The 57,671-nt window shown below is 67.5% G+C and carries 51 protein-coding genes, 1 tRNA gene and 1 pseudogene (1 of these 53 running past the window's edge); 32 read left to right on the top strand and 21 right to left on the bottom strand.

What is annotated here, in order from left to right:
- The 6 genes from glp to DDE18_RS18800 all read left to right on the top strand — a co-directional run.
- A protein-coding gene (glp, locus tag DDE18_RS18825; RefSeq protein ID WP_116573824.1) for a molybdotransferase-like divisome protein Glp crosses the window boundary here: on the top strand, positions 1-1,207 show its 3' portion. The gene continues 23 nt to the left of window position 1, outside the view; the window shows 1,207 of its 1,230 coding nt (coding positions 24-1,230); the start codon falls outside the window, past its left edge; its stop codon occupies positions 1,205-1,207.
- Positions 1,208-1,222: 15 nt separating this feature from the next.
- Positions 1,223-1,699 (top strand): cyclic pyranopterin monophosphate synthase MoaC, encoded by a 477-nt coding sequence (moaC, locus tag DDE18_RS18820; RefSeq protein WP_211754636.1) that lies wholly within the window; start codon positions 1,223-1,225, stop codon positions 1,697-1,699.
- Positions 1,696-2,178, top strand: coding sequence for a MogA/MoaB family molybdenum cofactor biosynthesis protein (locus DDE18_RS18815; protein ID WP_116573823.1), 483 nt, complete (start codon positions 1,696-1,698; stop codon positions 2,176-2,178). Before moaC ends, DDE18_RS18815 begins: the two co-directional genes overlap by 4 nt.
- Before the next feature lie 23 nt (positions 2,179-2,201).
- A complete protein-coding gene (locus tag DDE18_RS18810) occupies positions 2,202-2,771 on the top strand; it encodes a GNAT family N-acetyltransferase (RefSeq protein ID WP_245916872.1) in 570 nt (189 codons plus the stop codon).
- An 81-nt stretch (positions 2,772-2,852) separates the two neighbouring features.
- Positions 2,853-3,662: a divisome protein SepX/GlpR gene (gene sepX, locus DDE18_RS23110; protein ID WP_165821238.1), complete on the top strand. Its 810-nt coding sequence runs from the start codon at positions 2,853-2,855 to the stop codon at positions 3,660-3,662.
- A 96-nt stretch (positions 3,663-3,758) separates the two neighbouring features.
- Positions 3,759-3,834: transfer RNA gene (locus tag DDE18_RS18800), tRNA-Ala, on the top strand.
- 106 nt (positions 3,835-3,940) lie between these two features.
- Here the strand turns inward: DDE18_RS18800 and DDE18_RS18795 are convergent.
- Both DDE18_RS18795 and DDE18_RS18790 read right to left on the bottom strand, forming a co-directional pair.
- Entirely contained in the window at positions 3,941-5,038 is a 1,098-nt protein-coding gene (locus DDE18_RS18795) for a tyrosine-type recombinase/integrase (protein ID WP_116573821.1), read from the bottom strand.
- A 25-nt stretch (positions 5,039-5,063) separates the two neighbouring features.
- On the bottom strand, positions 5,064-5,243 hold the full coding sequence (locus DDE18_RS18790) for a helix-turn-helix transcriptional regulator (RefSeq protein WP_116573820.1): 180 nt from the start codon (positions 5,241-5,243) through the stop codon (positions 5,064-5,066).
- A 389-nt stretch (positions 5,244-5,632) separates the two neighbouring features.
- Here DDE18_RS18790 and DDE18_RS18785 point away from each other — a divergent pair, with 389 nt between their 5' ends.
- A complete protein-coding gene (locus tag DDE18_RS18785) occupies positions 5,633-9,727 on the top strand; it encodes a helix-turn-helix domain-containing protein (protein ID WP_165821237.1) in 4,095 nt (1,364 codons plus the stop codon).
- 211 nt (positions 9,728-9,938) lie between these two features.
- Here the strand turns inward: DDE18_RS18785 and DDE18_RS18780 are convergent, their stop codons facing one another.
- Positions 9,939-10,247 (bottom strand): helix-turn-helix domain-containing protein, encoded by a 309-nt coding sequence (locus DDE18_RS18780; protein WP_281258411.1) that lies wholly within the window; start codon positions 10,245-10,247, stop codon positions 9,939-9,941.
- Between the two features lie 232 nt (positions 10,248-10,479).
- On the opposite strand from DDE18_RS18780, the gene DDE18_RS18775 reads away from it, so the two are divergent.
- On the top strand, positions 10,480-11,301 hold the full coding sequence (locus DDE18_RS18775) for a class II glutamine amidotransferase (protein ID WP_165821236.1): 822 nt from the start codon (positions 10,480-10,482) through the stop codon (positions 11,299-11,301).
- A gap of 682 nt (positions 11,302-11,983) precedes the next feature.
- Here DDE18_RS18775 and DDE18_RS18765 read toward each other — a convergent pair.
- From DDE18_RS18765 to DDE18_RS18755, 3 genes are all read right to left on the bottom strand, one after another.
- Entirely contained in the window at positions 11,984-12,178 is a 195-nt protein-coding gene (locus tag DDE18_RS18765; protein WP_116573815.1) for a helix-turn-helix transcriptional regulator, read from the bottom strand.
- A 733-nt stretch (positions 12,179-12,911) separates the two neighbouring features.
- Positions 12,912-13,442: a PaaI family thioesterase gene (locus DDE18_RS18760; protein ID WP_116573814.1), complete on the bottom strand. Its 531-nt coding sequence runs from the start codon at positions 13,440-13,442 to the stop codon at positions 12,912-12,914.
- A gap of 2 nt (positions 13,443-13,444) precedes the next feature.
- Positions 13,445-13,849, bottom strand: coding sequence for a winged helix-turn-helix transcriptional regulator (locus DDE18_RS18755; protein WP_116573813.1), 405 nt, complete (start codon positions 13,847-13,849; stop codon positions 13,445-13,447).
- A 2-nt stretch (positions 13,850-13,851) separates the two neighbouring features.
- Between DDE18_RS18755 and DDE18_RS18750 the strand changes: the two genes are divergently transcribed.
- Complete coding sequence (locus tag DDE18_RS18750; protein ID WP_342748972.1) at positions 13,852-15,258, top strand: MFS transporter; 1,407 nt, start codon at positions 13,852-13,854, stop codon at positions 15,256-15,258.
- A gap of 144 nt (positions 15,259-15,402) precedes the next feature.
- Here DDE18_RS18750 and DDE18_RS18745 read toward each other — a convergent pair whose 3' ends face one another.
- The 5 genes from DDE18_RS18745 to DDE18_RS18725 form a co-directional block, all read right to left on the bottom strand.
- A complete protein-coding gene (locus DDE18_RS18745) occupies positions 15,403-16,200 on the bottom strand; it encodes an SDR family oxidoreductase (RefSeq protein ID WP_116573811.1) in 798 nt (265 codons plus the stop codon).
- Between the two features lie 206 nt (positions 16,201-16,406).
- Positions 16,407-17,060: a TetR/AcrR family transcriptional regulator gene (locus DDE18_RS18740; RefSeq protein ID WP_116573810.1), complete on the bottom strand. Its 654-nt coding sequence runs from the start codon at positions 17,058-17,060 to the stop codon at positions 16,407-16,409.
- A 58-nt stretch (positions 17,061-17,118) separates the two neighbouring features.
- Positions 17,119-18,141 carry a phosphotransferase family protein gene (locus tag DDE18_RS18735; protein ID WP_116573809.1) on the bottom strand — a complete coding sequence of 341 codons (1,023 nt, stop codon included), beginning with the start codon at positions 18,139-18,141 and terminating at the stop codon, positions 17,119-17,121.
- Positions 18,142-18,148: 7 nt separating this feature from the next.
- The gene (locus DDE18_RS18730) at positions 18,149-19,408 is read right to left on the bottom strand and encodes an acyl-CoA dehydrogenase family protein (RefSeq protein ID WP_116573808.1); all 1,260 of its coding nucleotides are present in this window, start codon (positions 19,406-19,408) and stop codon (positions 18,149-18,151) included.
- Positions 19,409-19,561: 153 nt separating this feature from the next.
- Entirely contained in the window at positions 19,562-20,374 is an 813-nt protein-coding gene (locus DDE18_RS18725; protein ID WP_211754635.1) for an enoyl-CoA hydratase/isomerase family protein, read from the bottom strand.
- Between the two features lie 328 nt (positions 20,375-20,702).
- On the opposite strand from DDE18_RS18725, the gene DDE18_RS18720 reads away from it, so the two are divergent.
- Positions 20,703-21,308 (top strand): TetR/AcrR family transcriptional regulator, encoded by a 606-nt coding sequence (locus tag DDE18_RS18720; RefSeq protein ID WP_245916870.1) that lies wholly within the window; start codon positions 20,703-20,705, stop codon positions 21,306-21,308.
- Between the two features lie 42 nt (positions 21,309-21,350).
- Here DDE18_RS18720 and DDE18_RS18715 read toward each other — a convergent pair whose 3' ends face one another.
- Entirely contained in the window at positions 21,351-22,367 is a 1,017-nt protein-coding gene (locus DDE18_RS18715) for an NAD(P)H-dependent flavin oxidoreductase (RefSeq protein WP_116573805.1), read from the bottom strand.
- A gap of 114 nt (positions 22,368-22,481) precedes the next feature.
- Positions 22,482-24,452 (bottom strand): MFS transporter, encoded by a 1,971-nt coding sequence (locus DDE18_RS18710; RefSeq protein WP_165821235.1) that lies wholly within the window; start codon positions 24,450-24,452, stop codon positions 22,482-22,484.
- 467 nt (positions 24,453-24,919) lie between these two features.
- Between DDE18_RS18710 and DDE18_RS18705 the strand changes: the two genes are divergently transcribed.
- The 17 genes from DDE18_RS18705 to DDE18_RS18625 all read left to right on the top strand — a co-directional run bounded on the left by DDE18_RS18705 (position 24,920) and on the right by DDE18_RS18625 (position 42,103).
- Entirely contained in the window at positions 24,920-25,828 is a 909-nt protein-coding gene (locus DDE18_RS18705) for an MBL fold metallo-hydrolase (RefSeq protein WP_211754634.1), read from the top strand.
- 143 nt (positions 25,829-25,971) lie between these two features.
- Entirely contained in the window at positions 25,972-26,664 is a 693-nt protein-coding gene (locus tag DDE18_RS18700) for a VOC family protein (protein ID WP_116573802.1), read from the top strand.
- An 81-nt stretch (positions 26,665-26,745) separates the two neighbouring features.
- Positions 26,746-27,630: a crotonase/enoyl-CoA hydratase family protein gene (locus tag DDE18_RS18695; RefSeq protein ID WP_116573801.1), complete on the top strand. Its 885-nt coding sequence runs from the start codon at positions 26,746-26,748 to the stop codon at positions 27,628-27,630.
- Between the two features lie 255 nt (positions 27,631-27,885).
- A complete protein-coding gene (locus DDE18_RS18690; protein WP_116573800.1) occupies positions 27,886-28,377 on the top strand; it encodes a tautomerase family protein in 492 nt (163 codons plus the stop codon).
- 100 nt (positions 28,378-28,477) lie between these two features.
- The gene (locus tag DDE18_RS18685; RefSeq protein WP_116573799.1) at positions 28,478-29,392 is read left to right on the top strand and encodes an alpha/beta hydrolase; all 915 of its coding nucleotides are present in this window, start codon (positions 28,478-28,480) and stop codon (positions 29,390-29,392) included.
- A gap of 33 nt (positions 29,393-29,425) precedes the next feature.
- Entirely contained in the window at positions 29,426-29,854 is a 429-nt protein-coding gene (locus tag DDE18_RS18680) for a nuclear transport factor 2 family protein (protein WP_116573798.1), read from the top strand.
- On the top strand, positions 29,851-30,861 hold the full coding sequence (locus tag DDE18_RS18675) for an NADP-dependent oxidoreductase (protein ID WP_116573797.1): 1,011 nt from the start codon (positions 29,851-29,853) through the stop codon (positions 30,859-30,861). The genes DDE18_RS18680 and DDE18_RS18675 overlap by 4 nt, the downstream gene beginning before the upstream one ends.
- Before the next feature lie 122 nt (positions 30,862-30,983).
- Positions 30,984-32,201, top strand: coding sequence for an acetyl-CoA C-acetyltransferase (locus tag DDE18_RS18670; RefSeq protein WP_116573796.1), 1,218 nt, complete (start codon positions 30,984-30,986; stop codon positions 32,199-32,201).
- Positions 32,202-32,212: 11 nt separating this feature from the next.
- Positions 32,213-32,971 (top strand): SDR family oxidoreductase, encoded by a 759-nt coding sequence (locus tag DDE18_RS18665; protein ID WP_116573795.1) that lies wholly within the window; start codon positions 32,213-32,215, stop codon positions 32,969-32,971.
- A 4-nt stretch (positions 32,972-32,975) separates the two neighbouring features.
- Positions 32,976-33,635: an HAD family hydrolase gene (locus DDE18_RS18660; RefSeq protein ID WP_116573794.1), complete on the top strand. Its 660-nt coding sequence runs from the start codon at positions 32,976-32,978 to the stop codon at positions 33,633-33,635.
- Complete coding sequence (gene fabG, locus DDE18_RS18655; RefSeq protein WP_116573793.1) at positions 33,632-34,393, top strand: 3-oxoacyl-ACP reductase FabG; 762 nt, start codon at positions 33,632-33,634, stop codon at positions 34,391-34,393. The genes DDE18_RS18660 and fabG overlap by 4 nt, the downstream gene beginning before the upstream one ends.
- Complete coding sequence (locus tag DDE18_RS18650; protein WP_116573792.1) at positions 34,390-34,842, top strand: MaoC family dehydratase; 453 nt, start codon at positions 34,390-34,392, stop codon at positions 34,840-34,842. The genes fabG and DDE18_RS18650 overlap by 4 nt, the downstream gene beginning before the upstream one ends.
- Positions 34,842-34,976 carry a hypothetical protein gene (locus DDE18_RS24100; protein WP_281258407.1) on the top strand — a complete coding sequence of 45 codons (135 nt, stop codon included), beginning with the start codon at positions 34,842-34,844 and terminating at the stop codon, positions 34,974-34,976. Before DDE18_RS18650 ends, DDE18_RS24100 begins: the two co-directional genes overlap by 1 nt.
- A gap of 88 nt (positions 34,977-35,064) precedes the next feature.
- The gene (locus tag DDE18_RS18640; RefSeq protein WP_245916869.1) at positions 35,065-36,831 is read left to right on the top strand and encodes an acyl-CoA dehydrogenase family protein; all 1,767 of its coding nucleotides are present in this window, start codon (positions 35,065-35,067) and stop codon (positions 36,829-36,831) included.
- Positions 36,832-37,031: 200 nt separating this feature from the next.
- The gene (locus tag DDE18_RS18635) at positions 37,032-38,558 is read left to right on the top strand and encodes a Re/Si-specific NAD(P)(+) transhydrogenase subunit alpha (RefSeq protein WP_116573790.1); all 1,527 of its coding nucleotides are present in this window, start codon (positions 37,032-37,034) and stop codon (positions 38,556-38,558) included.
- A gap of 3 nt (positions 38,559-38,561) precedes the next feature.
- A complete protein-coding gene (gene pntB, locus DDE18_RS18630) occupies positions 38,562-39,983 on the top strand; it encodes a Re/Si-specific NAD(P)(+) transhydrogenase subunit beta (RefSeq protein ID WP_116573789.1) in 1,422 nt (473 codons plus the stop codon).
- A 338-nt stretch (positions 39,984-40,321) separates the two neighbouring features.
- Positions 40,322-42,103, top strand: a complete 1,782-nt coding sequence (locus DDE18_RS18625) for an AMP-dependent synthetase/ligase (protein ID WP_116573788.1) — start codon at positions 40,322-40,324, stop codon at positions 42,101-42,103.
- A 331-nt stretch (positions 42,104-42,434) separates the two neighbouring features.
- On the opposite strand, the pseudogene DDE18_RS18620 reads toward DDE18_RS18625, so the two are convergent.
- Positions 42,435-42,686: pseudogene (locus DDE18_RS18620) on the bottom strand (aldehyde dehydrogenase family protein); the annotation flags it as partial.
- 470 nt (positions 42,687-43,156) lie between these two features.
- On the opposite strand from DDE18_RS18620, the gene DDE18_RS18615 reads away from it, so the two are divergent.
- Positions 43,157-44,197: a helix-turn-helix transcriptional regulator gene (locus tag DDE18_RS18615; protein WP_116573787.1), complete on the top strand. Its 1,041-nt coding sequence runs from the start codon at positions 43,157-43,159 to the stop codon at positions 44,195-44,197.
- Between the two features lie 20 nt (positions 44,198-44,217).
- On the opposite strand, the gene DDE18_RS18610 is transcribed toward DDE18_RS18615, so the two are convergent.
- The 4 genes from DDE18_RS18610 to DDE18_RS18595 all read right to left on the bottom strand — a co-directional run bounded on the left by DDE18_RS18610 (position 44,218) and on the right by DDE18_RS18595 (position 48,633).
- On the bottom strand, positions 44,218-44,589 hold the full coding sequence (locus DDE18_RS18610) for an acyl-CoA thioesterase (RefSeq protein WP_245916867.1): 372 nt from the start codon (positions 44,587-44,589) through the stop codon (positions 44,218-44,220).
- A gap of 47 nt (positions 44,590-44,636) precedes the next feature.
- Positions 44,637-46,106: an aldehyde dehydrogenase family protein gene (locus tag DDE18_RS18605; protein ID WP_116573785.1), complete on the bottom strand. Its 1,470-nt coding sequence runs from the start codon at positions 46,104-46,106 to the stop codon at positions 44,637-44,639.
- The gene (locus DDE18_RS18600; RefSeq protein WP_165821234.1) at positions 46,103-47,275 is read right to left on the bottom strand and encodes an iron-containing alcohol dehydrogenase family protein; all 1,173 of its coding nucleotides are present in this window, start codon (positions 47,273-47,275) and stop codon (positions 46,103-46,105) included. The genes DDE18_RS18605 and DDE18_RS18600 overlap by 4 nt, the downstream gene beginning before the upstream one ends.
- 350 nt (positions 47,276-47,625) lie before the next feature.
- Complete coding sequence (locus tag DDE18_RS18595) at positions 47,626-48,633, bottom strand: LacI family DNA-binding transcriptional regulator (RefSeq protein ID WP_165821233.1); 1,008 nt, start codon at positions 48,631-48,633, stop codon at positions 47,626-47,628.
- A gap of 84 nt (positions 48,634-48,717) precedes the next feature.
- On the opposite strand from DDE18_RS18595, the gene lhgO reads away from it, so the two are divergent.
- On the top strand, positions 48,718-49,950 hold the full coding sequence (gene lhgO / locus DDE18_RS18590; protein ID WP_116573782.1) for an L-2-hydroxyglutarate oxidase: 1,233 nt from the start codon (positions 48,718-48,720) through the stop codon (positions 49,948-49,950).
- Between the two features lie 97 nt (positions 49,951-50,047).
- On the opposite strand, the gene DDE18_RS18585 is transcribed toward lhgO, so the two are convergent.
- A complete protein-coding gene (locus DDE18_RS18585) occupies positions 50,048-50,656 on the bottom strand; it encodes a DUF302 domain-containing protein (protein WP_133241270.1) in 609 nt (202 codons plus the stop codon).
- A 200-nt stretch (positions 50,657-50,856) separates the two neighbouring features.
- Positions 50,857-51,990 carry an N-ethylmaleimide reductase gene (nemA, locus tag DDE18_RS18580; RefSeq protein WP_116573780.1) on the bottom strand — a complete coding sequence of 378 codons (1,134 nt, stop codon included), beginning with the start codon at positions 51,988-51,990 and terminating at the stop codon, positions 50,857-50,859.
- A gap of 541 nt (positions 51,991-52,531) precedes the next feature.
- Between nemA and DDE18_RS18575 the strand changes: the two genes are divergently transcribed.
- The 3 genes from DDE18_RS18575 to DDE18_RS23450 all read left to right on the top strand — a co-directional run bounded on the left by DDE18_RS18575 (position 52,532) and on the right by DDE18_RS23450 (position 55,936).
- Positions 52,532-52,849 carry a helix-turn-helix domain-containing protein gene (locus DDE18_RS18575; RefSeq protein ID WP_116573779.1) on the top strand — a complete coding sequence of 106 codons (318 nt, stop codon included), beginning with the start codon at positions 52,532-52,534 and terminating at the stop codon, positions 52,847-52,849.
- A 692-nt stretch (positions 52,850-53,541) separates the two neighbouring features.
- Entirely contained in the window at positions 53,542-54,687 is a 1,146-nt protein-coding gene (locus tag DDE18_RS18565) for an acyl-CoA dehydrogenase family protein (protein ID WP_116573777.1), read from the top strand.
- A 262-nt stretch (positions 54,688-54,949) separates the two neighbouring features.
- The gene (locus DDE18_RS23450; protein ID WP_116573776.1) at positions 54,950-55,936 is read left to right on the top strand and encodes a thioesterase family protein; all 987 of its coding nucleotides are present in this window, start codon (positions 54,950-54,952) and stop codon (positions 55,934-55,936) included.
- A 660-nt stretch (positions 55,937-56,596) separates the two neighbouring features.
- Here DDE18_RS23450 and DDE18_RS18555 read toward each other — a convergent pair.
- Positions 56,597-57,463 carry a crotonase/enoyl-CoA hydratase family protein gene (locus DDE18_RS18555; RefSeq protein WP_116573775.1) on the bottom strand — a complete coding sequence of 289 codons (867 nt, stop codon included), beginning with the start codon at positions 57,461-57,463 and terminating at the stop codon, positions 56,597-56,599.
- Positions 57,464-57,671 lie beyond the last annotated feature (208 nt).

Raw genomic sequence — 57,671 nt, 5'->3', positions numbered from 1 at the left:
CGAGCTGGTCGAGCGGATCCTGGCGACGGTCTCGCCGCTGCCCGACTTCCCCCAGCCGCTGATGGACGCCCTCGGGCTGGCCCTCGCCGAGGACGTCGTCGCGCCCATCTCGCTGCCGTCCTTCGACAACTCCTCGATGGACGGGTACGCCGTGTCCCACGCCGACGTCGTCACCGCGACCGAGGAGTCCCCGGTGCACCTCCCGGTCGTCGGCGAGATCGGCGCCGGCCGGTCCGGGCTGATGGCGATGTCGCCCGGCACGGCCGTCAAGATCATGACCGGCGCCCCCGTGCCGCGCGGCTGCACCGCCGTGGTGCCCTACGAGTGGACCGACCGTGGGGTCGCGCAGGTGCGCATCACCCGCGCGCCGTCGGACGGCCAGCACATCCGCCGGGCGGGCGACGACGTCGCCGAGGGCGACATGCTGCTCGAGCACGGCACCGTGCTCGGGCCGCGCCACCTCGGCCTGCTCGCCGCGGTCGGCCGCGCCACGGTGCGCTGCCGGCCACGCCCGCGCGTCGTCGTACTCTCCACCGGCTCGGAGCTGCGCGACCCCGGCACCCCGCTGGGCCGCGACTCCATCTACGACGGCAACTCCTACCTCCTGGCCGCGTCCGCGCGCGCTGCCGGCGCGATCGCCTACCGCGTCGGGATCGTGCCCGACGACCCCCGGACCTTCACCGACGCGCTCAGCGACCAGCTGGTCCGTGCCGACCTCGTCGTGACGAGCGGCGGGGTGAGCGAGGGGGACTACGACGTCGTCAAGGAGGCACTTCGTTCCCTCGGCACGGTGTGGTTCGGCGGGGTCGCGATGCAGCCCGGCAAGCCGCAGGGCTTCGGCACGATCGGCGACGACAACACCCCGATCTTCACGCTGCCCGGCAACCCCGTGTCCTCCTACGTCTCCTTCGAGACCTTCGTGCTGCCCGCGATCCGACGGATGATGGGCAAGCTGCCCTACTCGCGGCCGGTGCGCCGGGCGCGGCTGACGCACCCGGTCTCCTCGCCGGCGGGCAAGCGGCAGTTCGTGCGGGTGCTGTACGACGTCGACCGCGGCGGGGCGTTCGTCACCCCGGTCGGCGGCCACGGCTCGCACCTGCTCGGCGACCTGGCGGCGGCCAACGCCCTCGTGGTGGTGCCGGAGGACGCGACGTCGATCTCCGCGGGTGAGATGGTGCAGGTCCTGCTGCTGGACGAAGACTTCTGAGAGGGGCGAGTGCTGATGACGGAGCACCGGCTGACCCACGTGGACGAGGCGGGCGCCGCACGCATGGTCGACGTGTCGGCCAAGGCGGTCACCGCGCGCACGGCCTCGGCGTCGGGCCGGGTGCTCGTCTCTGCCGACGTCGTCGCGCTGCTGCGCGGGGCCGGGGTGCCGAAGGGCGACACCCTCGCCGTGGCCCGGCTCGCCGGGATCATGGGCGCCAAGCAGACGCCGTCGCTGATCCCGCTCTGCCACCCCCTGGCGCTCTCCGCGGTCAGCGTCGACCTGACCGTCGCCGACGACGCCGTCGAGATCGTCGCGACCGTCTCCACCACCGACCGCACGGGCGTGGAGATGGAGGCGCTCACCGCCGTCTCCGTCGCTGCCCTCACCGTGGTCGACATGGTCAAGGCGGTAGACAAGGCCGCGGTGATCACCGACATCCGCGTCGAGACCAAGACGGGCGGAAAGTCCGGCGACTGGGTCCGGCCGTGACCGAGCCGCTGAAGGGAGCCGTCGTCGTCGCGTCCAACCGCGCCGCCGCAGGGGTCTACGCCGACGAGACGGGCCCGCTGATCGTCGACTTCCTGCGCGAGCAGGGCTTCGCCTGCGAGCCACCGGCCGTCGTGCCCGACGGGGAGCCCGTGGGGCAGGCGATCCGCGCCGCCGCTGACGCCGGCGCGCGCGTCGTACTCACCACCGGCGGCACCGGACTCACCCCCACCGACCGCACCCCCGAGGTGACCCGGGGGGTGCTGGAGCGGGAGGTGCCCGGCATCGCCGAGGCGATCCGTGCGTACGGCGTCGCGGCAGGCGTGCCGACCGCCTCGCTCTCGCGCGGGCTGGCCGGGGTCGTCGGGGACTGCCTGGTCGTCAATCTCCCGGGCTCGCGCGGCGGCGTGAAGGACGGGCTCGAGGTGCTCCGGCCCCTGCTGCGGCACACCGTGGAGCAGATCCGCGGGAGCGACCATTGACCGGCACTCCGGGCTGGCCTGTCGTGCTGCAGCACGGAGCGGTCACCCTGCGCCCCATCGAGGGCACCGACGGGCGCGACTGGCAGGCGGTGCGCGAGCGCAACATCGAGTGGCTGCGCCGCTGGGAGGCCACGATGCCGCCCGGCTCGAGCCAGCGAGCGACGGGCTACCGCGACGTGATCCGCCACCTCCGCAAGCTGGCCCGCGAGGGCGCGTCGCTGCCGTTCGCGATCGAGGTGGACGACCAGTTCTCCGGGCAGGTGACCGTCAACAACGTGCAGCGCGGGTCGGCGCAGTCCGCCTCGGTCGGCTACTGGCTCGACCAGCGTGTGGCCGGACGCGGGATCATGCCGCTCGCGGTGGCGATGGTCGTCGACCACTGCCTGGGGCCGGTCGGGCTGCACCGGATCGAGGTGTGCGTCCGGCCGGAGAACTCCAACTCCCTGCGGGTGGTGGAGAAGCTCGGCCTCACCGAGGTCGGCTACGCCCCGCGATTCCTGCACATCGACGGCGACTGGCGCGACCACCGGATCTTCCAGGTGACCGCCGAGGACTGCCCCGGCGGACTGGTGGAGCGGGTGCGGAGGCACTAATCCCACCAGTCACACGGGTTGTCTTGCGACACACCTGTGGACATCCGCCCCATCCTGCGCTAGCGAACTAACCTTCGAGGCGTGGACCTGAGCGCACTGATCTTCGTCGCCCTCGCAGTCGCGTGGGCCGTCTACCTCGTCCCGAAGGCGCTCAAGCACCACGACGAGGTGGTGCGCAGCCGTTCGGTCGACCGCTTCTCGCACCGCATGCGCGTGCTGGCCCGCCGCGAGCCGGTGAGCCGCCGCGACGCCCGCCTCGTCGTCACTCCGGGGCGCGCGCCGTCCGGGACGACCGTCTCCACCAAGGCTCGCCCCGAGCGGCCGGTCTCCGTGACCCCGCTCGCCGTGCGCCGTGAGGCCGCCCGTCGGGCGGCCCGCCGTCGCCGCCGCGTCCTCTTCCTGGTCATCCTCGCCAACGCCGTCGTGATCGGCCTCGCGGTCGGCAAGCTGGTCGTCTGGCCCTGGGTCGCGGCCCCGGCGACCATGCTCGTCGCCTGGCTCGTCGCCTGCCGCCTGATGGTGAAGTCGGAGCGCGCGGCTGCTCGCTCGGCGGCCCGCGGTCTCAGGGCACAGGCGGTGCCCGATGTCGAGGCCCGCATCCCGGTCGAGGACCAGCCCGAAGTCGTCGATGAACCGGCCGCCGTCGAAGAGCCCGTGGTCGCTGCGGCTGCGGCCCCGGGCGCCTGGGACATGGTCCCCACGACGCTCCCGACCTACGTCACCAAGCCGGCCGCCACGCGGCGTACCGTCCAGACGATCGACCTCGAGTCCACCGGGGTGTGGACCTCGGGCCGCATCGAGGGCGACTCGGCGCTGGCCCGCGAGGCAGAGCAGTCGGAGCGCGCTGCCCGCGACGCCGCCGCCGCCCAACGGCGCGCCAGCGGCTCCTGAGACAGCGCGGTCGATCGGCCCCACCTGGTGTCCCGGATCGGCCACGATCTCGATTGGGAGCCGCCCAGCGGCTGGTGCTATGTTCTTCCCTCGCATGGGGCTGTGGCGCAGTTGGTAGCGCGTCTCGTTCGCAATGAGAAGGTCAGGGGTTCGAATCCCCTCAGCTCCACCACGTGACGAAGAACCCGCAGGTCGCCCTGACCTGCGGGTTCTCGCATGTCCTGCCCTTCACGCCGCGGGACTGACACCGGTGATGTTCGTCGGCAAAGTGCGTCCGCTTACCCCCCGCGTACCCCGGGCCTCGGTGCTGCCCGCGCGGGGCCGTGGCGGGGGCCCCGGCTGGGGTCGTTGAGACGCTCCAGCCCCGCCTGGTCGGCCGAGGTGCCCAGGAAGTGCAGGTACCGGTTGGTGGTGGCGATCGACTCGTGTCCCATCCACGCCTGGACCGTGCCCGGGTCCACGCCCCGTGCCAGCCACAAGCACGCCGCGGTGTGCCGCAGGTCGTGGATTCGCCGACCGCCGCCGGTGCGGTCCCACTTCACCGTCCGTAGCACGGCCGTGCGGTGCAGGCGGGCACCGCCCGTGGTGGTCAGCAGCAGGTCGGTCGGCTCCTTGGAGACGATGAGCCGCCGGATGATCGGGAGGATCCGGTCGGCCACGGGCACCCGGCGCCCGCGCCGGCCCTTGGTCGCCTTCACCGTCCCGCCCTCGGTGTGCGAGCGGCGGACGAGCAGACCGGCCGTCGGCACCTCGACCACGTCCTCGACCAGCACCGCCCGCGCCTCGCCCCACCGCATCCCGGTCCAGCCGAGCACCAGCAACACGTCGGCCAGGTGCGGGTCGTGCTCGTGCCACCGCTCGTAGGCGGCCTCGAGCTCCGCCTCCGTCCACGGCCGCATCTCGGTGGGCTCCTCCGAGGACCGGGGGACCTTCGTCCCGGTCACCGGGTTCCGCACGATGATCTTCTCCCGAACGCACCAGGCGAAGAAGCTGGACAGGCTCGCGCGATACCGGACCACCGATCGCTCGCTGAGACCGTGCTGGATCAACGCCTCGAACGAGCGGGCCACCTCGCGCTCGGAGACGGCCGACACCTGCATGGCCTGCAGGCTCGTGGGGACCAGCCGCTGCAGGGCCTGGTCCGTGCGATACGTCTTGGCCGCCACCGTGAACTCGCGGATGGCCAACCACTCCTCCAACAGCGCCCGCATGAGACGGCGTCCAGTGCGGGGATCAACCCCACCGGCGAGGGCAGCCCTCTCTCGCGCGAGCCAGTCGCTCGCCTCCCGCTTGGTGTCGAAGGTCCGGCTGGCGACGAACTGCCGGCCGCTCTTCAGCCGCGCCCGGAACCGGCCGCTGGGAGTCATCTCGATCATGTGCGTCGTCCTCCCCGCGGCGCGCCTACGACGCCCGCGCGAGCCACTGCTCGACGTCGAGGCGCCGATACCGCGGACACGTCGGGGTCATCCACGTCACCCGCGGACCCATCCCACGCTGCCGCCACCGGCACAACGTCGACTCCGACACCCGGATCCACTTGGCCACTTCACTGCTGGTGAGGATCTCCTCCACCGTTTCCATCTGGTCACCTCCGACCACCCGGGGCGGCACGCGCCGCCCGCGATTCTCTGATGGTCACCTAAGAACGCGACGCCTCACCGAGCGATCAATGTCGCCTGTGGAATTCCTGCGTTCCTTCCGCATCTGGGGATGCAGTCGCCGCAGGGACGCTCCGGACTCTCACCGTCGTGGTGGTTCTTGGGCGCTGCCCATCGCCCCCTATGACGCGATGGCGAGCACTTCCCTCTGCCCGCAGTTGTCGGTCAGATGGTCCAGAACAAGGTTGAAACCGGATCCACATTCTTCAGCGCGCAGTAGCAACGCTGGAGCGTGCACTCCAGGCGGCGAGCGGCTTCCTCCTCATTGTGAAGGAGTTGACCGGCACGCAGTAACTGCGTATGATCGAACACATGTACGGTAAACTCGGATCCATTCTGCGTAGCGCGCGCGAACGCAAAGGGCTTGAGCAGGCCGAAGTCGCGCGCGAACTCGGGGTCGGGCAGCAGGCGGTCAGCACCTGGGAGCGCGGACGCTCGCGACCGAGGCGCAAGACGCTTCGCGCCGTGGCAGAACTGCTGGGACTTGCCGAGCACGACCTTGTTGCTGCCGGTGCCTACGCCACGGCAAGTACCGAGGCGGCACCAGTGGCCCCGCGGACACGGGCCTTACCCCTCGCAGGACTGACCCCCGAGCGTTTCGAAGACTTCACGGTGGAGATCGTGAAAGCACTAGTACCTCGTGCACACGTGACGCGGTTCGGAGGGCCGGGGGACACTCAAGACGGCATCGACGTCCTAGCTACAGACTCGAAGACCGGCGAGGTCCTGGCGACCGCACAATGCAAACGTCACGCGACATTCGGAAAGGCAGCCGTCAAGAAGGCTGTGGACGCCGTCAAGATCGACGCCGCGCAACATCATCTCTTCCTGTCGCGTGAGACGGCGTCCCCGGGTGCTCGAACGGAGATGAGCAATCACCCTGGCTGGACCCTTTGGGACGGCGAGAGCATCTCCCAATACATCCAGCACCAGATGCCACTTGATGCGGCCGTCCGGCTGGTCGACAGCTTCTTCCCTGGTCACCGGGAAGCCTTCCTTGGGGTGCGCTCCCCCGGGCCGTGGCTACTACCGGAGGATCATTTCATCTCGCCCCAAGGACAACTCTTCAACCATGACTGGACCTTGGTTGGTCGCGAGGACGTGGTTGATCAGTTGGCGGCCGCCCTCTACGACAGCAGCGCGCAGCTGGTCACGCTGGACGGTCGCGGTGGCCTAGGCAAAACCCGGATCCTGAAGGCTGTAGCTGAGGCTTCCCCGGACGAGGCCACCGCAGTGTTTGTGCTACCAGACAAGACCCCGGTTGCTCCCGAGCACTTCGAGCTTCTGCCAAGCACGGGTGCCCTGGTGCTCCTCATCGACGATGCGCATGAGCGGGATGACGTGACTGATCTGATAGCCGCCCTGCGCCGGCGCAACAGTGAGGCCAATATCCTGCTCGCGACTCGGCCGTATCGCTGGGCCGCCATGCGCAACGACTTACAGCGATCGGGCCTCCTTCCGGACGAACATCAAACGATCGTGCTGGCCGATTTGCCGATCAGCGCGGTAGAGCAGCTTGCTCGTGAAGCGCTCGGGCCAGACGTCAACGAGAGCGTCGTGCAGCGTCTGGCCCGTCTCACTACTGACTGTCCTCTTGTGACAGTGGTTGGCGGGACTCTGATTCGACGTGGCCAGCTCGATCCCTCGCAGTTGGGCCAGGACGACCAGGTACGCGAAACCATCCTGGGGCGTTTCAGCGAAGCCCTCATCGCCGACCCTCTGGTTGCCGATCCGGAAACACGGCGTGGTGTGCTCGAGGGCATCGCCGCTCTGCAGCCGGTTCGCACGGACGACCAGTCATTCCGTAGCACGCTATCGACTGTGGTTGGAAAGCCATATGACCAACTGCATAAGCACGTTCGCGACCTCGAAGCAGCCGGCGTGCTACGTCGGCGCGGGAGCTCGCTCCGCATCGTTCCCGACTTGCTCGGCGACATCTTGTTGAGCCGCGCCTGTGTGGATGAGACCGACGGGCATCCGACCGGCTACCTGGACCGCGTTCGCGATGCTGCAAGTAGCCAAGCGTTGCAGCACTTGTTCGTGAACATCAGTCGTGTCGACTGGCAGGTCCGTCGACGACAGACAAACAATGCACCCCTGGTTGACGCCCTCTGGGAACCGTTCGAGGCCGAAGTGCGGGAAGCGAACATTCCTGGTCGCCAAGCAGCGGTCAAGCTCTTGACTGAGGTCTCCTACTTCCAGCCGCAGCGCACTGTCAGGATTGCGCGCTGGCTCGTCGACAATCCGACGGACGACCCCGGTGACACGTCTTCTGGATGGGCGTTTCTTGGCGTGCCGATCTACGCCGACGTATTGAGCGACCTGGTCACGATGCTGAAACCCGCGGCCTACACGCTCCAGACGCTCCCGGCCGTCCTTGAGCTGTTGTGGGAGCTGACGCAGGACGACCAACGCCGCACGAATCAACACCCAGAGCATCCACTGCGCGTGCTGGGCGAACTGGCCGGCTTTGAACTGGCCAAGCCGTTGGATTACAACGAAGCTGTTCTTGACGTCGCCAGCAAGTGGTTTGCCGACACCAACAAGGTCTCGCCATTCGAGGTCCTTAAGCCTCTGCTGGCGACCGAGTCGAGTAGTCAGAGCTACCAGAACTACAGCCTGACCTTCCAACCCTTCGCCTTGAACGCCGACGTCGTCATGCCCCTGCGCAGGCGTGTGATCGCAATCGCCCTCGATGAGATGCGGCAGCCGCATGTCGGGCGAGCAGTTGCTGCCGTCGAGTGCGTCGAGGCGTCACTGCGCTACCCCACTGGCATGTTCGGTCGAGAAGTGACCCAACAGGAACGGGATCGGTGGACGCCGTCGTTCGTCGATACGATCGAACAGCTCGGAAGCGTTGCTGTCGAAAACGAGCTCGACCCCGCCGTGCTGGTCGCGGTGCGAAAGGCCCTGAGTTGGCATGCCGGCTACGGACCGGAAGCCACCAAGGCGCCCGCCAGGAAGGTATTGCAGAAGCTCCGGGACGAGCTCGCCGACAAGGTCGCGCTCATCATTCATGACGGGTGGGGACACCTGGTCTTCGACCGCGAACGCGACTTTGAGAAGGCGCAAGCACGAGTGCAAGCTCGCCTGCAGCAGGCAGTCGACCAACTCACCGAAGAGCGCGACGACGAGAACGTCATCTCCCTTCTCGAAGAACGGCTGCAGGTCGAGCGCGTTGCATTTGGCGCCGACAAAGGGAATCTGGGGCCGCTGGTTCAAGCGATGGTCGAGGCGCGCTCATCGTTGGCAGGTCATCTCGTGGACGCCGTCCTTGCTGGCCGGGCCCCTGCGCTGATCTCCGCGCTGCCCGTGGCGCTGTCTGTCCTTGCTGCGCAAGACGACCAGGCGGCGTTTGAGCGGGCAACACAGCTGCTCCAGGTTGACGAGCCGTGGGCCACTCAGGCGGTCGCCCAAGCGTGGGGATGGAACCGCGGGCACCGCCCTGTGCTGCCCGAAGAACTTGAGCTGCTGCTCCAGTTCGGGTCACACGAGAATCTCACGGTGCGCCAGGCGCCGATCACGGTTGCCCAGCGTGCTGCGAAGGAGGATCCGCAGCTGGCGGCGCGACTTCTGGCATCGGTTAGATTCTCCGACAGTTCGCACGTGGCGGACGAAGTCTGCTCCTGCTTCGGCCGTTATGTGGGCCTGTCCTGGGACGCGCTCGACGAGGATCAGCAAGAGCACATTCGGGATGAGCTCGTCCTGCTGGACGACATTGGGCAGCACTCGATTACGGCGTTCCTGGCGGATCGATCCGCCATCGACCCTGAGTGGGTCATCGCGCTGCTGCAGACGCGTGTCGAGGTTGGCGAGGGGCTTGAGCTACGCGGCGACTACCGACCCATGCCGTTCTCCTTCGACAACCACCTGAAGGTTCGCGAGCACCCACACTTCGAACAGTGGCTGCGCAAGCTGCAGCTATGGATCGCCGCCAAGACCGACTCCTGGATGCGCGCAGAGAATGGTGCGGATCTCTTCAAGGAGGTCGCTCGCCAGTACGACTCCAGTGTCCTGTCCCTGCTCGAGGACGCGATCGGCACCGGTGATATGGAGCAGATTGATTCGGCGGCAGCAATCCTCCGTAGAGCACCACGGACGTTCGTCTGGCAGCAGCAGGAGTTCGTCGAACGGGTCTTCGCAGCCACCGAAAAGGTGGGCGACGAAGCGCAACAGGCGCTGAAGAACGCGCTATGGGGAGCGACGATCTCAGGCACGCGAAGCGGAACGCCGGGTCAGCCGTACCCCGAGGACGTCGAGCAGCGCGATAGGTGTCGCGAGGTCGCGAGTTTGATGCCGAAGGGCTCGGCCGCTGAGCGCTTCTACCTCGACATGGCAATCTCCGCGGAGCGGGCTATCGAAAGCAGCGTTGATGAGGATCGTGAAGACGACGGCAGACGCTGGTAGCGGACCGCCCGACGGTGACGTTGCGCCAGAGGTGGGCCAGCGTCTGCTGCAGCGAGGCTGCAATCGCCCACCCCGATGGCCTGCGGTTGTTCTCGGTCCCAGACCGCCGGGGACTGAGCGCCATGCGTCGCGAGCATGCCTTCGAGCTTCGCGTGGTTCGTTGCGTCTTCCCGCCGCGAGCGTGTCCGCGTTGACTCGGACACCACTCAGGTCATAGTGCGGTCGCGCGAGTGGCGGTTCGGTAGAGGGTCATCAGAGCTTGCTTGTCGTCGTTGCGGAGCAAGGGATCGTTCATGAGAGCGCGCTCAACATCGTTGTCCACTAAGTGCTCAGCCACCAATGTCTCGGCCTTCACCCCAAACAGCGAAGCCAGTGCTTCGAGTTGCTCGGGGTTGGGGAATCGGCTGCCCCTCTCCCAGTGCGAGACTCGCGTCTGATGTACTCCCACCTCGGCTGCGACCTGCTGCTGAGTCATGTTGGACTCGCGTCTCTTGGACTGAAGCCAAGCCGCTAAGCGCATATTGGTCATATGCGCATAGTGCACTTGCCGCCAATCGCTGTCAAGCAGCTCGTGGGGTGTGTGTCTGGTGCGTCTTCCGCCCCCTGTCGGCGCGGGATACGGGTGCGCTCGTGTCCGGCTGAGCGCCGGACCATCCGCTGATCAGCGGAGTTGATTGCGCACACCGTGCGCGGGACCCTGGAACTGGGCCGCGAGGCGGCTCGGAGGCCATCACGAAGGGGCCGGTCCAACCGTGTGTCGACTGCTCGGCTTTGTCGCCCGCCGACCGACATCGGTGTTCGAGTTGCTCGGGCAGGAGCATTTCGACGCGTTCACCGCACTCACCGCCGTGCACGGCGACGGCTGGGGCATGGCCTGGCTGGACCCGGATTCCCCCACCATCCGCTGCGTGACCTCGGGCGAATCGGCCATCGCCGAGACGGCGTACACGCAGCTTGCCCGTCAGCGGCTCGGCAGGGCCGGCATCGTGCATCTGCGGTGGGCGACACCGGGCTTACCAGTGACACCGCAGAACACCCACCCGTTCGTCGATGGCGGATACGCATTCGGGCACAACGGGCACATCGCGCCTATCGACCGGCTGGAAGGCCTGCTTACCCAGGAGGCTCGCGCCACGCTCCGCTGCGACACCGACAGCGAGCGGTACTTCCGATTCGTCAAGCAATGCATCGCCGAGCAAGGCGACGACACCAAAGGCCTCAGCCAGGCGCTCGGCGTACTCACCAGCGAGTTCCCCGAGGCGAGCCTGAACGCGCTGCTGATGACCCCCGCGCACATGTTCGGGGTCCACATCAACAGCAAGGCATCGGCGCCCGTCGATGGGCTACACAAGCTCTTCTCCTCCACAGAGGAGATCCCCTATCGACACACCGACGACTACTTCGCGATGGACTTCCGGCGCACCCCGGACGCCGTGCACGTCATCTCCAGTGGCATCGACCCCGACGGCTGGACGCCGGTGCCCGAAGACACCGCAGCAACGGTCGACCTCGCGTCGCTCGAGATCACCCGCCTAGATGGGTGGGCGACCCAGCGCATCGAGGAGTCTGACTGAGGCCTTCTGGTCGACATTGAAGATGAGTGGTTCCGACCAGACCTCGAGCTTTGTCAGCCTGAACTCACCCGCGTCTATCCGCCGTCAATGCACCTCGCAGTGAGAAACCCTTGAGGTACGCGACGCACCTGAGGTAGCCCGGACGGTCCTGTCCAAACTGCAACGCGGATGTCAGATACGCAGTGCACCGTCCGAGCATCGGACCCCCTCGAGACGTCAGCTCGACGCCGGACGGCTGCAGAGGCGTCTCCACCGGCGCGCTCACTCACCGCGCCCAAGCGTTGAAAACGAAGTGCCACACACCTGGTGCATTCTCGGTTGCGTTTCGTCCGGCGTAATCGTCAGCGACGCCAGCGGGTCGGGAGGCTGGGGCGACGGAGCCGAGCCAGTTCGTCGGCAACACTGCTCCACTTCGCGTCGCCCAATGCTCCTCGGGTGTCGCGATCGGACAGTTCGCGCAGTATGCGGCGGCAGGCGCTGGGGGAGTCCAGGACGGCGCGGACCTGATCGTCGAGACGTGCCGCTTCCTTGATGAACGTGACGGCGGTGTGGCCGGCTTCTGCAGCTCGTCGCTCCTCGGATGCCAGTCGGCGGCACGCGCTACTGCACCACCGTCGCGGCCGGCCCGCTTTGGGGTGGTCGGAGACCTGGAACGGCTTTCCGCACCGGGCGCAGGCCTTGATCATTGGTCGTGCTCCAGAGCCAGTGTCCACTCGACCACGGTGTGGGGATGCCAGCGCAGGTGCTTGCCGACACGGAAGCCCTTCGGACCGTTGCCGGTGTGTCGCCAGGCGTAGAGCGTCTGCTTGGGTACGCCGAGGTAGGCGGCGACGCGAGCGGCGTCCCAGAGGTCCTGAATGTCGAGCTCTGGGTGCATCGCTTGCGGTGTTGGCGGGGTCGTGGTCGACGGTTGCGCCTCACTTGCCGAACTTCGCTTGGCCGCCTTGCTGGCCACGGACTGGTGCGGCTGGTCAGGCTCCGGGTTGTCCGTGGATGGAGTTTCCTCGTCCCAGAGGCCTGGTTGCTCTCGCCGGTTTCTGTCGCCGTTCATCCTGTTCGGTCTCCCTTGCGTTGTCGTCCAACGTTCGTCGTCAGTCACCAAAGGCGCAGGGGAGGGGCGCAGCGATCAATCTGTCCGATTACAACGTCGAACCGGCGAGGAGCGCGCCGCTGTCTGCGCAGGGGACGCGATTTCGCCGGACGAATTCGGACCGAGAATGCAAGAGGTGTGTGGCACTTGGTCTGTCGCGTGAAATGGGGGGACGCTGAGGGGTGTCAGTGACGGCTGGCGCGTCGGATTCGGATCGGGTGGGCTGCGTGGGCCGTGAGAGTGCGGTCGAACGTATCCGCGGGTCTGTGTCGCTACGGCGAAAGATGTCGTAGGTGATTGTCCGAGGTGTCGACACGAGGGAGGACCCGATGACTCAGCAGACGATCAGGCAGAAGGCCCGGCGGACGGTGCGGGAGATGGCCGAGAAGCGGCGGCAGGAGCGTACGGAGCGCGAGGACGGGTGGTCGACCTGGCCGAGTAGGTCATGGTTGCGGGTTTCCGGCGCGGGAGTCGCTTGGGGTGAATGCGGTGGCGACGAGGCCGCGGACGTCGAGCTCCTTCAGATCGGCAGGTCGAAGACCAAGAGGGTGCTGGTTGCGGTCGCGACGAGGGCACCTGATGCATCGGTGACGACCCCTTCGGTGAACGCGACACGGGAGCCAGCCTTGACCAGCGTGCCGATCGCGGTGAGCTGCCCGCTGGTCGAGCGGACCGGCTTGAGGTAGTTGACCTTGATCTCGACGGAGGTGTACCCGCGGCCCGCCGGGAGCACACTGTGGAGCGCGCAGCCCGCCACCGAGTCGAGCAGCGTGCAGACCAGGCCTCCGTGCACCGAACCGATCGGGTTGTACGCCGACTCGTCCGGCTCACAGGTGAACTCGACGCGGCCGGGCGCGGCAGCGACGAGCGACATGTTGACCAGCCCCGAAATGGGAGGCGGCGGGAGCACGCGGTCGATCATGGCCTGCAGGTAGTCGAGGCCGGCCATGGCCAGGCCCTCGCCGGCACCGATGGCCGGGTCGTACCAGGCCACGGTGCGTGAGCGGGGCTCGCCCCAGCTCGCGGGTGCAGCGGCAGTGAGGTCTCGCATTGTCATCGGTTCTCTCGATCGGCGTGCTTGGCGTCGGACAGGTGGAGGTCGGGATCGTCGGGGACGGCGTACTCCCGTCCCCACGCGAGCAGCGACTCGAGCACTGGGATCAACGCCCGGCCGGACTCGGTGAGGTGGTAGTCGAACCGGGGCGGGGCCTCCTGGTACTGGACGCGGGAGACGACACCGGCTCTCTCCAACACCTTGAGCCGAGCTGCGATGCGGTCACGCGGTGCGCCGGTGCCGCGCACGATCTCACCGAACTGGCGCGAGCCCATCCAGAGCTCCCGCACTACGAGCAGGGCCCAACGCTCGCCTACGACCTCGAGGGAGGCCGCGATCGGGCAGGGGCGGCCCGGAAGTTCAGCCAGGGTCGGAAACGCTGAGGCGTTTGCGCTGCTCGTCATACGTGGTAGCGTCCCCTCGAGTGAGTTTGAATGTCAAACCGTCCTCGTCGATCGCGACAAGCCGTCCGCTGGCTCCCGTCACCCTCGGCACCGCACTGGTGCTCGTGACCTATGTGACGCCGATGGCAACGATCCCCGCGACCGCGGCCGACTTGGGCGCAGGCCCGGCCGCACGGGCCTGGATTCTCAGCTCGATGAGCCTGGGCCTGGCCGCAGCCCTGCTCGCGTCCGGTGTTATGGGTGACATCCTCGGGCGACGCCGCGTATACGTCGCCGGGTCGATCGCCATGGCGCTGGCCGCCGCGGTCTGCGCCGTGGCGCAGGAGCCGATCGTCTTCATCGCCGCCCGCGTCGTGGAAGGCGTCGGCGGCGCCGCCGTTCTCGCGTGCGGTCTGGCCGTGCTCGCACACCGCTATCCGCCCGGCCCCGAGCGGATCCACGCCACGTCCGTCTGGGCGGCCAGCGTCGGCCTCGGCATCGCGGCCGGAGCCGTGCTCGCTCCTGCTCTCGACGTCGGCTCCGGCTGGCGGGAGGCCTACGCGGTGACCGCAGTCCTGGGGCTGGCGCTCGTGCTGCCGAGCCTGCTTCGCATCGAGGAGTCGGCGGCGGCAGCACCGAGGAACCTCGACCTGGCCGGGTCGGGCCTGCTGATCGCGGCGATGACGCTCGGAGTCTCGGCGCTGACCCAGGGCCGTGGCGGCGTCGACGTGCCGACGGTCGCGCTGGCGGTCCTGTCGGCCGTGTCGTTCGTGGCATTCGTCCTCGTCGAGCGTCGGGTCGACCAGCCGCTGCTCGACCCTGCGCTGTTGCGGCACCCGCGGTTCCGTGCCGCGACGGGTGGGTCGTTCGTCCTCGGTGCCGGCATCATCGGCATGGCGGCGTTCATTCCGACCGTCGCCCAGGTGGGTCTCGGGCGGGGACTGTGGGCCGCGAGCCTGCCCGTGCTTGCGTGGGCGGGGGTCAGCGTCGTCACCTCGATGCTGGCCCGCCACGTCCCGCACCCGTTGGAGGGCTCCCGACCCATCGCCACCCTGCTGGTCCTCGTCGCCGGCGGTCAGCTGCTCAGCTACGGGCTGCAGGCCGACTCCTCGATGTGGCGGCTCGTGGTCGCGATGGTGGTGGCCGGCGTAGGCATGGGCGTGCTCAATGCCGTGCTCGGCCGCGAGGCGATCGCCAGCGTCCCCCCAGCTAGCGCCGGGACGGGAAGCGGCGCCAACCAGACCGCGCGCTACCTCGGGGCAGCCTGCGGGATCACCCTCTTCGTCACGGTCGCCACCCACGCCGGCGACACGATCATCGACGGCTGGAACACCGCAGTACTCGTCTCCGCCACACTCACCCTCGTGGGAGCCGCGGCAATCGCGCTAACCGGCCGCACGTCGCACGCTCACCGGACTGAATCCCACTAGCGTCGAACGCAGGGCTGCCACGGTTCAGGAGCACTGTGCAGCGGCACCAGTTCTTGACTGTCGAGATGCCTGACCACAGGTTGTGGGGGCGTTCCCGGACGGAGTTCTCCTTCAGGTTGTTGCAGCTGAACTGACCCATGCTGACTATCCCGCGGCCGACTCACGCTGCAGGCGACGCATCCCAGCGAGCCATCGGTCATAGTCGGAACCCTTGCGCCGGTAGTACTCGAGCACCTCTGGGTGCGGGAGGATCAAGAAGGATTCCTCCTCGATCGCTGCAAGCGTGATCGCCGCGACGTCCTCGGGCTCCAGCACCCTGCCTGCCTTCGCCACGACGTTGGCACCGAGCTGCGACGCCTCGTCGTCCGCCTGGAGCGCATCGGTGTGAATCGCGGTGTTGACGCCCATGGGGCAGATGCAGCTCACCCGGACGCCCTGATCCCCGTAGGTGACCGACAACCACTCGCTGAAGCCGACAGCGGCATGCTTCGAGACCGAGTACTGCGCGTCGGCGATCTGCGTGAGCAGTCCGGCGGCAGAGGCGGTCGACACGAAGTAGCCGGTACCTCGTTCAACCCAGCCCGGAATGAGAAGGCGAGCGGCCCGGATGTGAGCCAGAAGGTTGATGTCGAGGATGCGCTGCCACTGCTCGTCGTTCTGACCGATGCCGCCCTCGCCGCTGATCCCGGCGTTGGCGAAGAACAGGTCGACGGGGCCGTAGTTGCTCTCGGCGGCGGCGATCATCTCCTCCAGCACCTCGACGCGGGTGGCATCACCGGCGACGGCGATCCCCCCCACGGCGCGAGCGACCCGATCGGTGCGTACGCCATCAAGGTCCGCGATGACGACGTTCGCCCCCTGCTCGGCGAGACCGGCTGCAAGGGCGGCCCCGATGCCTCCTCCTGCGCCGGTCACCACGGCGACCTTCCCGGCAACCTTCATGCCTTGCTCCGTCGCGATGACGCCACCCAGGCCAGCTCAGCCTTTACGGATTCCATGGTCTCTCCTTCGGTGCCGGCCCCGCCCTCGAGGGCGGCGACACGTGCGCGGGTCGTGATGAGGCGGGCCACCCCACACATCAATATGGACTTGAGCCCAAGTTCAAGTCTAGGCCATGCGCGACCTCGGCGACAGGGGCCGAGCGTTCCTCAGTTGATGCGAAGTGCGTTTGCCCAGAGGCGGGTCAGCGCCGTTACCAAGTCGTCCAGCTTCCACGGGTCACCGAGGACGAAGGTCCCGTAGGCCATCCGGCTCACCATCGCTGACAGCGCTGTCGCGGCAAGGTAGGGGTCCACTTCGGCGTCCGCGATTCCCCGGGCCTGCAGGTCCCTGATGCTCTGGGCGTTGCGCTCGGCGAACGCCTGGCCCCGAGCGCGCCTCAGCGCTTGAACGTTCTCGTCCACGGCGCTGACCTGGTCCAGGAGCCGCATCAGCTTGGCATTACGCCGGTAGGCGAGGAGGTACGCTCGGTTGCTGGCCTCGATGACCGCCAGAGGATCGTCACTGTCGATCATCCGCCGCACCTGCGGATGGACCATCTCTTCCTGCACGCTCTCGAGGACTGCGGCGAACACCTCCTCCTTGCTGGCGAAGTACGTGTAGAACGACCCCGCCGCCACCTTGGCCTCGGCCGTGATGTCCGCCAGCCGGGCCTCGATGTAACCGTCACGCTCGAAGACGGCTCGTGCGGCTGACACCAGGGCGGCACGCGTGCGTGCACCACGCGCTGTCCGCGGTGGATGCTTGGCCGAATCCTTGGCTGGATCCGTGGTTCGGCGAGTGGCGGCGCCAGACGAGGGCATGCTGGAGCCTAACGTGAATTCGACGTCAATGTTGGCTTGGAGCCCTGAAGAGTGAAGGTCAGAGCCCGGCCTCTGCGGCGACGCGGAGCGCTCGGGCGATGAAGTCGTCGACGTGCGCTGCCGGTGCACTGACTTCGGCAGCATTGCGCGGGTCGTCCAGCGTCCGGCGGCGGACACCCTCGGCGATGATGGCGATCTTCCACAGAGCCAACGTGTGCCAGAACCCGACGGCGTCGAGGCTGCGACCCGTCTCGTCCCCGTAGCGTGCCGCCATCTCGCGACGGCTCGGGAAGCCGGGGAGTCGCGTGGCAAGCAACGGACCTGTCGCAGGTTCCCCATCGGCCGGCCAGTAGGCGAGGAGGCAGCCGAGGTCTGCCAGCGGATCACCGAGGGTGCAGAGCTCCCAGTCGAGGACCGCGCGCACGTGGCTTCCGTCCGGCGCCACGATGACGTTCGACAGGTGGAAGTCTCCGTGGACGAGCGTCACTTCCTCTTGAGGAGGGATGGCGGCCTCGAGCCGGTCCGCCAGGTCGTCCACCGCTTTCAGGTCGCGCGTGCGGGAGTCCTCCCACTGACGCCGCCAGCGCTTGAGCTGGCGCGCAGCGAAGGGCTTGTGGCTGGCGAGATCTTCAAGGCCGGTGGCGCCGAGGTCGACGGCGTGAATGGGCTCCAGCGCGGTGGCGAGCGCCAGTCCGAGGCTCCCGCGTCTCGACGGCGAGAGAGCTTCCGCAACCTGGACGTTGTCGACCACCAGGCCTTCCACGTGCGCGACTGCCAGCAGCGGGGCATCGGTGACCGCCGGATCCTCAGTGAAGGCAAGAACCGCGGGGGTCGGAACCGGCGTACTCTCCAGCGCCTTCAAGATCCGGTGCTCGCGTGCGACGTCGTGCGCTGACGCCAGGAGCCGACCCAGCGGGGGGCGGCGCAGGATGAGGCGCGCCCCGGTGGCGTCAGTGACCATGAAGGTGAGGTTCGACTGGCCGAGTCCGATCCGCGCGAAGGTAAGTGGCAGCCGTAGTCCGAGGTCGCAGCCGTCAAGCCACGCAGAGACTGCGGCCTCGTCGAGCCCCACCTGGGTCATCGAGCGCTCAGCTCACCAGCGCCGCGGCGCGGGTGCCGTCGACGGCCTCGCGGGTCACCGGTGTCTCCCAGCGGCGCAGCTCACGCTGGGCGATCGTGCGCTTGTGCACCTCGTCGGGGCCATCCGCCAGACGCAGGGTGCGCTGGTGGGCGTAGAAGTTGGCAAGCGGGAAGTCGTCGGAGACGCCGGCGCCGCCGTGGACCTGGATCGCCCGATCGATGATCTTCAGCGCGACCTGCGGGGCCGCGACCTTGATCGCCGCGATCTCGACGCGTGCGTGCCGGTTGCCGACGGTGTCCATCAGCCAGGCCGTCTTCATCGTCAGTAGGCGGATCATCTCCAGCTCGATGCGCGCCTCCGCGATCCAGTCGCGGATGTTGGCGTTGTCGGCCACGGGCTGGCCGAAGGTGACGCGCGAGAGGGAGCGCTGGCACAGGAGCTCGAGAGCACGCTCGGCCATTCCGATCGACCGCATGCAGTGGTGGATGCGGCCGGGGCCGAGGCGCGCCTGGGAGATGGCGAAGCCCTCGCCCTCGCCTGCCAAGAGGGCAGACGTCGGGACGCGGACGTCCTCGAAGACGATCTCGGCGTGGCCCTCCCGGTCCCAGTAGCCGAAGACTGGCAGCCCTCGGACGATGGTCACTCCGGCCGTGTCGATCGGGACCACGAGCATCGACTGTTGGGCGTGGCGCGGTCCGTCGGGGTCGGTCTTGCCCATGACGATCAGCACCTTGCAGTTGCGGTGCAGCGCGTTGGAGGTCCACCACTTCCGGCCGTTGATGACGTACTCATCGCCGTCGCGCTCGATGCGGGTCTCGATGTTGGTGGCATCCGAGGACGCGACTGCCGGCTCGGTCATCGCGAACGCCGAGCGGATCTTGCCGTCGAGCAGCGGCCGCAGCCACTTCTCCTTGTGCTCCTCGGTGCCGAAGAGCGTCAGGATCTCCATGTTGCCCGTGTCGGGCGCGTTCGAGTTCATCGCCTCCGGTGCAAGGTGCGGGCTTCGGCCCATGAGCTCGGCGAGTGGCGCGTACTCCGCGTTCGTCAGGCCGGGGCCCCACTCCTTGTGCGGGTGGAAGAGGTTCCACAGCCCGCGTGCGCGAGCTTCTGTCTTGAGCTCCTCGAGGATCGGCGGGTGGAAGTTCGGGTCGCCTGCCTCGCGCATCTGCTCCGCGTAGATCGCCTCGGCGGGATAGATCCGCTCGTCCATGAACGCACCCACGCGCTCCTGGAAGTCCTTGCAGCGGTCGGTCAGCTCGAAATCCATGCTCTTGCTCCAGCTTCTAAGAAGTGCCATGCGTTGATCGAAGTTGAGGTCGGATTCAACTTAGACCAATGTTCGCGAACGCGCCAGCCCGAGGGGAGCAAAAGGTCATCCGGCCCACGGCGAACAGTCGTACCGCGCATGTGTGGCCGACGTTCAACGGAGCTCCTCGTGCCACTGACGGCCAAAGGACGGCTTCACCTTGTCGACGAAGGCCTTGACCGCTGCGACATGCTCCTCGGTCAGACCGGTCGCCTTGTGCAGGGGCACCTCGGCATACATCGAGGCCGTCAGCGCCTCGTGAGGCGCCCGTAGGAGGTTCTGCTTCATCCCATCGAGCGCGTGCGAGGGTCCGTTGGCGAGCTGCGTAGCGATCTCGCGGGCCCGCTGTTCCAGGTCCTCTTCAGCGACCAACCAGTTGATCAGTCCGAGGGTGAGGCATTCCTCGCCACGGACGCGCGGGTTCAGGAACATGAGCTCGCGCGCCTTGGCCGGGCTGACCACCCGGTCGAGCAGCCACGCAACGCCGAAGTCGCCGGCCAGTCCGACGGCCCCGAAGGCAGTTGCGAACACGGTGCGGGGCGACCCGATCCGCAGGTCCGCGGCAAGCGCGAGGCCCATTCCTGCTCCGGCCACCGCGCCAGGAATGGAGGCGAGAACGGGCTTTCGGCACCGGTAGATGCGGCCGACAGTCTCTTCTTGGTCGCGGCGCTGCTCCTCCACTGCGGCTGTGTCGACCTGGGTGGACCCAGCCCCTTCACCCCCCTGATCGTGAAAGGACTGGACGTCGCCACCGGCGCAGAACGCCCCGCCCGCGCCAGTGAGGACGATCGCCCCGACCTCACGGGATGCTTCCATCTCCTTCAAGGCGACGATGAGTCCACGGATCATCGCGCCCGAGAGTGCGTTACGGCGGTCGGGTCGGTTGAGCGTGATGGTGCCGACGCCCTCAGTGACGTCGATGAGCACGTCGTCGCTTCCATGACCAGCATCTGCACCAACCATCAAGAGCCTCCGTGCTCCGTGGAAGCCTCTGAGGCAATGCCAGGCTGGGCAAGTGTGCGCAGATATGAAGTTGACCTCATGCTCATTCCCGAAAGCTACCATGCTCGCGCACAGGTGGCACGCGCTGCCCCGCACTCCTCGCCGAGTACCGTAGGCGGCTCCACAAGACACGTCGGGCATCGGCGTTCGCCGCACGACGTGGGCTGCACCTCGCGATCAGGCAACCTGCGTAAAGGGGAAAGACTCCGTGACTGAAGACACTGCTCGCAGGCCACCGGTCACGCGCCGAGGCGTGCGCACGCGCCAAGCCCTTGTCGACGCTGCGCGAGTCATCTTCGAGCGTGACGGCTATCTCGATGCCCGGCTGAGCGACATCACCGCGGAAGCCAATTGCTCTACCGGAACCTTCTACACGTACTTCAACGACAAGGAGGAGATCTTCGCCGCCGTCATGGAGGCAACGAAGAACGAGATGCTCCACCCCGGGATGGAGCACGTCGATGGAGTCGACGACCCGGCCGCGATCATCGAGGCGAGCAATCGTGCCTATCTCGAGAGCTACCGGCGCAATGCGAAGCTCATGCAGCTGCTGGAGCAGGTCTCGAACATCGATCCCCAAGTCCGGGAGCTGCGGCGCGCCCGCGGGTGGGTCTTCGTCGAACGCAATGCCCGTGCGATCAAGGACCTGCAGGAGCGAGGTCTCGCCGATCCCGACCTCGATCCCGTGATGGCCTCACGCGTGCTCTCCGGCATGATCAGCAGGTTCGCGTACGCCACGTTCGTGCTCAACGATGGAGGCGACTTCGAGGAGCTCGTCTACACCGCGACGCGGTTGTGGTGCAACGCCTTGCGCATCGACCACCACCTCCCCGGGCGGGACGCCATGCGCAAGAAGTGACACCCCTCTGCGCCTGACGAAGGGCACGCAGGTCGGGGCGGCTCAGCGCGACGGGGGAACCCTGAGACGTGGCCGCTGCTCGACGCCGCCGACAAGGCTCGACACACGGGCGATCGCCCGCTCGGCGTCACTGATGATCGTCCTGACGACGTTGTCCACCGAGTCCACTTCGTGGATGAGTCCCTGGGTCTGGCCTGCCCACCACATGCCGTCGTCCATCTCGCCCTGGTCCAGCACCTTCGCCCTCCCGCGGACCCCCGAGGCAAGCGGCGCGACATCGGCGAAGGTGGCTCCCGGGCGGCTGCCGATCGCGGCGACTTGCTCCGAGATGGAGTTCTTCGCCACGCGCGCACTGTTCTTGAACTCACGGAACACCACGACGGTGTCCCGTTCGGTGTTGGCCACGATCTGGGCCTTCACGTTCGGATGCACGGGTGCTTCATCGGTCGCCATGAAGCGGGTCCCCATGTTGACGGCGTCGGCACCGAGCGCCAGCGCGGCAGCGAGACCTTGACCCGTGGCGATGCCGCCGCTGGCGATGACAGGGATCGAGAGCACCCGCACGGCCGCCGGGATGAGCACGAGGCCCGGTACGTCGTCCTCGCCCGGATGGCCGGCGCACTCGAAGCCATCGATGCTGATGGCGTCGACGCCCTTGCGCTCAGCCGAGAGAGCATGGCGCACGGACGTAGCCTTGTGGATGACCTTGACGCCCGCTGCATGGAAGTCCGGTAGGTGCGGCTCCGGGCTGGAGCCGGCGGTCTCGACGATCCTGATGCCGGCCTCGACGATCGCGGCTCGGTACTCGTCGTACGGAACCGGGTCGATCGTCGGCAGGATGGTGAGGTTGACCCCGAACGGCTTGTCGGTCAGGTCGCGCGTCCTCCGGATCTCCTCGACCAAGGCTTCGGGGGTGGGCTGGGTCAATGCCGTGAGGAATCCCAGGGCGCCGGCGTTAGCGACAGCGGAGATGAGCGGCGCGGTGCCCAGGCCGGTCATGCCGCCGCAGACGATGGGGTGCTCGATGCCGAATTGCTCGGTGAAGCGGGTGTGGAACATCAGGTCCTCTTCGTTGCATGGGACGGCAGATTCGAGTCAGCGCGGTTACCCAGCGTGACCCGAACATGACACCATATTCAGGTGCGCGGCGTCCAGTGTACGAGCCCGTGCGACCTACTCGGGCGGCTCGGACAGCACGAAGTCGAAACAGCGTCGTTGGGCGCTGATCACGACGTCTCGAGACTGTGCTGTCCGCGTGGGCGGGTCCAGGGCTGTCAGGACGTATCGGCCCAGCGGGGGCAGCCGCAGCTCGTAGTGACCCGCGGCGTTCGTCCGGGTTGCTCCCATGGACTCACCGGCGGCGTCCGTGAGCACGACAAGGGCGTCCTCGATCGGCCGACCGCTGCGGGACACGTCGCCGGCGACCATGAGCTGCTCGTCGAGTTGCAGCAGGGTGGTGGTGTCGGACGAGAGCTCGAGCAGCTCGGCCTGAGGAGCCCAACCCTCCGCGGAGCAGACGACGAGGTGCTCCCCCTCTGCCGGGAGCACGACCGACCATCGGCCGACGTTGTCGGCACGCGCCCAGTCCACCTGCTGGCCGCCTGCGCTGTGCACCGACACGATCGCCAACCGCGCTGGCCTGCCGTCTGCACACTCGGCCCGACCGCGCACGACGACCTCCGTACCCACCTGAGCCCGACGCACGTCGTCACCACGCGTCACCGGCAGTCGCTCGTCACGTCCGGCGGTCCTGGCTGCGCCGGGCGGCGTCCGCGCGGGGATGAGCAACCCGACGGCCGCGCCCATGAAGGCAGCGGCCGCAGCAAGCCAGCTCATGGCATGCAAGGCAGTCTCAGTGGGATGAGTGCCGCCGGTGATCGCGCCGGCCGTCAACACCGCGGCGACGGTTGCCGAACACGACGACGTGCCGATCGAGCGGACCACCGTGTTGAGCCCGTTGGCCGCCGCCGTCTCACCGATGGGCACGGACTGCATGATGAGGACAGGCATCGACGCGAAGCTCATGGCGACTCCCACCGAGACGATCGAGATGCCGATGACGAGTTCGGCGACGGAACCGTCGAGGAGCACGCGCACCACGTACCCGACACCCGCGACGGACAGGCCCGCGGTCAGGGTGATGCGGGCGCCGAAGCGTCGCGTGACTGAGGCGGACACGGGCGCCATCAGGACCATCAGCACACCTCCAGGCAGCATCACCAGTCCCGCCTCGGTCACCCCCAGGCCGGAGCCGACCCCCGTCTCCACCGGAAGCTGGAGCTGCTGCGTGGCGACCAGGAGGTAGTTGAACATGATGAAGCCGGCCAGCAGCGACGCGATGTTGGTGAGGAGCACCGGGCGGCGTGCCGACGTGCGCAGGTCCACGAGCGGCTCACCGGCGCGCAGCTCCCAAGGAGCCCACAACGCGAAGGCGAGCGCGGCCACCGTGAAGGACAGCAAGGTCCACTGCGACGTCCAGCCCCAGGCTCCACCCTTGGAGATGCCGAGCAGCAGGGAGGTGAGGGCTGTGGAGATGAGGATCGCCCCCCACCAGTCGAAGCGCCCGGGTGTGGTCACGCCCGACTCGGGCACCACCGCGAGGACCAGGACGAGCATCCCGACGGACATGACGACGCTGGCCCAGAAGACGGCGTGCCAACCGAACGCTGCGTAGATCACACCCGAGAGCGGCAGCCCTACGGCGCCGCCGATGCCGAGCGTTGCGCTCATCAGCGCGACCGCACCGCCGATCTTGTCCGGAGGCAGCTCGTCGCGCATCGTCGAGATGCCGATGGGGATCAGTGCTGGAGCGAATCCTTGGAGGAGTCGGGCGAGGATGAGGAGCGCGAGTGAGTCACTGCTCGCGCCCAGCAGTGATCCGCAGAGAAGAGCGCCCAACGAGACCAGGATCATGCGCCGCTTGCCGTGCATGTCCGCAAGCCGGGACATGATCGGCGTCGTGACCGCGCTCGTGAGGAGGGTGACGGTCACCAGCCACGAGGCGTTGTCAGGACTGGTTCCCAGCAGCCGTGGGAAGTCCGGAAGGAGGGGTACGACCACCGTCTGCATCAGGGACACCGCTGTGCCACAGAGGGCCAATACCAAGACGATCGCACCGGAGCGGCTGGAACGCTCCTCGTGCACGGCCAGCTCCGCGGCGGGACGACGTCCACCACGGCCATCCAGTGGCGCCGAGCGTCGCCTGGATGATGAGCACGAGCGACGAGTTCGCGGCTTCGTCGGCGACGACCGTGCAGCCTGGATGCGCTCGCGCTTTCGCCCGGACATGGTGGGACCTCTCCAGTAGGTTCCTCGAGAGCTCGACCACGAGGCGGAGCTCGCGACGGCAAGGTTCCGAAATCTGTCGATGAACCCGGCGGGGCCTTCGGGATGCTGGCCACATGCAACCTGATGTTGAAGCCAGGCTCAGGTTTACAACGGGCGGTGTCGCGCAGTCAAGGTCTTCGGGGACGCCAGCCCGGTACGTGTCAGTTCTGTACCGGTGTCGGGCATGTTCCACCTACGTCGCGGGCCTCACGCTTTCGTACGTTGGGTGTGACCGGCAGCACATCCCACGTGTGCGGCTCACCACCGATCTTCAGGAGATACCCGTGGACCTTGACAACCGATCGCACGCGCCGGCTCCGGTGATCCGCGCCACGGCCTTTGTCGGTCGGTGGCCGAAGATCCCGTGGCCCGACATCCCCGACGCCACCTTCCCTCCGACCACCGCGACGCTGATCAGCGGGCCGACCGAGGCGGTGCTCATCGACGCGATGTACCTCAAGGCGGACGTCCAGGACCTCGGTGACCTGATCGAGCGCACCGGCAAGACGTTGACGACCATCTACATCACCCACGCGCACGCCGACCACTACGCGGGCCTGGGACCCCTCCTCGAGCGCTTCCCGAGCGCCAGGTGCGTGGCGATGCCGCACGTGGTCGAGGCCATGAGGGAGGGCATGGAGCTCCACAACCAGCAGTGGGAGGCGCTCTTCGGCGACACCTACGTGATTCCCGGACCGCTTCCCGAGCCGATGGAGGGCCGCACCCTGTTCGTCGACGGCTCGCCCGTCGAGATCATCGAGGTGAAGCAGGCCGACATCCACCCCACCTCCATCGTCCACGTGCCCGAAGCCGGCGTGGTGGTGGCCGGTGACTCCGTCTACAACGAGATCTACCCGATGCTCGGTCTCTCCACGCCCGAGGAATGGTCGAACTGGCTCGAGACGGTCGCACTCGTCGAGAGCCTCAACCCCCGGATGATCGTGGCTGGGCACCGACGACCCGACGGCGACGACCACGCCGTGCAGACCATGATCGCGCAGACCCGCGCCTACATCCAGGACTTCGCGGCTGCCTACGAGGTCGCAAAGAACGCAGAGGACCTGGTGGCCATCATGACGGCGAAGTACCCGCATCACGGCAACCTTTGGAGTCTGCAGTTCTCCGCCGGGAGCGTGTTCCAGTTCCGCGAGACCGGCGCGACGGCGTCGGACGACGTGCCGGTCACGAGCTGAACGAAGGTGTCTGACGACCGGCGACGTCATCCACGGAACTGGCATGACGATCGGTCGTCGGGCGCAGACGTTGGCGAGGTTGTACCTGTTCTCGGCATTTTTCGACGATCCGACGGCAGACGGCGATCACTATCGTCTCGGACATGACCCCCACGCAGATGCTCCGACTACGTCAAGTCACCATCGTCGCTCACCATCTCGACGAGGTGGTGGACGAGCTTCGGGCGAAGCTCCCGCTCGGAGAGCCGTTCCGCGACCCGGAGGTCGCCCAGTTCGGTCTCCACAACGCCGTCCTGGCGCTCGGGGACACCTTCGTGGAGGTCATCTCGCCGGTGGAGGACAGCACGGCGGCTGGCCGCCACCTCGACCGTCTCGGCGGTGACGGCGGCTACATGGCCATGTTCCAGGTCGACGACATCGCGGCCGCTCGCGGGCGCATCGAGCGTCTCGGTCTACGCAAGATCTTCGACAACGAGGTGGAGGGCGACACCGACATCCACCTCCACCCCAAGGACGTGCCGGGCGCGATCGTCGCCATCGACACGATGAAGCACCCCGAGTCATGGCGCTGGGCCGGACCGGGGTGGATCGCAGAAGCACCTCCGGTCACTGGTCCGGGTCGCGTCACCGGCGCCACCGTGACGGCACGGGACCCGGGGCAGCTGGCACGGACGTGGGCCGCGGCTCTCGGCACCGACGCCGACGGTGAGCGGATCGCTCTGGACGGCGGCGAGGTGCGCTTCGTCGCAGGCGAACGCGACAACATCGATGCCTTCCACGTCGCCGGCCTGGAGGCCGACGTCACGATCGGCGGCGTCGACTTCGTCCGGGTCTGAGCTCGAGCGACTCCCCGCCGGGCACTTCTCGACGTGAGCAGGACCGCGCGGATCCCACACCATCGCACCCGGAGGAATCCCATGGATTTCGAGACGATCCAGCACGACATCAGTGACGGGATCCTGACGATCACCCTGAACCGACCCGAGCAGCTCAACGCGTTCACCGTCACGATGGCCGACGAGCTCGAGCACTCGTTCCGCGCTGTCAACGACGACGACTCCGTCCGCGCGGTCATCGTGACCGGAGCGGGGCGCGCCTTCTGCGCCGGCATGGACCTCAGCAGTGAAGGCAACGTGTTCGGTCTGGACGAGGAGCTGACGCCGGGTCTGCAGGACATGACCGACCTCGACGATCCCGCCATCGCCGGCGTCCGTGACGCCGGCGGGCGGTGCACGCTTGCGATCCACGACTGTCGCAAGCCGGTCATCGCCGCCCTGAACGGCCCAGCGGTGGGCATCGGCGCCACCATGACCCTCGCGATGGACCGTCGGCTGATGTCGACGTCTGCGCGCATCGGGCTCGTCTTCGGACGGATCGGAATCGTGCCGGAGGCGTGCTCCACCTGGTTCCTGCCCCGGCTCGTGGGACCCTCTGCGGCCATCGACCTGGTCCTGAGTGCCGACATCCTCGATGCCGAGGCTGCTCGTGCGGTGGGCCTGGTCGACGAGGTCCACCCCGAAGAGGACCTGCTGACCCAAGCGGTGAGGGTCGCCGACTCGTGGACGCGAGATCGCTCTCCGGTCGCCGTGGCACTAACCCGCCAGATGGTGCGAAGGAACGGCAGCCTCGACCAGCCGAGCGACGCTCACCGGGTTGACTCGCTCGCCATGTTCTGGACCAGCATCGGTGATGGCAAGGAGGGCGTGGCGGCCTTCCTCGAGAAGCGGAAGCCTGAGTTCCGAGGACGGGCGTCAGCCATGCCTGACTTCTACGACGACTGGGTGACGGGCGAGCGTCCCTGACGGCGGAGCCGGACCCGGGACCACGTTCGTGTCGTTTCTGTACCGGTGTTAGGCAGGTTCGACCTAGGTCGCACCCGCGCAGTGCTCCTAAGTTGGTTGTGATCGACAACACAGCTACCCGTCCCACCTTCCGCGCTTGAAACATGAGGGTCCAACGCCACGCGTGGGACGAGTGACTCAAGGCGGGTTGTCAGAGGCGTGCCGCCGGCTCGCCGTTCAGCACTCACCCCTTATCCATGAAGAAGGAGCACTCCCATGCCGCTGTGGCAGCTGTACACCCCGGAGAACGCCTACACGCGTGAAGAGAAGGCCGACATGGCCAGGAAGATCACCGACATCTACTCGTCCGACTTCACGCAGGAGAACCTGGGCTTCGTCCTGCCCAGGTTCTACACCTCGGTGCTCTTCCACGAAGTCAAGGCGGACGACTACTACGTCGGCGGCGAGTCGCGCAGCCAGTTTGTGCAGATCGAGGTCGTCCACATCGCCCGCACGGTCGCCACGGCCGCAGCCAAGGCCGGCACCAGCGAGGAGGAGAGCCTCCGGCGGTACTTCGAGAAGATGGAGGAGGTCCTCAAGCCCTACCTCGCCGATCGGGGCTACGAGGTGGAGTTCCACGCCGAGCCCGCGCCGTTCGAGACCTGGCGGATCGACTTCATGGTCCCGCCGGAGCCGTGGTCCGCCGACGAGGAGCTGTGGGGCAAGGAGAACAAGGCCTCGGCGTACGGGCCCTACCTGACCGCCTGACGGTCGCACCCACGAGCCGGGGTGCGTGCCGCGGCGCGGCACGCACCCCGTTCAACCTGCCAAACATCCCACAAGACGTTCATTCGCAAGGGAGAAGTCCATGCGCGAAGACATAGAGTTCGACGCTGAAGGCGTGACGCTGCGGGGCTGGTTCTACCGGCCTGACGACGCGTCCGGGGAGCTGCCGTGCATCATCTTGACGCACGGGTTCTCATGCACCAAGGAGATGGGTCTCGAGCCCTTCGCCGACGCGTTCACCGCCGCCGGTTTCGCCTGCGTGGTCTACGACCACCGTGGTTTCGGCGCCTCGGACACGGCTCCGGGCAAGCCGCGCCAGGAGATCGACCCCTGGGACCAGGTCCACGACACGCAGCACGCCATCACCTACGCGCAGGGCCGGGCCGACGTGGACGCGTCGCGGATCGGGGTGTGGGGTTCCAGCTACGCAGGTGGCAACGCGTTCGTGGTCGCAGCCATCGACAGGCGCGTCAAGGCCGTGTGCGGCCAGGTCCCGGCCGTCGCCGGGCGGCGAACCTTCGAAACGAACGTCCCGAAGGAGTACTGGCAGATGGCGTGGGACGGGCAAGCGGCTGATCGCCTGGCGAGAGCGCGAGGGGATGCGCCCGCCATGATCTCGGTCGTCACCGCAGACCCGACGGTGCCCGCTGTCATGCCGACGCCTGATGCCTACGAGTTCTTCTCCGCCTACGAGGGGACCGCATGGCGCAACGAGGTGACGCTGCGGTCGACGGAGCTGGGCTACGAGGCAGGCGAGTTCCTCAAGTTCGTCGCTCCGACCCCGCTCCTCATGGTGCTCGCCGAGGACGACAACGTCGTGACCCCGAGCGAGTGGGCCAAGGAGGCCTTCGACACCGCGGCGGAGCCGAAGAGGCTCGTCTGGATGCCGGGCGGCCACTTCGACGCCTACACAGGTGAGGGCTTCAAGGTCTCGTCGGGCGCGGCACTCGAGTTCTTCCTCGAGCACCTGGCCGCCAAGGTCCCCGCGTCTGTCTGAGTTCCAACAACTTCCACGAGGAGAAGTCACTACATGACCACGCTTGCAGGAGACCTGGCGCGCGCGCTGGGCGATGTCGAGGCGATGCAACAGTTGTACGCCGATGACATCAGCTGGACGCTGCCGACGTCGCTGGGCCGTATCGGCGGGACCCATGAGGGCAAGGAGGCTGTGGTCGCGTTCAACAAGATCTCCCTGGCGGCCTACGACAAGTCGGCCGGCACTCACGTTGACATCCACGAAGAGTTCGACGCCGAGGGTGGCAGGAGCATTGCCCGCATCCGGGTGCGTTCGACCGTGGGAGCGACCGGCGAGGGCTACGACAACGAGTACGTGCTCATCGTGCGGGGCAGCGAAGGCAAGATCGTCGCGGTCAACGAGTACCTCGACACCCTCAATGTCATGCAGTACGACGGTCTGCGACGCTTCCTGCCGGCCATCCCGGGGGTGACCATCACGTGAGCGAGCACAACAGGCGGTGGCGCGTGTCGGCGATGCCCACCGAACACTTGGAGACGTCGCACTTCGAGCTGGAGACCGTGCCTCTGCCAGACCTGGCCGACGGCCAGGTCCGGTGCCGCGTCCTGTGGATCTCAATCGACGCCGCTCAGCGCGCCTGGTTCCAGGGCGCCACCTACCGCAGCGCGATCCAGGTGGGCGACACGATGCCCGCCTTCGCCATCGGTCAGGTGGTGGAGAGCCGCAGCGAGGACTTCGCGGTCGGTGACATCGTCACCGGCCACCTCGGCTGGCAGGAGTCGGCGGTCGTCGAGTCCGGCGAGCTGAACCCGCTCCGTCCCACCAGGAAGCTCTCCTATTACCTGAGCGTTCTGGGCATCACGGGCCTGACCGCCTACTTCGGTCTGCTCGAGGTCGGCCGGGCCAAGGCCGGGGAGACCGTCGTGGTCTCGGGGGCCGCCGGTGCCACGGGCGCGCTGGTCGGTCAGATCGCCAAGCTGCACGGATGTCGCGTCGTCGGGATCTGTGGCAGCGCGGAGAAACAGAAGTGGCTCACGTCCGAGCTCGGGTTCGATGCAGCGGTCAGCTACCGCGACGACGACTTTCGCAAGTCTCTCAAGGCGGCCTGCCCTGATGGCATCGACGTCTTCTTCGACAACGTGGGCGGTACGACGCTGGACACGGCACTTGGCGTCATGGCCCACCGCGGTCGCATCGTCTGCTGCGGCGTCGTGTCCCAGTACGACACGACCAACCCTTCACGCGGAGCACGCGGAGTCCCCGGAGTTCTGGTCGTCAAGAGCCTCACGATGCAGGGCTTCCTCTACACCGACTTCGCGGACCGCAATGACGAAGCACTCCAGGCGCTCGAGGGTTGGCTGGACGAAGGCTCCCTGGCGGTGACCGAGGACATCCTCGAAGGCCTCGAGAAGACGCCCGAGGGCCTCATCGGGGTGCTCAACGGGACCAATGTCGGCAAGCGCATGATCCACGTCGCCGACCCGTCCTGACGTCGCTCCGCTCGAGGTGGGCAGGGTCACATACTCCCGGCCGCGCAGCGATTGACGAGCGGCCAAAAGTGCTCGACACTACAAGTAAGCAAGCGCTTAGTCATCAAGGAAGGCCGTAGCTGATGCCCGAAGCCGTGATCGTCTCCACCGCCCGCTCGCCCATAGGGCGCGCCGTCAAGGGCTCGCTGAAGGACATGCGGCCCGACGACCTCGCCGTCCAAATGGTCCGGGCGGCCCTGGCCAAGGTGCCCGAGCTAGACCCGACCGAGGTGGTCGACCTGGTTCTGGGCGTCGGTCAGCCAGCGGGCGAGTCGGGCAACAACCTGGGCCGTGCGGTCGCCGTACTGAGTGGGATGGACCACCTGCCCGGCGTCACGGTCAACCGCTACTGCTCGAGCAGCTTGCAGACCACGCGGATGGCTTTCCACGCGATCAAGGCAGGCGAGGGTCACGCCTACATCTCGGCCGGCGTCGAGACGGTGAGTCGGTTCGGCAACGGCTGGGCGGACGACCCCGCGGCGCAGAACCCGGTCTTCGCCGACGCGCAGGCACTCACCGACAAACGCGCGGGCGGCGGTGCCGAGGCCTGGGTCGACCCGCGGACCACGGGGGACCTGCCCGACGTGTACATCGCGATGGGTCACACGGCGGAGAACGTCGCTCAGGTCCTCGGCATGTCGCGCCAGGAGCAGGACGAGTTCAGCGTCCGCAGTCAGAACCTGGCCTGCCAGCGGATCGAGGAGGGGTTCTGGGCCCGCGAGATCATCCCTGTCACGCTGCCCGACGGCACCGTGGTGAGCGCCGACGACGGCCCGCGCCCCGGCACGACGATCGAGGGCATCAGCCAGCTCAAGCCGGTCTTCCGCCCCGACGGCACGGTGACGGCCGGCAACGCCTGCCCGCTCAACGACGGCGCCGCCGCGCTGGTCGTCATGAGTGACGTGAAGGCCAAGGAGCTGGGCCTCACGCCGTTGGCGCGGATCGTCTCCACGGCGGTCACCGCCCTCTCCCCGGAGATCATGGGCCTCGGGCCGGTCGAGGCGATCCCGGCTGCGCTGCGCAACGTGGGTATGGGCGTGGCCGACATCGACCTCTTTGAGATCAACGAGGCGTTCGCTGTCCAGTCGCTGGGCTCTGCACAACAACTCGGCATCCCGCTGGACAAGCTCAACGTCAATGGCGGCGCGATCGCCGTCGGCCACCCGTTCGGCATGACTGGGGCCCGCATCACCGCCACGCTCATCAACTCACTGCAGTGGCACGACAAGCAGTTCGGCGTCGAGTCGATGTGCGTCGGCGGCGGCATGGGCATGGCCATGGTCATCGAGCGACTGAACTGAGAGGCACCAACATGAGCAAGCGTTTTGAGGGCAAGACCGCGATCGTCACGGGGGCGAGTCGGGGTATCGGGCTGGCCATCGCCGAGCGGCTGGTGGCCGATGGCGCCCGCGTGGTCATCACTGCGCGCAAGAAGGAGGCGCTCGACGAGGCGGTCTCCCACTTGGGCGGTCCGGACAGGGCACTCGCCGTCGCTGGCCGCGCCGACGACGTGGAGCACCAGGCCCACGCGATACGGCAGGCGATGGAGACCTTCGGCAGTATCGATCTCTTAGTCAACAACACGGGGATCAACCCCGTCTTCGGGCCGCTCGTCGACCTCGAGCTGACAGCTGCTCGGAAGATCGTCGAGGTCAACTGCATCGCGGCGGTCTCATGGGTCCAGCAAGTTCACCGGACATGGATGAAGGAGCACGGCGGCGCGATCGTCAACGTCTCATCTCTCTCCAGCGTTCGTATAGACCCAGGCATCGGGTTCTACGGCGCCAGCAAGGCGATGCTGAACTCGCTCACCGAGCTGATGGCAGTCGAGCTCGGCCCGGACATCCGGGTGAACGGCGTTGCTCCGGGGGTGGTCAAGACGCGGTTCGCCGCCAAGCTGTACGAGGGTCGTGAGGACGCGGTCACCGCGGCGTACCCCCTCAAGCGGCTCGGCGTGCCGGAGGACATCGGCGGTGTTGTCGCGTTCCTGCTCTCGGACGACGCGGCGTGGCTCACCGGGCAGACCGTCGTCGTTGACGGTGGCCTCAGCCTCCAAGCCGCGGCGGAGTGAACGGGTGCGGGGAATCGATGCGGTCCTCTTCGACTACGGCGGCGTGCTCACCGGACCGGTGAAGCACTCGATCTCCGACTGGCTGGCTGCAGACGCGATCGAGCCCGAGTCGTTCTCGCGCACGTTGCGGGCGTGGCTGTCCCGCAACGCCGAGGACGGCACACCGGTGCACCAGCTGGAGACCGGCGAGCTGTCGGTCGCTGACTTCGAGAGCTTGCTCGCCGCCGAGCTGCGGACCACCGACGGGCGTGCACTGGAGCCGGGCGGGATGCTGGGCCGGCTCTTCGCGGGAATGCAGCCGGACCCAGCGATGTTCGCCCTCGCCGAAGAGTTGAGGGCAACCGGACTGAAGGTGGGCCTCCTCTCCAACAGCTGGGGCAACACCTATCCGCGCGCGCGGATCGACGCGCTGCTCGATCCGGTCGTCATCTCGGGCGAGGTCGGGCTGCGGAAGCCGCAGCCCGCCATCTACGAGCTGGCGGTCGACAAGCTCGGCGTCCCAGCCGGCCGAGTGCTCTTCATCGACGACGCCGAGGTGAACGTGCTGGGTGCGCGGGCCGTCGGTCTGCAGGCCCTTCTCCACATCGATCCCCGCACGACCCGAGCAGTCCTGGCCGAGCTGGTGCCGGACCTCAACTCTCACCCCACAGGAGTTTCCGCATGACCACCACCGCGAACCGCACCGCCATCGTGACCGGAGCAGCCCGAGGCATCGGCGCCGGCGTCGCGCAGCGCCTCGCCGCTGACGGCTTCGCCGTCGCCGTCCTCGACCTGGACGAGACCGCCTGCAAGACCGTCGTGGCGGAGATCGAGGCCGCCGGCGGCCGGGCGCTCGCCGTCGGCGCCGATGTAGCCGATGAGGAGGCTGTCAAGGCCGCGGTCGAGAGGGTCGCCAACGAGCTGGGTGAGCCGACTGTCCTCGTCAACAACGCCGGCATCATCCGCGACAACCTGGTCTTCAGGATGAGCGCGGCCGAGTGGGACGCAGTGATGAACGTCCACCTGCGCGGTGCCTTCCTGATGACACGGGCCGTCCAGGCCTACATGACAAAGGCGACATGGGGTCGCATCGTCAACCTGTCGAGCACCTCCGCCCTCGGCAACCGCGGCCAGGCCAACTACTCCACGGCGAAGGCCGGAATCCAGGGCTTCACCAAGACTCTGGCGATCGAGCTGGGCAAGTACGGCGTGACCGCCAACGCCATCGCTCCGGGGTTCATCGAGACGGAGATGACCATGGCCACCGCCGAGCGGATGGGGGTGTCGTTCGACGACTTCCGGTCCGCCGTGGTCAACGACATCCCGGTGGGGCGCGGCGGCCTCCCGGAGGACATCGCACACGCGGTGTCGTTCTTCGCCAGCGAGGGCGCCGGCTTCGTGTCGGGTCAGGTGCTCTACGTCGCGGGCGGCCCGAAGGCATGAGGGTCTTCGCCGGCGTCGCCGAGCTAGAGAGGGCCGTCGGCACGCACCTTGGTCACTCCGAGTGGCACACGGTCGACCAGGACCAGATCGACGCCTTCGCGGCAGCGACCGGGGACAACCAGTGGATCCACGTCGACCCGGCGAAGGCGGCCGAGGGGCCGTTCGGATCGACCGTCGCGCACGGCTTCCTCACGCTCAGCCTCCTGCCGATTCTCACCTGGCAGGTCTACAAGATCGAGGGCGTCAAGATGATCGTCAACTACGGGGCCGACAAGCTGCGCTTCCCCTCACCCGTGCCGGTCGGCTCGCGCGTCCGGGCAGGCGTGGAGCTGAGCTCCGTCACGCCGATCGCGCTGGGTCACCAAGTCGCGCTGAGGGTGACGATCGAGCGGGACGGCGGCGAGAAGCCGGCCTGCGTGGTCGACATGCTCGCTGTCGTGATGGCGTGATGACCAACGCCGACGCGCCCCCGGGCCTCGACCTCGACGTCCTCGGCGCGTGGTTCGCAGCTGAGATTCCGGGTGCGGGCAGTCAGCTGCGGGCGAGCCTGCTCGCCCTCCAGGCACTGAAGGAGAACGACTGATGGAAACCAAGGCATGACCACCGGCAAGACGGTCCTCCAGCGCAAGTTGCTGCCGGTCCTGGACTTCATGCTGCACGACTGGCTGAAGGTGGAGGAGCTCACCAGCCGGAACCGGTTCGAGGAGCACAGTCGTGAGACTTTCGACGAGCTTCTCAACGCCGCTTCCGAGGTCGCCGCGAACAAGTTCGAGCCTGCGTACCGCCTCAGCGACGAGCAGGAGCCATACATGGCAGACGGAGAGGTGGTGACCCCGAAGGAGTCCCATCTGGCGTTCGAGGCCTACCGGGACCTGGGCATCCTCGCGGCCAGTCACGACGTCGAGTTCGGCGGCATGCACCTGCCGCGAGCGGTCGATCTGGCATCCAGGATCATATTCGCCGCTTCAGGGCACAACCTCGTACCTGCGATGCTGACCGACGCCAACGCCTCGTTGCTGGTGGAGCACGGCACAGAGACGCAGAAGCGAGTGTTCGCCGTGCCGGAGCTGGCGTTCCGCTGGACAGGCACGATGTGCCTCTCCGAGTCGCAGGCAGGGTCCTCCCTCGCCGACATCACGACGAGCGCTGTGCCAGACGGCGCGGGCCACGAGTCCGATCCTCTCGGCCCGCGCTACCGGATCACCGGCAACAAGATGTGGATCTCAGGGGGCGAGTACGACCTGACCGAGAACATCATCCATCTGGTGCTGGCGAAGATCCCCCATGAGGACGGAACGGTCGATCCCAGCACCAAGGGCATCTCGCTCTTCATCGTTCCCAAGGTGTTGGTGGACGAGGAGTCCCGCCTGCTCGAACGCAATGACGTCACGCTGGTCAGCCTCAACCACAAGCTCGGCCATCGAGGGACTCCCAACGCGGCACTCACCTTCGGGGACGGCACGCACACCCCTCGCGGAAGCAGGGGCGCCATCGGCTACCTGGTGGGCAGCCCCGGCGATGGTCTGCGCCAGATGTTCCACATGATGAACGCCGCGCGCATCGAGATCGGAGTAGCCGCGTCCTCGCTCGGTATGGCGGGTTTTGCGACGGCCCTCGATTACGCCAAGGACCGTCGCCAGGGCCGACCCCGCGCAGCGACAGGCAAGGACTCGTCGCAACCACAGGTCCCGATCATCGAGCACGCCGACGTCAAGCGCATGCTGCTCGCGCAGAAGGCGTACGCCGAGGGTGGCACCGCGTTGGCCCTCTACGCGGCGCGGCTGCTCGACGACCAGTCGACCGGGTCGCCCGCCGAGGCAGAGCGGGCCTCCGTGCTGCTCGAGATCCTGACCCCGATCGTGAAGAGCTGGCCGAGCGAATGGTGTCTGGAGGCGAACAGTCTCGCAATCCAGGTGCTCGGTGGTGCCGGCTACACGCGAGACTGGCCGGTGGAGATGTACTGGCGTGATCAGCGACTGAACATGATCCACGAAGGCACCCACGGCATCCAGGCGCTAGACCTCCTGGGTCGCAAGGTGCGTATGGATGCGGGTGCACATCTCGGCGCGCTGGGGGTCGAGGTCCGCGGCACGATCGACGCAGCGAAGCGGATCGGCCTGCGCGCAGAGGCGGATGCGCTTTCCGGCGCCTGGGACGAGTTGCTGGTCACCACCGTGCAAGCGTGGTCAACCGGCGACCCGGCAGAGGCGCTCGTCAACGCCACTCCGTACCTCCAGGGATTCGGACACGTCGTGGCTGCCTGGATCCACCTCGACCTCGCCGTGGCTGCGACGCACAGTGACCACAGTGAGGCGCCGGGACGTATCGCGGCGATGAAGTACTTCTTCGCCTACGAGCTGCCCCGCATCGGCGCCTGGCTCGGCGTAGTAGCGCGACGAGAAGCGCTGTGTCGCGATGTGAACCCGGACAGCTTGTGACGCGAGTCGACCACGACGCGTCGCTTCGACACCACCCGCCCGTCATGTGCAGCGAGAGGAACCGACATGCGCAACTTGACCTTTGACTGCTCCGGACGCACAGCCGTCGTGACGGGACCGGTACCCGGCATCGGCAACGCGTGCGGCGCCAGAGACGCGCATCAAGCGGCTCTGGCCGACCGTGGAGTGGGGGAGTCGCTGTGATCGTCGGGGTGCTGAAGGAGGCACACGCAGGAGAGACCCGGGTCGCGGCGACGCCAACGACCGTCGCCGCGCTGCAGAAGCTCGGCTATGAGGTGGTGGTCGAACCGGGTGCCGGCGAGGCGGCGAGCTTCACCGACGAGGCGTACGCCGCTGCGGGTGCCAGGTTGGGCGACCCGCTGGCAACGGACGTGGTCATCGGGGTCAACGCGCCGACGCTCGCCCAGAGGGACCGGCTCGAGCCTGGGGCCACGCTGATCGCGATGCTCAACCCCCGGTTCGACGAGGAGATCGTCGCGGACCTGGCGCTGCGGTCGATCACGGCGCTGTCGATGGACGCCGTGCCGCGGATCTCGCGCGCTCAGTCGATGGACGTGCTGTCCTCGATGGCCAACGTCGCCGGCTACCGGGCTGTGGTCGAGGCCGCACACGAGTTCGGCCGCATGTTCACTGGCCAGGTCACCGCCGCCGGCAAGATCCCACCGGCGCGGGTCTTCGTCGTCGGCGCCGGTGTCGCTGGGCTTGCCGCCATCGGCGCGGCGTCCGCGATGGGCGCGGTCGTTCGCGCCTTCGACGTGCGACCCGAGGTGGCTGAGCAGGTCGAGTCGATGGGCGCGGAGTTCGTCCAGGTCGAGTTCGAGGCTGAAGTCAGCACGGACGGCTACGCGAAGGAGATGACCGCCGAGCAGGAGGCCGTCACGGCGGCGATGTACGACGAGGAGGCGCGCGCCGCCGACATCGTCATCACCACAGCGCTGATCCCGGGCCGTCCCGCCCCCAGGTTGATCACCTCGGAGACCATCGCCGCCATGCGCAACGGCTCCGTGATCGTCGACATGGCTGCGGCCAACGGCGGCAACGCCGCTCTGACGGAGATCGACGAGCGCGTCGTCACCGACAACGGCGTGACGATCCTCGGCTACACCGACCTGGCGGGCCGCCTCGCTGAGCAGGCGTCGCAGCTGTACGGCACGAACATCGTCAACCTCTTCAAGCTGCTCACGCCCGCTCAGGACGGCGACCTGGTCCTCGACTTCGACGACGTCGTGCAGCGCGGCATCACCGTCGTGCGCGCCGGCGAGTCGACCTGGCCGCCGCCGCCGGTGCAGGTCTCGGCCGCTCCGGCTGCCGTGGCCGCCGAGGTCGCACCCGGGAAGCACGTCAAGCCCCGGATGGCGGTGGGCGCGAAGGTCGGCCTCGTGCTCGGCGCGATCGGCCTCCTCTGGCTGGTCAATGCGCTCGCTCCGACCGACGACCTGCGTCGGCATTTCACCGTGCTGATGCTGTCGATCGTGATCGGCTACTACGTGATCGGAAAGGTCGCGCACGCGCTGCACACACCGCTGATGTCGGTCACCAACGCGATCTCAGGAGTGGTCGTCGTCGGCGCACTCGTCCAGGTCGCCAGCGACGACAGGATCGTCGTCGGCCTGTCCGCGGCGGCGATCCTGCTCGCGTCGATCAACATCTTCGGTGGCTTCGCGGTCACCCGTCGCATGCTGAGCATGTTCAGCAAGGGAGCCTGATCCATGGCCATCGACTCCATCACCGGCGCGGCCTACATCGTCGCCTCGCTGCTGTTCATCCTCTCGCTCGCGGGCCTCTCGAGGCACGAGTCCGCCAAGAGCGGCCTGACCTACGGCATGGTCGGCATGGCCGTCGCTCTCGTCGCCACGGTCGCGCAGACCGTCGACGTCAGCCAGTACGTCGACGACCAGGCCCTCATCATCGGCGTCCTCGTCTCTGCCGTCGCGATCGGCGCCGCCGTCGGCCTGTGGCGCGCGAAGGTGGTCGAGATGACCGGGATGCCCGAGCTCATCGCTGCACTGCACAGCTTCGTCGGTCTGGCCGCTGTGCTGATCGGCTGGAACGGTCACCGGGAGGGCTCGCACTACGAGCTTGCCAGTCTCCAGAACATCCACGAGGCCGAGGTCGCGATAGGCGTCTTCATCGGCGCGGTCACCTTCACGGGCTCGATCGTGGCCAACCTCAAGCTATCGGGGAAGATCAAGTCCGCGCCGCTCGTGCTGCCGGCCAAGAACGTCATCAACGGCGGCTCGCTCGTCGTGTTCGTCGTCCTGATGATCGTCTACGTCACCACCGAGGCCCACGACAGCAGTGTCGCGGACCTCCTGCTCGTGGTCCTGACGGCGCTGGCGCTGCTGCTCGGCTGGCACCTGGTCGCGTCCATCGGTGGGGGCGACATGCCGGTCGTCGTCTCGATGCTCAACTCGTACTCGGGCTGGGCGGCGGCAGCCTCGGGCTTCCTGCTCGGCAACGACCTTCTGATCGTGACCGGCGCCCTCGTCGGGTCCTCGGGTGCCTACTTGTCCTACATCATGTGCAAGGCGATGAACCGCTCGTTCATCTCCGTCATCGCCGGTGGCTTCGGCATCGAGGGCGCAGCCGGTGACGACAAGGACTACGGTGAGCACCGGGAGATCCAGGCCGACGCCGCCGCAGAGCTGCTCGGCGCGGCGAGATCGGTCGTGATCACGCCGGGCTACGGCATGGCGGTCGCGCAGGCGCAGTACCCGGTTGCGGACCTCACGGCGAGGTTGCGGGCCAGGGGCGTCGACGTCCGCTTCGGCATCCACCCCGTCGCCGGTCGCCTGCCCGGTCACATGAATGTGCTGCTCGCCGAGGCGAAGGTGCCCTACGACATCGTCTTCGAGATGGACGAGATCAACGACGACTTCGCCGACACCGACGTCGTCCTCGTGATCGGCGCCAACGACACGGTCAACCCGTCCGCAGCCGAGGACCCATCCTCTCCGATTGCGGGTATGCCGGTTCTCGAGGTGTGGAATGCCCGGGACGTGATCGTGTTCAAGCGGTCCATGGCCGCCGGCTATGCAGGGGTGCAGAATCCGTTGTTCTTCCGCGACAACAGTCAGATGCTCTTCGGGGATGCGAAGCAGCGGGTCGATGACATCCTGAGTGTGCTGTGACGTCATGGAGCACACGTATTGGTCGCGCGACACCGTCGATGGCACTGTCTGCTGGCGAGCACTGGGGGACGTGATGGTCGCTGCGGTGAGCGGTCTGGTGGCCGCCGCCGCGCCGAGGCATGGACGTTGGTCTCGGTCAGTTCGTGACATCACCGAACGACGACTCGCGATGCCGAGACGAGACGACCGTACGGGGACGGATTTTTACATGGACTTGACGTCAAGTTCATGAAATAGTGGAAGACGCCCTCGCACGGTGCGATGTGGCGTCGCGATCAGGTTGTGCGTTTCCACCAGAAGCCCCTGGCGCTGGTGGACAATGAAAGGGATGGAACTTCATGGCGATCAGCACGGTCGAGGCTGCAGCCGGCGAGGCGTTCGAACGAGCGCTGCAGGCGCGGACGGTGTGTGAGGCTTTTCAGATCACCGCGGCCGCCCGAGCCAAGCAGGTTGCTGTACGCACTCCCGATGGTGGCGTCTCGCTGACGTACGGAGCTCTCGCCGATCGCGTGCGGCGCGTTGCTGCTGGTCTCGCCGCCCTGGGGCTCAAGCGCGGCGACACGTTGGGCATCATGCTCACGAACCGCCCCGAGTTCCATGTCGTGGATCTTGCTGCGATGCATCTGGGTGTCACCGCGTTCTCGGTCTACAACACGTCGGCTGAGGGCCAGATCGCGTACGTCTTCGCGGACGCAGGCAACAGGGTGGTCGTCACGGAGCGTGCGTTCGTCGAGCGCTTGATGGCCGTGCGCGATGGGGGTATTCCGATCGAGCGCCTTGTGGTGGTCGACGGCGCGCCGGACGGAACGCTCAGCCTCGAGCAGGTCGAAGCACTCGGGAACCCCGGATTCGATTTCGAGTCGACGTGGTCGGCGATCGGCCCCGACGACCTGTTGACGTTGATCTACACGTCCGGCACGACGGGATCCCCGAAGGGCGTGCAACTTTCGCACGGCAACATGATGAGCGAGATCCGGGCCGTGCAGCAGGCGTTGCCGGTCACGCCCGGTGGACGCACCGTGTCGTTCCTGCCCGCTGCCCACATCGGCGACCGGTGGAGCGGCCACTACTCGCCACTTGCCGTCTGGGGCTTCACGGTCACGTCGTGCTCCGACCCCCGAGGTGTGATGGAGGTCGTGAAGCAGGTGCGCCCCACGATCTTCCTGCCCGTGCCACGCATGTGGGAGAAGGCGAAGGCTGGCCTGGAGGTGCAGATCGCGGAGCGGTCTGGGATCGGCGGAAAGCTGATGCGATGGGCCATCGACACCGGGATCAGGAATGCCCGTGTCGTCCAAGCGGGCAAGACTGCGAGGCCCACGCTGCAGCTGCAGGCGAAGGTCGCATCAGCGATCGTGGGGTCGAAGATCCGTGAGGAGTTGGGCGTCGACGAGGCCGCGTGGTTCCTCACCGGGGCGGCGCCTACGCCCCCCGACGTGTTCGAGTTCTTCGCGGCTGCTGGCATCCCGATCTGCGAGATCTGGGCCATGAGCGAGTCGTCCTGCCTGATGACCGTCAACCCTCAGGACCGCATCCGCGTGGGCACGGTCGGCTTGCCGATCCCCGGCGTCGAGGTCAAGGTCGCTGACGACGGCGAGCTGCTCGTGCGTGGCGCGACCGTCATGAAGGGCTACCGCAACAAGCCGGAGCAGACCGCCGAGGCCCTCGATGCCGAGGGGTGGCTGCACACCGGTGACATCGGGTCGATCGACGACGAGGGTTACGTACGGCTTGTCGACCGCAAGAAGGAGATCATCATCAACTCGGCGGGCAAGAACATGTCGCCCGCCAACATCGAGTCCTGGCTGAAGTCCTCGAGTCCCTTCATCGGCCAGGCGGTGTGCATCGGCGACGGCCGACCCTACAACGTCGCACTGATCACGCTCGACCCCGATGGCGCCGCTGGGAGGTCGATGGACGATCCCGCCACGATCGCCGAGGTCGCAGCCGGCGTGGAGCGTGCGAACGCTCAGCTGTCACGCGTCGAGCAGATCAAGAAGTTCAAGATCGTCGCTGAGGAGTGGGTGCCGGGAAGCGATGAGCTGACGCCGACGATGAAAATCAAGCGCAGGACCATCGTGTCCAAGTACGCCGCGCAGATCGAGGAGCTCTACGCGAAGTAGCACCAGTCTCCAGCTCGTGGCTGCAGCGCGACGACCCCACCGTCCGTTCCTGGGCACGCATTCGTCGACCAAGGCATCAACCGCCACCTCGACGGACCAGCCGGCCGGCACGCATCCTGGCGGTTCGGACAGACCGCGGATGATCTCTTCGTCAAGGCTGGCAATCGCTCTGTGGGCATCAACCGCATCCTGGATCACGAAGTCGGCCAGTCGCGCCGCCTCAAGGATGCCGGGCGGCAGTCGCTCGCCGAGCTCGCGGCCGGGGTGACTGATCCGGTAGGACGCGCCGTCCAGTCGACCGTGCTGCTGGATGCGGCATCAGCGGCCGCGGTCATCTATCGCGATGCGTCGGGCGTACGCCCGAACGGCTGCCGAGACCCTGATCGACGCGGCGCTGGCGGCCGGGAAGACGGGTGGCGCTCCGGCACACTCGGGACCTGCTCGGCTTGCCGACCTCGGTAGAACCCGTGAACGACACCATGTCCACGTCGGGATGCGCAGCGAGCGCAGCGCCAACGAGTCGGCCGCTGCCGGTGACGAGGTTGAACACGCCGGCTGGCAGTCCCGCCTCGTGGATCGCCTCCGCAGGATGAAGGCAACCAGCGGAGTGAGCTCAGCGGGATTGAGGAAGACGGGACAACCCGCGAGCATCGCCGGGGGCCACCTTTAGCCGGCCCCTGATCCGGCGACAGCGCGCTCCAACCAGGCAGTGCATCCCGAGCCGCCTGCACGCGCGCATGGCCTCCGTCGCGCTGCTCTCGCTCGGCATCGACCTCGCGCGTTGGGTATCGCGAGGATCGTGGGTGGAAACCGGAAGACGTGCCGTGCGGTCCGCCGACATGGCCCTTGCGACCTGGCCTCCTGACGGTCGAGGCGATGTCGCGGAACCGTTGTGAAAGGCGTCCCGGAAAACATTGACATTGAGGTCGGTTTCAATAAAGGTGGAGTTCTTCGAGGTCAGATCGCCGGGCGCGGGGATGCCTCTCGGTGGCAGCACCCAGCACGCGGTCTCGTCCATCTCGCAGGTGGGCGACACAGGAGCAGGGAGTTGCTATGACCATGACGGCGACGTACTCCATCCCCCGAGCAGTCGGACGGCAGCAGGAAGTGGATGAGCGCGAAGAGCTGTGGGAACGAGCCATGCGCGAACGGCTGGGCCCGATGGGGATCCGGCTTCCCCGCGACGATTGCGGCGCCGGTCATGTGCAGTCGGCCGACTTGGCCGACCTGCTGTTGACGGACTGGGAGTGCCCGCCCATGGATGGGTATCTGTCGCGCAGCGCGATGCGCGGGACCCTGGACCGAGACATGGTCGTGGTGATGGCGGGTTACGGCGGCGAGGAACGTCTGTCGTTCGGAGATATCGACACGATCTTCGGCCGGGGAGCTCTCCTCATCATGAGCGGTGACGGTGCGGGACGCGGCGGCTTCACTGTCAGCCACGGCCTGCGCAAGCGCACGCTGGTGCTTCCGCGCGCCGCCCTGACGGCGGCGGGAAGCGGGCTCAAGATCCCCAGGTCACTCGCCATGGGACCGGATCGTCCCTTGGTCGGCATCTTCCACTCCTTCCTGGACCAGGTGTGGGCCGGACTCCCGGACATGTCCGCCGCTGAGAGAGATGCGGCACGGACGGCACTCGTCGCACTGATCGCGGGCATCGTTCGTTCAGAGGGCGTGGGTGTTGATGACCAGTCCGCGCTTCCGGCGCTGCGAGCGCAGCTGGATCGGACGATCGCAGACCGGTTGCAGGACGGCCCGATTCGTCTCGAAGACCTGGCCGCCGTTCACCGGGTCTCGACCCGCACCATCCATCGTGCCTTCGCGCTCACTGGTGACACCATGAAGTCGGTGGTGCGCGCGCAGCGGCTTGCCGCCGTACGCGAAGACTTGATCAACACCAACCTGACCATCGCGCGGATCGCCCACCGCTGGAACTACTACGACGCTAGCCACCTCGGCCGAGAGTTTCGTGATGCCTTCGGTCTCTCCGCCGGTGAGTACCGCCAGGACTTCGCCCGGGACAAGGGCGGGTCGATTCGCTCGACCATCGACCCCAGCGTGCTCGAGGCGTCCCGGGTGATGGAGGCGTCCTGATCGTCAGGTAGTCAGACGCTCTAGTTCGCGACCAGCGTGTCGAGTGCCGTGCGCAGGTGCGCGGGGATGTCGGCTGGCCTGCGGGAGGTGCGGTCGACGTAGACGTGCACGAAGTGACCGGAGGCCGCCGGTACGTCGGAGTCGGCGGCGTACAGAACGATCTCGTATCGGACGCTCGACCTGCCGACCCGGCCCACGCGCAGACCCGTCCGGACCACACCGGGGAAGCTCAGCGGCGCGGAGAACGTGCACTGCGAATCCACGCACAGGCCGATGATCGGGCCCTGCGCGAGGTCGAGACCGCCCTCGCCCACCAGCCAGTTGGTCACGGCCGTGTCGAAGAACGAGTAGTAGTGCACGTTGTTGACGTGTCCGTAGGTGTCGTTGTCCATCCACCGCAGGGTGATGGAGTCCCAGTGCGGGTATGCCGAGTCCGGGGTCATGCCACTGGCCGCGTACGCGCACGGAGCGCCACGGTCTTGGTTCGCCGGTAGAACTCCAGGCCCTCGGGGCCCTGCTCCTTGTGGCCCGAGCCCGAGCTCTTGAACCCGCCGAACGGCATGTGCACGTCCCACCCCGAGGTCGGCAGGTTCACGGCGACCTGGCCGACGTCCGCGCGGGCAGCGAAGGTGTGGGCCGCTTCGAGGTCGGACGTGTAGAGGGCGGCTGCGAGTCCGTACCGCGAGTCGTTGAGCAGCTCGATCGCCTCGTCGAGAGTGTCGAACGCGACCAGGGCGACGACCGGCCCGAAGACCTCCTCGGTCCAGATCTCCATGCTGACGGTCACGTCAGTGAGGACGGTGGGAGCGACGAAGCAGCCGTGCTCTATTGCCTCCGACGGCAGCGTCCCGGTGGTCGCCACAGCGCCGTCGGCGACGGCGCGCTCGACGAACGCCGTCACGGAGTCGCGTTGCGCCGGGGAGACCACCGGCCCCATGGACGTCTGGGGCTCGAGACCGGAGCCGAGGACGTGCGACCGAGCCGCCTCGACCAGTCCGCGATGGACATGCTCGAGGACCGAGCGCTGGACCAGGACGCGGCTCGTCGCGGTGCACCGCTGCCCGGCCTGGGCGAAGGCAGCAGCCGCGAGCGTCGCGACACAGTCGTCGAGGTCAGCATCCGCCAGGACGACCGCGGCGTTCTTGCCACCGAGCTCTGCCAGCAGCCGGACCTCACCACCCGCCAACGAGGCCTTCAGCGAGTCGCCGACCTCGTTGGACCCGGTGAAGCTGACCGCCCGCAGCGCGGGATGGTCGAGCAGCGCGTCGCCGATGACGCTTCCGGAACCGGTCACCGTGTTGAGGACGCCGGCCGGAAGTCCAGCCTCGTGGAGCACCCGAGCGAGCTCGATCGCGATCATCGGCGTGTACGACGCCGGCTTGAGCACCACGCTGTTGCCCGCGAGAAGAGCGGGGGCGACCTTGCGGGCAGGAGTCAGCAAGGGGTCGTTCCACGGCGTGATCGCCAGGACGACTCCCAGCGGCTCGTGCACTGCCCACGCCGTCACTTCGGGGTTCTCGTGGGCGAGCAGCGAGCCTTGCTCGCCGCGCCCGAGGCCGCCGTAGTACTCGAGGAAGTCGGCCGCCTTCCCCACCTCCCCGGTGGCCTCGGCGAGCGTCTTGCCCATCTCCTTGGTCAGGATGCGGGCGAGGTCATCGCGCTGATCGCGCATAATCGCTGCCGCCCGGAGCAGCACGCGACCCCGATCGACCGGGCTCGTGTCGCGCCACACGACGGCGCCGCGCTCTGCTGCGTCGAAGGCTGCGTGGACGGCTGCAGCGTCCATGCTGGGAACTGTCGCCACTAGCTCGCGTCCGTCTGCGGGGTTGCGGACCTCGAGGGTCGTGGCGGTCGACTGCCAGGTCCCCCCGACGAGGTTCTGTGCGTGAGTGACGGTGGTCTCGGTCATGCGCGGGCCTCGTTGTCGTTGTCGGAAGGGGTGGTGGTGGAGGCGCCGTCGAGCCACGCGGCGTAAGGCTCGCCGGCGTGCAGCCGCTCGAGCAGCGCCAGTACCCCTGCGTGGTCGATGGGCACGGGGTGGTTCGGGCGCGGGTAGTTGTCCACGCAGTCGGTGGCGATCGCGGAGAGCTCGTCGGCGGTGACGCCGAGCTCGGCGAGCGATGTCGGGATCTCCATCCGGTTGCTGTGCTCGATGATCCAGCGCAGCAGCATCTCCGGGTCCGGCTCGCCGCAGATGATGGTCGAGATCTCGGCGATCTCAGTCTCACGTGCAGATCTCGCGTGCGCGATGCAGTAGGGAAGCGCCATCGCCACCGAGGCGCCGTGTGGCAGGCCCGTCCTCGCTGAGATCGCGTAGGCGAGGGAGTGGCCCAGCACGACCGAGGCATTCAGCGCCAGCCCGGCCTGGTAGGCGCCGAGTGCGGTGCCGTACCGGGACGCCACGTCACCGTTCTCGTACGCGGCTGGGAGGGAGGTGGACAGCAACCGGAGGGCCTCCCGAGCGGCCGCCTCGGTGACCGGGGTGCGGAACGTGGAGAGCAGTGACTCGATCGCGTGCCCCAGTGCGTCGAAGCCGCCCGCAGCGGTCACGGACGCAGGCAGGCCGACCATCAGTTCGGGATCGATCAGGACAGCACGCGGCACCAGGTAGGGGTGGACGAACATCCGCTTGCGCCCGTCGTGCCACAACATCGCGACGGCCGTGACTTCTGCGCCTGTGCCGGCCGTAGTAGGCACCGCTAGGACCGGAGGCCCGGGCGTGATCTCGGCGTCCGGGCTCAACCCCGCGGTGAGGTCCAGGGCGTTCGTCAGCGAGACCGAGACGAGCTTGCCCGCATCGAGCGCGCTACCGCCGCCCACCACGACGATCGCAGCGACAGCTCCCTCGTGCTGCGGCAGAAGTGCGCGAACCGTCTCGGGACCGGGCTCCGCGGTGACGCCAGGGCCGATCAGGACGGTGTAACCGGCTCCCTCGAGGGAGTGGCACGCAGGAAGGTGCAGGCCGAGATTCTGTACTGCGGCGTCGGCGACGACGACGACAAGTCCCTGGCTCGGGGAGATGCCGAGCGCGCGCAGCTCGCTGGCGCAAGCGGCCGATGATCCGGGTCCGGCGACCATCCGGCTGGGGCCGACGAACGGCCTTGTGGGGGCAGAGCACAGCGAGCACATGGGCCGCTGCCTCCTTTCGGGGATCTGTCGACCAGGACCTGAGAGACAGGTCTGATGGCCGGCTGACGAAGCATGAATACGTAACCATAGCAAAACTCGCTTCGGTCGCCGTGGCGTCTCGAGGTGCGAATCGGCCGACGGCTGATGGCCGGATTGACCTCTGAACCCAATAACGGCACGAGGCGCGGGGCGTTGCACATCGTCGCTGGCGACCGCACGCGCCAAGAGCGGCAGGACGGTCGCGTCACACGCTCGGCGACGCTGTCGTCTGCAGGGTGCCCGAGAGCGTCAACCGAGCGTCAGTCGTGCGCGGGCGCCCAGCCGGTGGAGCCCCTCACCATGAGCTCGGCAGAAAAACGCCGGTGGGAGAACGGCATGTCGTGCTTCTTGATCCGCCGCACGAGCGTGTCGACGGCCAGCTTCGCGAGCTCGTCGATGGGCTGCCTCACCGAGGTCATGTCGATCCGGTCCCAGGCTGCCATCGGGATGTCGTCGTACCCAGCGATCCACAGCGTGTCCGGAACCGCGATACCGAGCTGGTGAGCTGCGTCCTGGACGCCGAAGGCGACCAGGTCGTTGACGCAGAAGACGGCTGCCGGCCTGTCGTCACTCCCGAGCAGCTCGAGCCCGACCTTCCGTGCGGCATCGTGGGTGAAGTCGCACTTCCTCTGGCGGTGGGCGGGGATCTCGATGCCCTGTTGCGCGAAGGCTTTCGTGAACCCGCGCCGACGTTCGCGGCTCGTGCTGATGATGTCGTCGCCGCCGACGACGGCAACCGAGGTGCGCCCGTGGGCAAGGAAGTACTCGGCCACGAGACGGCCGCCGGCGACGTTGTCGCTGGTCACTTGGTCGCACTGCAGCCTGGCGATCGATCGGTTGACCAGGACGATGGGCAGCTGCTGAGCGACCGCCTGCCGGAGGGCAGGGTCCTTGCTCGTGGCCGTGGTGAAGATGAGGCCGTCGATCGCGCTCCCCTGGATGGCCTGGACCGCGACCGTCGAGCTGGCCGGCTCGTCGGTGGTCCACAGCGCCATCCTCAGGCCGGCCGACGTGATCTCCTCCGCCAGGGCGTCCAGGAGCTCGGGGTAGAAGGGGTTCGTGAGCCGCCCGGTGACCACGCCGATGAGTCCGGACCGTCGCATGCGCATCGCCCGTGCCTGGAGATTCGGCACGTAGCCGGTCTCGCGCAGGGCATCGAGGACCCGCTGCCGTGTGGACTCGTCGACGTTGTCCATGTTCTGCAGGACGCGAGAGACCGTCGCCTGGGAGACGCCGGCGATGCGTGCGATGTCCTTGCTGGTGGCCACGTCCACATCCTTACGGTCCGCGTCAACTGAGACCGGAGACGCGTAGCATAACCTTCGCGTGAATACGAATGCATAGGAGCTGACATGACCCTGTCTGAGGAGCGCTACGACGTTGCCGTGGTCGGCGCGGGGATCGTGGGACTGGCTGTCGCCCGCGAGATGATCACGCGACGGCCGGACCTGCGCCTCCTGGTGATCGACAAGGAGTCGGAGGTTGCGCAGCACCAGACCGGTCACAACTCGGGCGTGATCCACAGCGGTATCTACTACGCCCCCGGGTCACTGAAGGCACGCCTGTGCGTCGAGGGTGCCAGGTTGATGTACGAGTACTGCGACGCGAACGCCATCCCCTACGAGAGATGTGGCAAGTTGATCATCGCCCTCCACGACGGCGAGCTTCCCGGGCTCGACGAGCTCGAGGCGCGCGGCCGTGCCAACGGAGTCACAGGGCTACGACGGGTCACCGCCGACGAGATCCGTGAGATCGAGCCCGAGGCGCGCGGAGTCGCTGCACTCCACTCGCCCGACACAGGCATCGTCGACTACGCGGAGGTCGCCCGGGCGTTGGAACGTGAGCTACGGAGCAAGGGCGTCGACTTCTCCCTCGGGTGTGAGGTCACGACGGTGCGGCGCACCAGTGAGGAGACCGTCATCGAGACCGACGGCGGGTACTTGCGTGCCGCCCGCGCGGTGTTCTGCGCAGGGCTCTGGTCCGACCGGCTGGCGGTGTCGGCCGGCGCCTCACCCGATCCTCGGATCCTGCCTTTCCGCGGTGCCTACCTGCATGTGTCGGCGGACCAGGCGCCCGTCGTGCGTGGAATGGTCTACCCGGTGCCGGACCCCGACCTGCCCTTCCTGGGCGTGCACGTCACGAAGCACATCGACGGCAGCGTCTCACTCGGCCCGTCCGCCATGCTGGTGGGCTCGCGAGAGGGGTATTCCGCATTGCGTGTGCGTCCCCGCGACCTGGCCGCGACGCTGGCCTGGCCGGGGACGTGGAAGGTCGCGCGGCGGTTCTGGCGCACCGGTGTCTCGGAGCTGCGGATGGCGGCAAGCCGACGTCGCTTCCTGTCCGCGTGTGCCGCCTACGTCCCCGCTTTGGCGTCGATGCGGCTCGACCCGGGCGCGGGAAGTGGCGTGCGGGCACAGGCCGTCGGCCGCAACGGCGCTCTCCTCGACGACTTCGTGATCTCTGAGACGCCGGGTGCCTTCCACGTGCGAAACGCCCCCTCGCCGGCGGCGACGTCCTCGCTGGCGCTTGCCCGCGAGCTCGTGGACCGGATGCAGCTCGATGCAGTGCTTGGGGGAGGTTCCTGAAGCGCCTCGCGCACGAGAGCCTCCTGGCCAGACGCCGGCATTCACGGATGGCGGCCCCGGCCAGGAGTTCCCGCGTGCGCAAGGAGGAACGGCGTGGCTAGCGCGTGAGACCGGACGGCACGGGAACCTCGAGGACTTCGAGCAGACGGGCGAGCTTGCGGTCCAGGAGGAGGCCGACCTCGGCGATCCGCTTGTCTCCGTACGCAGCGAACTGGTCGCTGGGCCGTTCGATCAGGAAGACGGCATCGCCCTGCTCGTCCTCGAAGATCATGGGACGAAGAGGTGCGTGGATCATGACGCCGGGGTTGTATCGGTACATCGTCTCGGCGATGACGTGGTTGCCCATCAGGTACATCGCGCCGCGCCTGTTGTCCAGACCGGTGGTGCCGCTGATGTTGGCCCATGGCCACTGGGTGTACTTCGCATAGATCAGGAACCCGTTGGTGGCCGCGGCTGTCGTGTTCGCCACCACCTCGTCCCAATCCGCGGCACCGATCCAGAGGTCAGGCGAGACCATCGGGACTGCCGTCTCGAAGCGTGCCACGAAGTCCTCATAGCGCTCGTGGGTGTCGATCTCGTACCGCTTGGTGCCGTAGGTGGTGACCTCGATGTCCTTCGATGAAGCCGCCGAACCCCCCGGGTCACCGCTGGGCAAGGCAGTTGATGAAGTGCCGATGAGGCCGACCGAGATCATGGCTGTTGCCATGCCAGCTGCTGCGAAGGCGACAATTCTCTTGGATTTGAACATGCGACACCTGCCTATTTTCGAGTGGGTAACAGTGGCTCGGTGCGGGGCGGCAAGCGGCCTGCGGTCGGTCCGAGCCCCGCAGGGTCTTAGTCGAGCACCGCCCGCACGAAGTGGTGCTGGTCACACCAACGTAGGAGCGCCGCGTACAGCGACGTAGGTCAAACCTGCCGGACATCGGTACGGGAGCGACGCGATCCGACGTCCTCGAGTGCTGGATAGTCCGTGTATCCGCGGGCGTCTCCCCCGTAGAACGTGGCCGGGTCGGGCTCGTTGAGCGCGGCACCGATCGCGAACCGGCGCGGCAGGTCGGGGTTCGCGATGAACGGACGGCCGAACGCTGCGGCGTCGACGTAACCGGCCTCGACCAGGCGTGCTGTCTTCTCGGCCGTGTAGTTGCCGGCGCCCACGATGATGCCCGGGAAGGCCTCACGCAGCAGCTTGCGGAAGTCCTCGTCCAGCTCCGGACCGCCAACCCAGTCCGGCTCGGACAGGTGCAAGAACGCGATGCCACGCCGGGCGAACTCAGCAGCGAGATGCAGGCCCATCGGCTGTCCGGCGCTGTCGTCGAGGCCGTTGAACGTGCCCAGCGGCGAGATGCGGACGCCGACGTGGTCGGCGTCCCACTCGTCGATGACGGCGTCGAGCACCTCGAGGGTGAGTCGGGCACGGTTGACGAGGGACCCGCCGTACACATCCACGCGGTGGTTGCTCTCCCCGCTCATGAACTGGTGCAGCAGGTAGCCGTGGGCTGCGTGGATCTCGACCAGGTCGAAACCAGCCGAGCGCGCGTTGCGGGTGGCAGCACGGAAGTCCTCGACGACGCCCGCGATCTCATCAACGGTGAGTGCCCGAGGCGTCGGGCAGGCGACCCGCTCCGGTCGGCCGTCAGCGCCCCTGACCGTGGTGCGGTTGTCGTATGGGAGCGCGGAGGCCGACACGGGCAGCTCGCCGTCGTGCAGCGACTCGTGCGAGACCCGCCCGGTGTGCCAGAGCTGGGCGACGATCTGGCCACCCGCCTCGTGCACGCCCTCGGTGATTCGGCGCCAGCCCGCGACCTGCTGAGCGCTGTGGATGCCCGGCGTGTCCATGTAGCCCTTGCCCTGCGGCGAGATCTGGGTGCCCTCGCTGAACAGGAGGCCGGCACTCGCCCGCTGGACGTAGTACTCCCTCATCAGGTCGTTGGGTACGTCGCCGGGCTGCGTCGCGCGCATCCGGGTCAGCGGGGCCAGGAAGACCCGGTTCCGGGCGGCGACTGCGCCAACGGTCAAAGGCGTGAATACGTAATCATGCACAGCAGGCCCAACGAGGGCACAGGGCGAGCTATTCCCCGGCCCTTGCCGAGCAAGGGTGGTCTATGTCACGTGATCGCCGCCGCCGGCGTCGTAACGTCAGGGTCAGGCGCTCGATGCGGCCCGTCCATGCGCCCCTCGGAACACCTGCGATTGCAGGCGGGCCACAATGTGCTCGCACTCGACGCACGTGTCGTCCTGCCTTCCACCAAAGCGCATGTGGTGAAAGATCGGCCAGCTGAGCGCTGGGAGCCCGCACGCAGTCCAAGGGGAGCCCATCTGTTTAGCGTGTTGAGTTCCCCACGGAACGGAAGCGTTGCTTGCCCCACCGACGGCCCTGCCGCGGTGGGAGGCTGCAACGAACCAGGGCCCTGACGGCGGAGCAACGGAGCAGTCGTGGCAGTCAGCATGCGAGTCGAGCCACTCACGCTTGGCGGACGTGTTCATACGGCGCTCCTGATGAGGTGACACGGTGTTCGTGGTGACACTGAGTATCAATCTATGACATTGAGGTGCAGTCCGAGACAATGACGCTGCGAGTGACATCAGCGACGCGATCCAAGATGCGGCCTTCCGTCTGTTCGGTGAACGAGGCTACGAAGTCACCAGCGTCGAAGAGATCGTGGCGGCGGCCGGGGTGAGTCGCTCGACGTTCTTCCGGGCGTTCGGCTCGAAGGAGTCAGTGATCTTTCCTGACCATGACACGCTCCTCGCGCGAGCCGGGGCGCGCCTGCAGGCGTCGTCCGACTCCTCGATGCTCGCAGCGGTCTCCGACACGGTCCGCATGGTCCATTTTCACTACGTGGCAGAAGGAGAAAGAGCCCGCGATCGCTACCACCTCACGTCGAAAGTCCTGCGCTGAGGGAACGCGAACTGGTCGTCGTGTCGCGCTACGAACGTCTCTTCAACAAGCACCTGGCAACGCTGTTCCCGGAGTCGGAGGAAGGGCAGTTAAGCGCCGAGCTGCTGGCGGCCAGTCTCGTGACAGCGCACAACAGGGTGCTGCGGCGTTGGCTCCGAGGTGAAGCGCTGGACCCGCAGCTGGCGATCGACGCTGCACTCACGACCGTGCGCAGCACGTTCGTGGAAGCTCGTTCCAGTGCTGAGCCGATCGTCGTGGTCCTGCCAGCCTCGTTAAGGACCGCCGACATCGGGCGCTCGTATCCAGGCGTGGGGGAGAGAGGCAGAGATGCCCCGGGCCGACCGCTCGTGAGGCCGCAAACGTTCTCCGGCCAAAGGCAGTCCGCCAGGGGAGGCGACCAACACGCTGGAGTGGTCTCGCGGGTGGAGCAGCCCACGGTGTGACTGTCACTTTTCGGCTCGCTTCTGTGTCATTCCTTTACCGGTGCAGCTCCCAGCGAAGCCGCGCCAGCTCGACGTACGCCGCGAACAGCCGAGTGCGTGTTAGTCGCCCCTACTCCCGGGCGTGCGCGCTGCTGCTTGTGACCGACGCCATCAGGAACCTCTCGACAAGTGCATTGACGTCTTCGAATCACTGAGGTTACCTAAGCGCATGCCCATACAAAGCATGCGCTTAGTCATCAGGGGACGCTGATGCGGCGGAGGGTCTACGACGAGGACCATGAGGCGTTCCGCGCCTCGATCCGTCAGTTCCTCGACCGCTCGGTCGTCCCGCACGTCGAGCAGCACGCCGCCGACAAGGCGCTGCCGCGGGAGTTCTGGCTCGAGGCGGGCAAACAGGGCTTCCTCGGCCTCGAGGTGCCTGAGGAGTACGGCGGCTCTGGAGCGGGTGACTACAGGTTTAACGCGGTGCTGATGGAGGAGCTGTCGAAGGTCAACGCGGCGCTTTCCTCGTGCGTGGGCATCCACGCCGACATCGTGGCGCCGTACCTCGTCGAGCTGACCACCGAGGAGCAGCGGCGGCGCTGGCTGCCGGGGGTGGCGTCTGGAGAGCTGCTCACCGCCATCGGCATGACCGAGCCCTCCGGTGGCTCCGACCTGGCCGCGCTCAAAACCTCCGCGGTGCGCGACGGCGACGGGTGGGTCCTCAACGGCTCCAAGACGTTCATCACCAACGGCTACTCCGCCGACCTCGTGGTGGTCGCGGCCCGCACGGCGCCGGAGAAGAGGGCCAAGGGCATCACGCTCTTCGGCGTCGAGACCGCCGCCGCCGGGTTCTCGCGCGGTCGCAAGCTCGACAAGGTCGGTCAGGACGAGGCCGACACAGCCGAGTTGTTCTTCGAAGGGGTCCGGCTCACCGACGACGACATCATCGGGGAGGTCGACCACGGCTTCATCCACATGATGCAGAACCTGCCTCAGGAGCGGCTCGGCTGTGCGATCTCCAACCTCGCCCACGCGCAGCAGATCCTCCTCGAGACGCTGCAGTACACCAAGGACCGCAAGGCCTTCGGCCAGGGCATCGGTTCCTTCCAGCACAACAAGTTCCTGCTGGCCGAGCTCTTCACTCAGGCCGACGTGACGCAGGCCTACGTCGACCAGTGCGTGCTTGCGCACACCAGGAAGCAGCTCACCGCGGTGGACGCCGCCAAGGCCAAGTGGTGGACCTCCCAGGTCCAGAACGAAATCCTTGACCACTGCGTGCAGCTGCACGGCGGCTACGGCTTCATGAACGAGTACCGCGTCGCGCGCGCCTGGCGTGACGCCCGCGTCTCGAAGATCTGGGCCGGCTCCAACGAAATCATGAAGGAACTCATCGGCCGCGACCTCGGCCTCTGAACCTGCCTCTCGACCTGCGAGGGGGCTGCCATGTCTGAAGCCGTCATCGTCGCCGCTGCACGATCGCCCACGGGGAGCGGTCCGGAGGGCGAACCATCACGAGCAGCTCTCGGACCGTGACGTGGTGTAGGTCACAACGAACGTAGGGGGGTGGCGTCACGACATAGGCGGAACCCGCCCGACACCTGTACGGACGCGCCGCCACGGAGTGCCCGGCCGATGACGACGGAGGTCGTGTGTCTCGTGACCGCTGGACCATCCCATGGAGCGCGTCTGGGTGCTCATCCACGAGCATGCCGACGGCACCTGGGGTGCCGGCGGGCAGATGTTCCGCTACGCCGACCTCGTCGCTCTGGCCAAGGGCGGCCTGACAACGAAGGACAGCGAGGAACCGCGTATGGGAGACGTTCCGTTCTACCGGCCCCTGCCCGCGGGCCTGCCTGACGTCGACGCCGATGTGGCCACCTCGGTGGAGACCTTCGAGTCCACCGACCGTGTGGAGGGGCCTTGGGGGCCGATGCAGCACGGCGGCGCGATCGCCTCCTTGCTCGGTCGCGCCCTCGACCGCTGCGAGCAGCGCCCCGACACCCGGCTTGCTCGGATCACCGTCGAGCTGCTCGGCCCGGTGCCGATCGCCGACGTGCGGGTCAGCACCCGCGTGCTGCGGCCCGGTCGACGCATCCAGCTGCTCGGCGCCGAGCTTGAGGCGCAGATGCCGGAGGGGGGATGGCGACGGGTCGCCAGTGGATCCGCCTGGCGCCTCGCGACCCAGGACACGGCGGACGTCAACCGGGATGCGGCGCCGTCGCGCCCGTTGCCCGCTCCCGAGACGGCGGGACTGCTCGACTACGTCCTCCCGGTCTCCTGGCGACAGGGAGGTTTCGGCGGGGCCCTCGACTGGCGGGTCTCCCACCAAGGCCACGCGCCTGGCGAGCCGACCCTCTTGTGGGCCGACCTCACCTGTCAGCTCGTCGAGGGTGAGGAGCCGACGCCCTTGGAGCGGCTCCTCGCGGTCGCGGACACGGCGAACGGTGTGGGTGCCCGACTGGATCCCCACCACTTCCTGTTCCTCAACACCGACCTCACCGTGCACCTGCACCAACCGCCGGCCGGGCGTTGGTTCGGGGTCGAGGCCGAGACCTCGGTCGGCACCGACGGCATCGCTACCAGCAGCGCGGTTCTCCACTCGGCCACGGGTCCGGTCGGCCGCGTCGACCAGAGTGTGCTCGTCGAGCGCCGCCCTTCGTGAGCCACGCGGTCGGCGGCGTCGTGGACCGAGGTGAGGTGCTCCTCCTCGACGACGAAGCCGAGCAGGTGCGGGCCCGGTGGCATGGGCTGGGTTCTGTGCGTATTGATCGACATCCACACCCGCTTCCTGCCCGAACGGATCTGGCCAAGGTCTGGGCCTACCTCCATCAGGTGGGCCCGCTGGCAGGGCGGCGTGCGTGGCCGGTCGCTTACCGCGTCCACGGGGCCGAGCGCGTCCGGATCCTTTGCGGATTCGGCGTCGGCGCCTTCACCTCGCTCGTCTATCCCCACAAGCCGGGGATGGTGTACTTGCTCAACGACTGTGTGCGACCTTCGCCGCAGCACCCCGGACTGCCTTCCCTCGGCCACCCTGTTTCCGGAGCCGGGAGCCGGTAAGGAGGGCCGCCGGGCGATCGACGCCGGTGCTCGACTTTTCAAGGCCCACGTCCAGGTCGGTGACTACGACCCCAACGATCCGCTGCCCGACGACGCCTAGGCCCGACGGTATCGCCCGGTTGCTCCGCCGATTCCCGGATCTGATGCTCATCAGCGCCCATCTCGGTGGCGCGCCGCCCTCAACCAGAAGCGCGTGCCGGTCAATCAGTGGTGAGCGACAACTGTAGGCCCCCATCCATTAACCAGACGTTGCGCTTGGTGAGGTTCAGCCGAGCTCGGGGACGTCCCTGACCGTTCCAGTGAACACAGGGTCGCGTTTTTCCAGGAATGCCGCGACACCTTCCTTGCCGTCGCCGACCGAGGCGTGCCACATCGCGAGGCTGTCGCGACGATGTGCCTCAAGGGGGTGCGAAGATCCGACGCCGGCGTACAGGAGTCGACGCGCCATCGCCAGGGCAGCACTAGAGCGGCCCTGAACGAACGACAACGCCAGTCGGTGAGCCTCGGGCAGCAGGTCGTCAGGTTCGTGCACCGAACGGACGAGACCGACCTCGTGTGCTCGCTCGGCCTGAAGGATGTCTGCGGCGTACACGAGCTCGAGCGCGTTCTGGATGCCGACGATGCGAGGCAGGAAGAACGAAGATGCCGCCTCCGGGACGATGCCGAGCCGCCCGAACACGAACCCGATGCGTGCCTGGGTCGACGCCAAGCGGATGTCCATGGCAAGCGTCATGGTGGCACCGATACCCACTGCGGCGCCGTTGATAGCTGCAATCACGGGCTTGTCGCAGTCGAAGATGGCCAGAGTTACCTTCCCGCCTGCGTCGCGCACCCCGTCCTGGATCGGTGCCTCGGTCAGACGGTCCCGCAGGTTTTCCGCGGTCGGGTTCAGCGCCTCGTCGAGCCCGAAGACGTTCCCGTCGGCTGAAAGATCCATGCCGGCGCAGAAGGCGCGCCCTTCGCCGGTCACGATGACTGCCCGGACCGAGTCGTCGGCACGCACGGTCCGGAACGCCTGCTCCAACTCGTGCGCCATCGTCACTGAGAACGCGTTGAGTTGTTCGGGGCGGTACAGGGTCAGAGTCAGGATGCCGTTCTCGTCGACGTCCCATTTGAGGGTCTCGAAGTGCAAGGTGTGGTCCTTCCGGTTTCGGTGCTCGAAGTCTCAGGCGGTGTTCAGAGCTGGGAGGCCTCAAGCTGATGAGCTGCTCGGCCTCGGTGGCCCGTGCCCCGTTGGCGATCGAGAAGGGGATCCGTGCGACGGGGTCGGGATGCGGCGCGATGCCGCGACGCGCGAGGGCGTCCCGAAACCCCGCCAGTCGCTTCGATCCGGTGCTGGT

This window comes from Nocardioides gansuensis (assembly GCF_003076135.1).
Classification (GTDB): Bacteria; Actinomycetota; Actinomycetes; order Propionibacteriales; family Nocardioidaceae; genus Nocardioides; species Nocardioides gansuensis.
Note: the sequence above shows the minus strand (reverse complement) of the source record. Positions and strands in the feature narration are given on the sequence as shown.

Bases quoted from the DNA above. Each gene is read 5' to 3' on its own strand.
- pntB (WP_116573789.1), top strand. From the start codon at position 38,562: ATGGCCATCGACTCCATCACCGGCGCGGCCTACATCGTCGCCTCGCTG.
- DDE18_RS18600 (WP_165821234.1), bottom strand. From the start codon at position 47,275: ATGGTCGCCGGACCCGGATCATCGGCCGCTTGCGCCAGCGAGCTGCGC.
- DDE18_RS18625 (WP_116573788.1), top strand. From the start codon at position 40,322: ATGGCGATCAGCACGGTCGAGGCTGCAGCCGGCGAGGCGTTCGAACGA.
- DDE18_RS18690 (WP_116573800.1), top strand. From the start codon at position 27,886: ATGCCGCTGTGGCAGCTGTACACCCCGGAGAACGCCTACACGCGTGAA.
- DDE18_RS18765 (WP_116573815.1), bottom strand. From the start codon at position 12,178: ATGCACCCAGAGCTCGACATTCAGGACCTCTGGGACGCCGCTCGCGTC.
- DDE18_RS18745 (WP_116573811.1), bottom strand. From the start codon at position 16,200: ATGAAGGTTGCCGGGAAGGTCGCCGTGGTGACCGGCGCAGGAGGAGGC.
- DDE18_RS18685 (WP_116573799.1), top strand. From the start codon at position 28,478: ATGCGCGAAGACATAGAGTTCGACGCTGAAGGCGTGACGCTGCGGGGC.
- DDE18_RS18650 (WP_116573792.1), top strand. From the start codon at position 34,390: ATGAGGGTCTTCGCCGGCGTCGCCGAGCTAGAGAGGGCCGTCGGCACG.
- moaC (WP_211754636.1), top strand. From the start codon at position 1,223: ATGACGGAGCACCGGCTGACCCACGTGGACGAGGCGGGCGCCGCACGC.
- DDE18_RS18670 (WP_116573796.1), top strand. From the start codon at position 30,984: ATGCCCGAAGCCGTGATCGTCTCCACCGCCCGCTCGCCCATAGGGCGC.
- DDE18_RS18700 (WP_116573802.1), top strand. From the start codon at position 25,972: ATGACCCCCACGCAGATGCTCCGACTACGTCAAGTCACCATCGTCGCT.
- DDE18_RS18680 (WP_116573798.1), top strand. From the start codon at position 29,426: ATGACCACGCTTGCAGGAGACCTGGCGCGCGCGCTGGGCGATGTCGAG.
- DDE18_RS18790 (WP_116573820.1), bottom strand. From the start codon at position 5,243: ATGGAAACGGTGGAGGAGATCCTCACCAGCAGTGAAGTGGCCAAGTGG.
- DDE18_RS18605 (WP_116573785.1), bottom strand. From the start codon at position 46,106: ATGACCGAGACCACCGTCACTCACGCACAGAACCTCGTCGGGGGGACC.
- DDE18_RS18795 (WP_116573821.1), bottom strand. From the start codon at position 5,038: ATGATCGAGATGACTCCCAGCGGCCGGTTCCGGGCGCGGCTGAAGAGC.
- DDE18_RS18780 (WP_281258411.1), bottom strand. From the start codon at position 10,247: ATGCGCTTAGCGGCTTGGCTTCAGTCCAAGAGACGCGAGTCCAACATG.
- DDE18_RS18665 (WP_116573795.1), top strand. From the start codon at position 32,213: ATGAGCAAGCGTTTTGAGGGCAAGACCGCGATCGTCACGGGGGCGAGT.
- DDE18_RS18565 (WP_116573777.1), top strand. From the start codon at position 53,542: ATGCGGCGGAGGGTCTACGACGAGGACCATGAGGCGTTCCGCGCCTCG.
- DDE18_RS23450 (WP_116573776.1), top strand. From the start codon at position 54,950: ATGGAGCGCGTCTGGGTGCTCATCCACGAGCATGCCGACGGCACCTGG.
- DDE18_RS18610 (WP_245916867.1), bottom strand. From the start codon at position 44,589: ATGGACAACGACACCTACGGACACGTCAACAACGTGCACTACTACTCG.
- lhgO (WP_116573782.1), top strand. From the start codon at position 48,718: ATGACCCTGTCTGAGGAGCGCTACGACGTTGCCGTGGTCGGCGCGGGG.
- DDE18_RS18695 (WP_116573801.1), top strand. From the start codon at position 26,746: ATGGATTTCGAGACGATCCAGCACGACATCAGTGACGGGATCCTGACG.
- DDE18_RS18760 (WP_116573814.1), bottom strand. From the start codon at position 13,442: ATGCGAGACCTCACTGCCGCTGCACCCGCGAGCTGGGGCGAGCCCCGC.
- DDE18_RS18715 (WP_116573805.1), bottom strand. From the start codon at position 22,367: ATGTTCCACACCCGCTTCACCGAGCAATTCGGCATCGAGCACCCCATC.
- DDE18_RS24100 (WP_281258407.1), top strand. From the start codon at position 34,842: ATGACCAACGCCGACGCGCCCCCGGGCCTCGACCTCGACGTCCTCGGC.
- DDE18_RS18740 (WP_116573810.1), bottom strand. From the start codon at position 17,060: ATGCCCTCGTCTGGCGCCGCCACTCGCCGAACCACGGATCCAGCCAAG.
- DDE18_RS18785 (WP_165821237.1), top strand. From the start codon at position 5,633: ATGTACGGTAAACTCGGATCCATTCTGCGTAGCGCGCGCGAACGCAAA.
- DDE18_RS18755 (WP_116573813.1), bottom strand. From the start codon at position 13,849: ATGACGAGCAGCGCAAACGCCTCAGCGTTTCCGACCCTGGCTGAACTT.
- DDE18_RS18585 (WP_133241270.1), bottom strand. From the start codon at position 50,656: ATGGCAACAGCCATGATCTCGGTCGGCCTCATCGGCACTTCATCAACT.
- fabG (WP_116573793.1), top strand. From the start codon at position 33,632: ATGACCACCACCGCGAACCGCACCGCCATCGTGACCGGAGCAGCCCGA.
- DDE18_RS18735 (WP_116573809.1), bottom strand. From the start codon at position 18,141: ATGACCCAGGTGGGGCTCGACGAGGCCGCAGTCTCTGCGTGGCTTGAC.
- DDE18_RS18615 (WP_116573787.1), top strand. From the start codon at position 43,157: ATGACCATGACGGCGACGTACTCCATCCCCCGAGCAGTCGGACGGCAG.
- DDE18_RS18730 (WP_116573808.1), bottom strand. From the start codon at position 19,408: ATGGATTTCGAGCTGACCGACCGCTGCAAGGACTTCCAGGAGCGCGTG.